Source organism: Massilia sp. BSC265, assembly GCF_000740675.1.
Classification (GTDB): domain Bacteria; phylum Pseudomonadota; class Gammaproteobacteria; order Burkholderiales; family Burkholderiaceae_D; genus Telluria.
Genome location: NZ_JPXI01000033.1, coordinates 570,045 through 626,643, shown reverse-complemented (window position 1 = coordinate 626,643; position 56,599 = coordinate 570,045). Strand labels below are relative to the sequence as shown.

Sequence of the window (56,599 nt, the reverse complement as noted above, 5' to 3'; positions counted from 1 at the left end):
TTCGACCCATTCCCAGGCCGCTTCCAGTTCGTCGCCGCGCATGAACAGGGTCAGTTGGCCGCGCAGCACGTCGACCAGCAGGCGCTCGTAGGCTTCCATGCGCGGGCTGGTGAACTGCTCGCGGAAATCGAGTTCGAGCTCGGCCTGCTTCAGGCGCATCGAGTCGCCCGGCGTCTTGGCCATCAGGTTCATCGACAGGCCCTCGTCCGGCTGCAGGCGGATCACCAGGCTGTTCGGCTGGAAGCTCGAGTTCGGCTGGTTGAAGATCGAATGTGGGATCTGCTTGAAGCGCACCACGATCTCGGCCAGGCGGTCGGCCATGCGCTTGCCGGTGCGCAGGTAGAAGGGCACGCCGGCCCAGCGCCAGGTGTCGATCTCGGCCTTCATGGCGACAAAAGTTTCGGTCTTCGACCCTTTCGGCGCGCCCGGCTCGTCGCGGTAGCCCGGCACCGCCTGGCCGTCGATGTGGCCGGAACGGTACTGGCCGCGCACGATGTTCTGCGCCAGCGTGGTCGGGGTGAAGCGCTTCAGCGAGCGCAGCACCTGCAGTTTGGCGTCACGCACGGCGTCCGGTGCGATCGAAGTGGGCGGCTCCATGGCGACGATGCACAGCAACTGCAGCAGGTGGTTCTGCAGCATGTCGCGCAGCGCGCCCGAGGTGTCGTAGTAGCCGAGGCGGTTGCCCACGCCGATCTTCTCGGCGATGGTGATCTGCACGTCCGAGATCCACTCGCGGCGCCACAGCGGCTCGAACAGGATGTTCCCGAAGCGCAGGGCCAGCAGGTTCTGCACGGTCTCCTTGCCCAGGTAGTGGTCGATCCGGTAGATCTGCGATTCGGCAAAGACCTTGCCGACGTCGAGGTTGATCTGCTTGGCGGAGGCCAGGTCGCGGCCCAGCGGCTTTTCCAGTACCACGCGCGAGTTCGGCGACACCAGCTTCGTTTCCGCCAGGTTGTCGCAGATGGTCGCGAACAAATGCGGCGGAGTCGCGAGATAGTACACGCGGGTCAGCGCATCGTCCTTGCGCAGCGCCTCGACCAGCGGCCCGAAGGTGGACACGTCGGTGGCGTTCAGCGACACGTAGACGATGCGCTTGAGGAACCTGGCCCAGGTTTCATCGAGCGGCGTTTCCTTGATGTGCGGCTTCGAGTTCTTCTCGATGAACTGGAGGAAGTCTTCCTGCGTGGATTCGTCGCGGCCCACGCAGATGATGCGGGCCGTGTCGGGCAGGTCGTTGCAGACGTCGCGCGCGTACATCGCGGGGAGCAGCTTGCGCATCGCAAGGTCGCCGCTGCCGCCAAAGAAAACGAGGTCGAAATCGGAAAGGGCCATAGTCTGTATCGGTGCAAAAAAGGGATTAGAGCGCGATTGTAAATTTACTACATAAATATTGACCTTGCAAGTAAATTTACTACGCAAGCCCTGCCATGGCTTGCGCCATGTTGCCACATCCGGGGCGAAGCGGGCGCTGCGCCGCCCTGGTGAAACCGCCGATCTCAGGGAGCGACGTTACAATGTCACAAAAGCACTTGTCAGGCTGCTTCGGCTGGCCAGTCTATTTCAGAAAGTTCAGATGTTTTCTACTCCCCTGTCCACGTGGTCCGACGAACTGCGCACCCGCCTGCACCAGCACGACTGGGAGTCGTCGGTGCTGGGCGCACCGGACACCTGGCCGCCGGCGATCCGTACCGTGGTGCGCCTGATGCTGGATGCCAGGCATGCCATGTTCGTGTTCTGGGGACCCGAGCTGGGCCTGCTGTACAACCAGCCTTATGTGGAGTTCTTGCAGGACAAACACCCGTCCGCACTCGGCCGGCCGTTCAGCGAAGTCTGGCCCGAGCTGTGGCCACAGCTCGAACCGCTCATTGCCCGGGCACTTGCGGGCGAATCCATCTACATCGAGGACATGCCGCTCGTGATGTTCAGGAACGGTCGCCACGAGCAGACCTGGTTCACGTTTTCGTATTCGCCTATCTATGCCGATGACGGCCGCATCGTCGGGCTGTACGGCATGGGGACGGACACGACACGCCGCGTCACCACCGAGCGCCGGCTGGCTTTCCAGGTGGCAATGGCGGACCAGCTGCGCGGCCAATCGGATACCCGCGAAGTGATGCGGCGCGCCAGCCAGTTGCTGGGTCAGGAGCTGGACGTTGGACGCGTGCTGTTCGGCGAAATCGCCGACGATGGCGAGCGCGGTTTCTTCCATACCAACTATACGGCCGTGCCGATGGCCGAGCTGATCGGGCCGTTCAGGACGACCGAGTTCGGTACCCAGGTATTCGAGCACCTGCGCTCGGGCAGGACCAGCATCCATGCCGACATCCCGGCCGAGCTGGGCCGGTCGGAGCCGTCCACTGTCGCCAGCTTCCTTGCCGTGGATACGCGTGCCGAGATCAGCGTGCCGGTGCTGCGCGGAGGTCGCCTGACCAGCATCCTGGTCGTCAACCACCATGAGCCTCGCGCCTGGACGCCTTACGAAGTCGAGCTCGTGGAAGACGTGGCGGAGCGCGTCTGGAACGCGGTCGAGCGCGCGAGGGCGGAAGCATCGCTGCGCGAGGCCAACAGGCAGCTGGAGACGCTGCTGGGAGAGCGGACTGCCGAGCGCGACCGGCTGTGGGACATGGCGCAGGAGATCCTGGCAGTCGCGTCGATCGACGGCTACTTTGTCAGCTGCAATCCGGCGATGACGGAAGCGCTGGGCTGGACCGAGCAGGAGTTGCAGACCACGCCGTTTGCCGAGTTCGCCCACCCCGACCAGCTCGAGGAGCTGGCAGGCGTCATTGCACAACTGGCAGCCGGCAAGACCGTCACCCGCTATGAAATCCGCAGCCGCCATCGCGACGGCAGCTACCGCTGGCTGTCCTGGACCGTGGTGCCGCAGGGCCGCCTGCTGTTCATGGCGGGACGTGACGTCACCGAGGAAAAGCAGGGTCAGGAAGCGCTGCGCCAGGCCGAGGAAGCCCTGCGCCAGGCACAGAAGATGGAAGCCATCGGCCAGCTTACCGGCGGCCTGGCGCACGACTTCAACAACATGCTGGCCGGGGTGGTCGGCAACCTCGAGCTGGGACGTTTCCACTTCAACGCCGGCCGCGTGGCGCAGCTGCCGCGCTACCTGGACGGCGCCCAGCAGGCCGCCCAGCGCGCGGCCACGCTCACCCACCGCCTGCTGGCCTTCGCGCGCCGCCAGACCCTCGAGCCCAGGCCGACCGACGTCAACGACCTGGTCGCCTCGATGGCCGAGCTGGTCACGCGTACCGTCGGACCGGGCATCGACGTCGACTTCCTGCTCGACAGCCGCTGGCGGGTGACCCACTGCGACCCGCACCAGCTCGAGAACGCGATCCTCAACCTGGCCATCAATGCGCGCGATGCGATGCCGAAGGGCGGCCGGCTCCAGATTTGCACGATCGACCTGGAACCGGACAATCGGGTGCAAGCTTCCGGCCTGGCGTCGAACGGCCACGTGCGCATCAGCGTGATCGACAACGGCAGCGGCATGGACCAGCAGACCGCCGCACGCGCCTTCGAGCCCTTCTTCACCACCAAGCCGATCGGGCAGGGGACGGGACTGGGGCTGTCGATGGTGTTCGGCTTCGTCAAGCAGAGCAACGGGCACGTGAGCATCGCCTCAAGACCGGGCGAGGGCACGGCAGTGCACATCGACCTGGAGCGCTTCACCGGCGAGATGCCCGAGCCGCGCGTGAAGGTCGCGGTGCCGGACGAGGGAGGTGCCCAGCGCGAGCTGACCATCATGCTGGTGGACGACGAAGCATCGCTGCGGGAAGTCCTGTCCGAGGTGCTGCGCGAGGCCGGCCACACGATCTTCGAGGCGGGCGATGCCAGCACCGCGCTGGCCAAGCTGCGCCACATCGACCACGTCGACCTGCTGGTGACGGACATCGGGCTGCCGGGCGGGATGAACGGACGCCAGCTGGCCGAGGCGGCGCTGGCGGATGACCCGGAGACGACGGTGCTCCTGATTACCGGCTATGCCGAGTCGGCGCCGCCGGAGGAGGGGCTGGAGGGAATGCACCTGATGATCAAGCCGTTCGCGCTGGTGGACTTCATGGCGAAGGTGCGGGAGATCACGCGGCGTTGAATGCCGTAGGGTGGGCGGGTCTCCCGCCCACGCGGTCAAATCACGGCACTGTAGCCTGTGCGGCTGATCATATCCAAACTGTCACCGCGTGGGCGGCGAAGCCGCCCACCCTACGGACTGGTGGACTTCATGGCGAAGGTGCGGGAGATCACGCGGCGTTGAATGCCGTAGGGTGGGCGGGTCTCCCGCCCACGCGGTCAAATCACGGCACTGTAGCCTGTGCGGCTGATCATATCCAAACTGTCACCGCGTGGGCGGCGAAGCCGCCCACCCTACGGACGATATTCCGGCTCTTCGCGCCCCGCGACATCGACACGGATCGACAGCACCTTGCCGCTGAGCGGATAGCGCGCCAGCTCTTCAAGCGAACGCCCATGGCTGGCGCTGGTGATGTACAGCGTGCGCAGGTCCGGTCCGCCGAAGGCCACCGAGGTCGGGCAGCGCACCGGCAGCGCGATCTCGCGCAGGATCTCGCCCGACGGCGAGATGCGCAGCACGCGCCCCCCTTCGAACATCGCCACCCAGTAAGCGCCTTCGCTGTCGACCGTGGCCCCGTCCGGCCGGCCGCCGTAATCCGCGGCCGACTTATCTAGCGGGAAGGTCAACAGATTGCGCTGGTTGGAGTGTTCCCCAGTGGCCGGGTCATAGTCGTAGCAGTCGATCCGGTGCGTGGTCGTATCGGCATGGAACATCGTGCGGCCGTCCAGGCTCCAGGCCAGGCCGTTCGAGTTGGTCATGCCGCCCGCCCAGGCGCGGCGCAGCTGGCCGTGCTCGAGCACGTACATCTCGGCCGCCGGCTTGTCGCGCGGCTCGTACATGGTGCCGACCCAGAAACGGCCCGCCGGGTCCACCCGGCCGTCGTTGAAGCGGACGATCGCCGTATCGTAGGGCGCATCGGCAATCGGCGTTTCCTTGCCGCTGGTCGTGTTCAGGCAGATCAGGCCGGAGCGCAGGGACACGATCAGGTTGTTGTCGCCGTCGACGCCCAGGGCCGAGGGCTCCGAACCCATCTTCCAGTACGAAAACTTGCCGCTGGCCGGGTGCACGCGGTTGACCGTGTGGCCGTTGATGTCCACCCAGTACAGCGCCGACTCGACCTCGTGCCAGGTTGCTGCTTCGCCGACGAGCATCGGCGCGTCGTGCACCACTTCGAATTTATCGCTTGCCATGTGTGTGTCAGGTTGGGTTCCGGGTTTGCCTAGAAAGCGGCCTTGGCGCGGGCGATCAGGCCGTTGGTGGAGCTGTCGTGGTTCGCCGGCTGCGGCTCGCCCGCCAGCTCGGCTTCGATCTTCTTCGCCAGCACCTTGCCCAGCTCAACGCCCCACTGGTCGAAACTGTTGACGTTCCAGATCACGCCCTGCACGAAGGTTTTGTGTTCGTAGAGGGCGATCAGGGCGCCCAGCGTGGCCGGGGTCAGGCGTTCCATCAGGATGGTGTTGCTCGGGCGGTTGCCCGGGAAGGTCTTGTGCGGCGCCAGGCGCTCGACTTCGTCCGGCGCCAGGCCCTGCGCCTGCAGGTCCGCACGCACCTCGTCGATGGTCTTGCCCTTCATGAAGGCTTCCGACTGGGCGAAGCAGTTCGCCAGCAGGGCCGTATGGTGGTGTTCCATCTCGTGGGCGGGACGCAGGGCCGCGATGAAGTCGATCGGGGTCGGGTCGGTGCCCTGGTGCAGCAGCTGGAAGTAGGCGTGCTGGCCGTTGGTGCCGGGCTCGCCCCAGATCGCCGGGCAGGTCGGGGTATCGACCGGGTCGCCGTCGCGGGTGACGCACTTGCCGTTGCTCTCCATGTCGAGCTGCTGCAGGTAGGCCGGGAAGCGGTTCAGGTCCTGGTGGTAGGGCGCGATCGTGACCGAATGCGCGTCGAGGAATTCGCGGTTCCAGAAGCCCACCAGGGCCAGCAGCATCGGCATGTTCTGCTCGACCGGGGCGGTGCGGAAGTGCTGGTCCATCTCATGGGCGCCGCCCAGGAAGTCGGAGAAGTAGCCGAAGCCGACCGCCAGTGCGACCGACAGGCCGATTGCCGACCATACCGAGTAGCGGCCGCCGACCCAGTCCCAGAACGGGAACATGTTGTTCGGATCGATGCCGAAGGCCTTGATCGCCTCGGTGTTGGTGGAGACGGCGACGAAGTGCTTGGCCAGCGCCTCTTCCGGCGCATTGTTCAGGAACCAGGCGCGCGCGGTCTGCGCGTTCATCATGGTCTCGGCGGTGGTGAAGGTCTTCGAGGCGACGATGAACAGCGTGGTTTCCGGATTCACCTGGGACAGGGCGGCATCCATGTCGTGGCCGTCGACGTTCGACACGAAGTGCATCCGCAGGCGCGGATGGGCGTAGTGGCGCAGGGCCAGCACGACCATCTTCGGGCCCAGGTCCGAGCCGCCGATGCCGATGTTGACGATGTCGGTGATCGGCTTGCCGGTATGGCCCAGCCATTCGCCGCTGCGCACGGCATCGGTGAAGCTGCGGATGCGGTCGAGCACCGCGTGGACGTCCGCGTTCACGTCCTGGCCGTCGACCACCAGCTGGTTGCCGCGCGGGGCGCGCAGGGCGGTGTGCAGGACGGCGCGGTTTTCGGTGTTGTTGATGCGCTCACCTGCGAACATGGCGTCGCGGCGCTCTTCCACGCCACGCTCGCGCGCAAGCGCCGCCAGCAGTTCAAGCGTGCGCCCGTCGAGGCGATTTTTTGAATAGTCTAGGAAGAGCCCCGCCGCTTCCACGGACATGCGCTCGAAACGCTGCGGGTCGGCGGCGAACAGGTCGCGCATCAGCCAGTCTTCGGCGTCTTGGGCGTGGTTCTCGAGGGCGTGGAAGCTGGCGGTGCTGGTCAGGGTTGGCTGGCGCATAAGGTCAGTGTCGATGAGCGGTGTCGATGAGACAATGTTGGCAATAGCAGATTATCGAATAATACAGGATGCGTGCGTAAATTCACTACATAAAATCTTGTCGGTTTTTCCGTAGCGTGGGCAGGTTTCCTGCCCACGCGGTCCAGCAGGCGTTCGCGGATCGAGAGGCGCGCGGCATAGTTGCAATGCGTTGACGGCGTGGGCGGGCCACCCGTCCACCCTACGAGAATCACCGTGTTGCCGCTATGTCGGCTGCCGGGCTCGGATCAAGAATACCCCACCTGCTGCACCCCTTTCAAATCCGTAGTAAAATTTCAGATACCAAATTTACGAAGGAACGATCATGGCGCTGCACCCCGTAGTCGAACAGGTAACCAACCGGATCATCAAGCGAAGCCGTCCTTCGCGCGCAGCCTACCTCGCGCACCTGGAGGCCGCCCGCGTCCAGGGCGTGCAGCGCGGGTCGCTGTCGTGCACCAACCTCGCGCACGGCTTCGCCGCCTTCCCGGCCAACGACAAGCTCAAGCTCAAGGAATACAAGAAACCGTCGGTGGCCATCGTTTCGTCCTATAACGACATGCTGTCGGCGCACCAGCCCTTCGAGTACTTCCCGCAGGTGATCAAGGAGGCCGTGCGCGAAGTCGACGCCGTGGCCCAGTTCGCGGGCGGCGTGCCGGCCATGTGCGACGGCGTGACGCAAGGCCAGCCCGGCATGGAACTGTCGCTGTTCTCGCGCGACACCATCGCCATGGCGACCGCCGTCGCGATGTCGCACAACATGTTCGACTCGGCCCTCTACCTGGGTATCTGCGACAAGATCGTGCCGGGCCTCTTGATCGGCGCGCTGCACTTCGGCCACATCCCGGGCATCTTCGTGCCGGGCGGCCCAATGACCTCGGGCATCTCGAACAAGGAAAAGGCGGCCGTCCGCCAGCGCTACGCCAAGGGCGAAGCCACCCGCGAGGAACTCCTGGAGAACGAATCGGCGTCGTACCACGGCGCGGGTACCTGCACCTTCTACGGCACCGCCAACAGCAACCAGATGCTGATGGAGATGATGGGCCTGCACATGCCGGGCGCCGCCTTCATCACCCCGGGCACGCCGCTGCGCGATGCCTTGACCCGCGCGGCAAGCCAGCAGGCCGTCGCCATCTCGCAGCAGGGCGGCCAGTACATGCCGATCGGCCACATCGTCGACGAGAAGAGCATCGTGAATGCCATCGTCGCGCTGCACGCGACCGGCGGTTCGACCAACCACACCCTGCACCTGATCGCCATCGCGCGCGCCGCAGGCATCGTGGTCGACTGGAACGACTTCGACGAGCTGTCGAAAGTGGTGCCGTCGCTGACCCGCATCTACCCGAACGGCGAAGCCGACGTGAACCACTTCCAGGCCGCCGGCGGCCCGGGCTTCGTGATCCGCGAACTGCTGGATGCCGGCCTGGCCCACGAAGACGTCAACACCATCCTCGGACGCGGCCTGCGCGCCCACTGCAAGGAGCCGTTCCTGGGCGAGGACGGCAAGGTCGTGTTCCGCGACGTGCCGGAGAAGAGCGGCGACGAAGCGGTGCTGCGCCCGGCGAGCAATCCGTTCGCGAACAACGGCGGCATGGTGCTGGTGCAGGGCAACCTGGGCCGCGCCGTGATGAAGATCTCGGCGGTCAAGCCCGACTACCACCTGATCGAGGCGCCGGCCATCACTTTCGACTCGCAGGAAGACTTCATGGTGCGCTACAAGGCCGGTGAGCTGAACCGCGACTTCGTGGCCGTGATCCGCTTCCAGGGACCCCGCGCCAACGGCATGCCGGAACTGCACGCCCTGACCCCGGCGCTGTCGAACCTGCAGGATGCCGGCTTCAAGGTGGCGATGGTCACCGACGGCCGCATGTCGGGCGCTTCCGGCAAGGTGCCGGCGGCGATCCACGTGTCGCCGGAGATCCTGGCCGGCGGCCCGCTCGGCCTGGTGCGCGACGGCGACATCATCCGCGTCGATGCGGCCAACGGCTCGCTGGAGGCGCTGGTGGCGGACGAGGTGTGGGCATCGCGCAGCATGGCGACGGCCGACCTGTCGAAGAGCCACATCGGCATGGGGCGTGAACTGTTCGCGATGTTCCGCAGTAATTCGAGCCCGGCAGAGGAGGGCGCCTCCACCTTCCCGCTGCCGTCGCCGATTCCTACCACCGTACCGCTGCACGAAGGCATGCATCCCGAGGAAGGCATGCCCGGTTCGGACGAAGACTTTCTCTTTAGGACGCAGAAATAATGGGACAAATGAGCTTACTTGAAATCATGCGCTCGGCGAGCGTCATCCCCGTCATCGCCATCGACGACCCGGCCCACGCCGTCCCGCTGGCCAAGGCCCTGGTGGCCGGCGGCATCCGCGTGCTGGAAGTGACGCTGCGCACCGAACACGGCCTGCAGGCGATCCGCGACATGAGCACGGTCGAAGGCGCGATCGTCGGCGTGGGCACGCTGACCCAGCCGCACGAATTCGACGCGGCGCGCGATGCGGGCGCCGTGTTCGGTGTCTCGCCGGGGCTGACCGCGACCATGATCGAAGCGGCCAAGAAGAGCGGCCTGCCGCTGCTGCCGGGCGTGATGACGCCGTCCGAAGTGATGGCGGCGCGCGAGCACGGCTTCAAGCAGCTCAAGCTGTTTCCGGCGGTGCCGGCGGGCGGCGTGGGCATGCTCAACGCCATCGCCGGCCCGCTGCCGGACGTGACCTTCTGCCCGACCGGCGGCATCTCGATCGAGACGGCGCCGAAGTTCCTGGCCTGCAAGAACGTGGCCTGCGTGGGCGGTTCGTGGCTGACGCCGAAGGACCTGATCACCGCTGGCGACTGGGCCGGGATCACCGAACTGGCGCGAGCGGCTTCCGCGCTCAGCGGTAACTGAGGCTGCCTGAGCGTTTAATGAAACAACGCCCTCGTTCCCGGCCCCTGACCGAGAACGAGATCGCGATGGCGTCGCTGCTGTTCCGCGACGCCATCGACTACAGCCGCGTCCGTATTCACGGCCGGCGCTACATGCCTTTCCAGCCGAAGAACTGCTGCATGACGCCGAACGGCAGCATGTACTTTCACCGGTCCTGCTTTCTTCCCGATTACACGCGCGGCGATCCCGGCGCCATTCACTGGTTCATGCATGAGATGGTGCATGTGTGGCAGCACCAGCTGGGCTACCCGGTGCGCTTGCGCGGGGCGGTGCGCATCGGGCTGTCCTATGCCTATACCTTGCACGAGGACGCGCTTCTTTCCGACTACAACATGGAGGCGCAGGGCGACCTGCTGGCCGACTATTTCGTGTTGAAGTTCCTGCGCAAGCCGGGCGCCATGCGCCAGGGGCGCTATCGGGACAGCGTGGCGCTGTACGAGCGTGTGCTCGCACCCTTCCTCGACAATCCGGCGGACCGTGGCAACCTGCATCGCGGACCGGGCCGCTGGCTGGCTAGTCGCCGCTGACCACTTCCTTGAGCGTCACGAGGTCGAGTTTTCCGACGAAGGCGATCTGCGCCAAGCCTGCGCGCGCGACGGCGGGGTCGTATTTCAGGACCTGGCAAGCGCCGTCGGGAATCGTCGGGGCGGGCCGGCCGTCGACCTCGATGCGTCCTTGACCGTTCAGGAAGCAGGCCCGCAAGGCATTGTGGCCGTGGCGGCGAATCTCGCGCAGGTCGTAGCGGTAGGTGGGAATCTGTCGCTGGACAAAAGCGACTTCCTCGAGCGCCTTCGCGAATTCCGCATACGAGAGCGCTTGCGTGTGCGGAATCCGAACCTTCCACGCGACGCTCATCTTGCCCTTCTGGGTTTGGGTGTTGAACATGATGGTGCCCAGTTCCAGCATGCCCAGCTTTACTTCCGGCAGCAGGAAATAGCCGCCGCGATGGACGGGAACGACCTGGTCGAGGTCGTTTCCGACGACGGCGACTGCCCAGGACTCCGGCGCGAACAGGTCTTTTTCGACTTCGCTCTTGGCGACGAAGTGGACCCGCCCCAGCAGGTCGATCGAGCGCGGTTCCGGCGGCAACAGCGACTGCAGATAGGTCTGGATGCTGAAGAAGGGCTTGTAGGGCAGGTCGCCGAGATTGATCTTTCGATGGATCTTGACCGGCGCCTGCTCCTCCAATTGCAGGTCGGCAGTCCCAGCCTCCTCCGGCTTCGAAGGCTCCGGGCCCGCGGCAATCGTTGCGGTCGAAGCGCAGGCGAGTACGGCAAATGCCACCAAGCTGACCTTCAATCGGGCGGCCGCATCGAATGGCTTGTCCATTTCTTTGCTTTCCTTCTTCTTGATCCCTATTCTTGTTCGTCACCCAGGTCATTAGCGCCAAGGGCTGCGATTCCGGGCGCCGGGATGATAGCCGAAGAACCGAGACACATGTTTAGACAAAATGTAATGTGGCCTGTGTGCGGCGTCTCGATGTTCAGCGGGTCATCCAGTGATTTCACTATCAGCCGCGACAGTCTCACTCATAACGCAAGCAATCCACCGGCAGCAGCCGCGACGCCCGGCGCGCCGGATAGAAGCCGAAGAACACGCCTACCGCCGTGGCAAAGCCGCAGGCCACCAGCACCCCCTGGAAGGTCAGGAACACATCGAACTTGCCGGTCGCCGTGATCGCCGCCGCACCGCCTGCCGCGATCGCCACACCTACCAGGCCACCTGCCACGCAGATCACCACCGACTCCGCCAGGAACTGCAGCAGCACCGCGCCGGGCCGTGCGCCGATCGCCATGCGGATGCCGATCTCACGCGTCCGTTCAGTCACGGACACCAGCATGATGTTCATGATGCCGATGCCGCCCACCAGCAGCGAGATCGCGCCGATCAGGCCGAGCAGCAGGGCGACGCCGGCACTGATCGTGTTGGCGGTTTCCGCGAACGAGGCCATGTTCTGCACCTTGAAATCGTCCGGACTGTCGAGGCGGATGCGGTGGCGGGCGCGCAGGGTCTCCTTGACGTCTTCTTCGGCCTCCTTGAGCGACATGTCGGGCCTTCCCTGGGCCGCGATGTAGTGCACGTTCTGCGGAAAGGGCATCTTGATCAGGTTGGCGCTGGCCGCCGTAATCGGTATCAGCACGAATTCCGAGATGTCGGAGCCGTCGATCTGCTTGCCTTCGCCGGCCAGCACGCCGATCACCTGGAAGGCGACGTTCTCGATGCGGATGTATTGGCCGAGCGGATCGGTCTTGTAGAAGAACTGGTCCGCCACTTTCTGGCCGATCACCACCATGCGCGCCGACGCCCGCACGTCCGCTTCGCTGAACAGGTTGCCCTGGTCGAGCTTCCAGTTGCGGATCTTGAACATGGCCGGGGTCACGCCATGCACCTGGCTGTTCAGGTTCTCGTTGCCCGCGCTGAGCTTGAAACTGCCCTGCAGGGCCGGCGCCGCGCCGGTCAGGCTGGGCAGTTCATTGAGCGCTTGCGCGTCATGGATCGACAGCGAAGGCACCGCGCCGGCGCGGGCGCGCTGGGCGGTGGTGCGGTCGCCGCCGGGGAACACGTACAGCATGTTGGTGCCCAGCTGCTGCAGCTCCTTGCCGATGAAGCGCTGCATGCTGTCGCCGATGGCCAGCAGCAGCACCACGGAGGCGATGCCGATGACGATGCCGAGCATGGTCAGCGCCGTGCGCAGGCGGTTGGCCGCCATCGAGCGGAAGGATTCGATCAGTACCTGGATGAAGTTCATGCGGGCACCTCCATGTGGCTGGCGTTCAGCTGGCGCAGACCTTCCCCGGACGGTCCGTCGTACAGCACGCGGCCGTCCTTCAGGCGCACCAGCCGGCGGCTGTAGGCGGCGACGTCGGCCTCGTGGGTAACGAGCACGACGGTGATGCCGCGCTCCCTGTTCAGCTCGCGGAAGCTGGACATGATGTCGTCGCTGGTCTGGGTATCGAGGTTGCCGGTCGGCTCGTCCGCCAGCAGCAGCGGCGGATCGGTGGCAAGGGCACGGGCGATGGCCACGCGCTGCTGCTGGCCGCCGGAGAGCTGGCTCGGGGTGCGCTTGCCCAGCGCGCCAAGGCCGACGCGTTCCAGTTCCTGCAGCGCGCGGGCGTGCGCCTTGCCGCGGCCCCAGCCCGCATAGATCAGCGGCAGCGCCACGTTCTCGGCAACGCTCATCCGCTTGATGAGGTTAAAGCTCTGGAACACGAAACCGATGGCGCGGTTGCGGATGTCGGCCAGCTGGGCGCGTGACAGCGATAGCGTATCCACGCCGTCGAGCAGGTAGGTGCCGCCGGTGGCCTGGTCGAGGCAGCCGAGGATGTTCATCAGGGTCGACTTGCCCGAGCCTGACTGGCCCATGATGGACACGAAGTCGCCGCGCGCCACCTGCAGGTCGATTCCGTGCAGTACCCGGGTTTCGATGGTGCCGCTGACGTAGGTCTTGGTGACGCCGCGGATGTCGATCAGGGAAGATGTCAAATCAGCGCTCACATGTCCTCTTTCGGCTGCGCCAGCGTGCGCGTGACGACCTGGTCGCCCGCCTTCAGCTCACCCGACACCACTTCGGTATAGCGGAAGTTGGACAGGCCGACGCGGATGTCGACGGGCTGCGGCTGGTTCTTGGGATCCAGCCGGTACACCTTGTACTGGCGCGCGGTCTCGTTGGCGGTGCGGAAGGCCAGGTCGTCATCCTGGCTCGGCGCCGCCGGCTTCTGTGCCACCTGCTTGACGTTTCCATTCTTGCCGGCCTTCTCGGCTTCTTTCTTGCGCAGCTTTTCCTGCTCCTCTTCCGGCAGCTGGAAGCGCAGCGCGGTGGTCGGGATGCGCAGCACGTTCGGGCGGTTGGCCACGACCAGGCGCACCTGCGCCGTCATGCCCGGCTTGAGCATCTCGTCCTTGTTGTCGACATCGAGCACGACGTTGTAGGTGACGACGTTCTGCACCACGTTGGCGGCCAGGCGGAACTGGCGCATGGTGGCGTGGAATTCCCGATCCGGGTAGGCGTCGACCACGAAGCGCGCCGGCAGGCCATCCTTCAGGGCGCCGACGTCGGCTTCCGACACGCTGGTGTCGATCTGCATCTTGGTGAGGTCGCGCGCGATCTGGAACAGGTTCGGCGTGTTGAACGAGGCCGCCACCGTCTGGCCCAGGTCGATGGTGCGCTTGATGATGACGCCGTCGATCGGCGAGCGGATCACGCTGTTGTTCAGGTCCGCCTGCGCACGCGCGAGCTGGGCTTCGGCCAGTTGCACGTTGGCCTTGGCGACGTCCACCTCGCGGCGGCTCTGGTCCAGGGCCACGCTGGAGACGAAGTTCTGCGTGACGAGCTGCTGGTTGCGGTGGAAGTTCGCCTGGGCCAGCTTCAGGTTGGCGAGGGCGGAAGCCCGGCTCGCTTCGGCCTGGCGGATCTGGGCATTGAAGATGGTCGGGTCGAGCTTGAGCAGCACCTGGCCCTTGCTCACGCGGTCGTTGAAGTCCGCGTTCAGCTCGACGACGGTGCCGGACACCTGGGAGCCGACGTTCACCAGCGCGACCGGATTGATGGTGCCGGTGGCGGTGACGGTCTGGTTGATGGCGCCCATGTCGACCGCCGCGGTGCGGTATTTCGACGGCGGCACCTGCGGCTCGCCTTTGGGCACCAGCCATGCGGCGGCCGCGCCACCCACCACGATCACCCCGGCGGCGATCGCCATGCGCTTCTTCGTCAAGAGTTTCATTGTGCTGTTCTTTTGCCCACGGAAAGACTTAGTGTGCTGTACAGATAACACCTTGGCAATGCACAGTGCATTGACTGGCGAAACCGTGCGACGAAGCGTCGTTTTTGCGGGGTGATCGGGCCATTCCGTTAAAATGGCGGCTTCCTTTTTATCTCACTGACAGCATCATGACCCAGGACGAACTCAAGCAAGCCGTGGCGCGCGCCGCGATCGACTACGTGGTGGACGGCGAAATCATCGGCGTCGGTACCGGCTCGACGGCCAACTTCTTCATCGACGAACTGGCCAAGATCAAGGACCGCATCAAGGGCACCGTGGCCTCGTCCGAAGCGACGGCGAGCCGCCTGCGCGGCCATGGCATTCCGGTGTTCGACCTGAACGACGTGAGCTCGATGGCGGTCTACATCGACGGCGCGGACGAAATCACCGCCACCGGCGCGATGATCAAGGGTGGCGGTGCCGCGCTCACCCGCGAGAAGATCGTGGCGTCGGTATCGAAGAAATTCGTGTGCATCGCGGACGGCTCGAAGCTGGTCGAGACCCTCGGCAAGTTCCCGCTGCCGGTCGAAGTGATCCCGATGGCGCGCGCGGCCGTGATGCGCAAGCTGGCGGAACTGGGCGGCCAGCCGCGCCTGCGCCTGAAACCGGGCAGCGAGGAAGCCTTCATCACCGACAACGGCGGCGAGATCATCGACGTGGTCGGCCTGTCCATCACCGACCCGGTGGCGATGGAAGAGCAGATCAACCAGATCGTCGGCGTGATCGCCGTCGGCCTGTTCGCCAAGGCGGGCGCGAACGTCTGCCTGCTGGGCACCCCTGAAGGCGTCAAGACCCTGACTTTCTGAGCGGAGATCGCATGAATCGCGCCCCGGTGTTGGTTTCCGTGCTGGTTGCCGTCCTGCTGGGCGGCTGTACGCTGTTCAAGGGCAAGGTGGAACCGGTGCCGGCGGCTGTGGCAGCCAAGCCGGCGGCGCCCGGCCTGGTCGACCCGAACGGTACGCCGATCGAGCGCGTGCCGTTCAAGGTGGGCGTGTCGTCTGCGACCGTCGAGAAGATGGCGAAGCAGCAGGGCTGCACGGGCGGGCAGGGCGCCGGCTTGGTGACCGAGGCGGGTCCGGTGGAGGTGTACCGGATGCGTTGCGAGGACGGGACGATGCGTGGGAAAGTGTTCATGGCGCGGTGCGAGTTGCGCCAGTGCGTGAAGATGTAGTCCCCGGAGGGGCGTAGGCGCGGGTAGCGCCTACGACGAACCGGATCGAGCCGGAAGAGCGCTCAATCCTCCAGCTTCAGCACCTTTGCAATATCCTCCCACGCCACAGCCTTGAAGTTCTGCGGCCCGTCCGGCATCCGCTTGAACCCATCCTGCACCACCAGCATCCCCCGCCCATAGACCCCACCGAGGTTGGCCGAGGTCACCTCCAGCCCATCGGTCTCCGAGGCGCCATCGATCCCATTGGCCGCATCCATCCCGATCCGGAACGCGCCCCGCACCCTGAACGGCGCCGCCGCATCCAGTACCACATAGCTGTTGTTCCCCTGGCTCGATACCACGAGATAGCTCTTGCCGGCGCCATGGTAGATGCCCATGCCCTCGACATCGGCATGCAGCACCGGCCCCACCGGCAGTACCATCTTCAATGTCGCCGGCTGGTCGGCGCGGGCCGAGGTGACCCACAGGCCGCGCCGTTCTTCGCCCACGAACAGCAGGCCGCTGCGGTCGTCCGCCACGCAGCCCTCCGGCTGGGTGGCCAGCTTGAAGCTGCGCGCCAGCCGGGCGCCGAAGCGGCCGCCGCTGCGGGTGATCCGGTAATGCTCGTAGCGGCCGTCCTTGTCGTTCACGAACGCGTCCAGGCCGCCCTCGCCATTGCGGAACACGCAGGTACCGTAGATGTCGCCCAGGCCGGTCGGCAGGCGTGCCGCTTCGCTGACCTCACCCTGCGCGCTGATGGCGAACAGCACCATCGCGTTCTCGTCCCGCTGGGTGGCCACGGCCAGGTCGAAGCGTTCGGCGCCGAAACGCAGATCCTGGCGCAGGTCGACGTTGTTCAGGCGTCCCGATTCCAGCAGCTGGGTCTGGCGTCCCTGGAGGTCGTACACCAGCAGTCCCTGCTTCTTGTTGGTGCCCAGGATGCGCGAACGGGCCGGGTCGGTGGGGTGGACCCAGATGGCCGGATCGTCGGCAGCGTCGCCGGCACGTGCGACCGGCTCGGTCTGCATGCGCGGCAGCGCGGTCGGCAGGGGAGGCAGTGGCGCCGTGCCGGCCTTCCAGCCGAGCGAAGGCGCCTGCCAGCCTTTGCCGGTACGGACCAGCAGGCGCGCGGACGATGGTTCGAGCGCCACCAGCTGCTCCGCGCCAAGCGCACGGGGCCGCAAGGCCTGCCAGCGCCCGCCATCGCGACGCCAGGTCACCAGGTCGCCCTTGTCGTCGATGGCGGCCAGGCCGCCCGGCAGCACGGCCAGTGCGCCGATCTCGCCGGCCAGCTTGCCATGGGGCGTGCGCAGTGCCACCGGCGTGCGCGCCGGCGGACCTTCGGCCTGGGCGCCGTAGGCCCACACGCCCATGCCTTCCTCGGCCACGAACAGGGTGTCGTGCGCATCGTCGACGCGGCAATGCTCGACGCTGGGGGGCAGGGCCAAGCGCCGCACCAGGCGATGCTCAGGACGATTCGGGGCACCCAGCAGCCACTGCTGCGCCTGGCCGTCCTTGGCCGCCAGGAACACATGGTCGAGGCCCTGGGCGTCACGGTACAGGCAGGCGGCTTCGATGCCGTAGCCGGTTTCCGGCAGCGCCGGCAGCGCGACCAGCGTCCCGGCCCGGGTGTCGACGCGCACCGGCAGCAGGCGCTCGGCATTCGAGTCGATCACGATCGCCAGCGCTCCGCCGTCAAGCGGACGCAGATCGAGCTGCTCGCCGCGCAGGGCCATGACGGCGCGTTCGCGCCCGTCGGCGTCGACCAGGCGCAGGCCGCGCTTGTCGAGTGCCAGCCAGCCGCCGCCCGGCAACGCCGCCAGCTCTTCCGCCTTGTCGAGCGCCGCCGGCACGGCCGGCGCGGCAAACGCCGGGGTGGCTGCCAGCAGGGCGGACAGCAAGGTCGGGAGTACGATGCTTTTCATCCGCACGTTCATTAGAAAATGCTCGCTTTCAGGCCGATCTTGTAGCTGCGGCCGTACTGTTCATACTGGGCGTTGCGGGCGCGGTCGCCCTGGTACACATAGTATTTTTCATTGTTGAGGTTACTGGCATCGAAGGTCAGCTGCCAGCGCTTGTCGAGCTTCCACGACAGTGAGAAGTCGAGCTGCTTCTGGCTGTCGACCCAGCGGTCCTGGCTTGCGTCGAGCAGGTCCTCGCCCAGTTCCAGCAGGTAGGGAGACTTGTAGTTCATGGCCAGGCGGGCGCTGAACGGGCCGTTCTCGTAGCCGAGCATGACATTGCCGACCCGGTTCGACTGGCCCGGCATGCGGATGGTCCGTGCGGAGCGCACGCCGTCTTCATCCGCACTGTCGATGCCGGCCCGCGAGTGGGTCACGGCGCCGTTGATGCCGACCAGCAGGCCGTTGAACGGCGCCGGCAGCATGCGCAGCGGCTGCTGCCAGGACAGTTCGATACCGCGCACCCGGGCCTGGCCGCCGTTGGCGTAGGAGATCGCGCTGGAGTATTCACGCCAGGCGCCGCTGCCGGCCAGGTTGGTGGTGTAGGTGAAATCGCGGATCTTCTTGGTGAAGACGTAGGCCGAGACCACGCCTTCCTTGCCGATCAGGCCTTCGATACCCAGGTCCAGGTTGTGCGAGCGCAGCGGCGCCAGCTCCGGGTTGCCGATGACGGCTTCGTCACCGTCCAGGCTGATGCCGGGCGCCAGCTGGCTGAAGTTGGCGCGCACTACCGAGTTGGTCCATGCGGCGCGCAGGCTGGTGGCCCCGTCGAGGTCATAGCGCAGGTGCAGGCCGGGCAGCCAGTTGGTGTAGGTGCGTCCGGCGTCGCGCGCATTGACCCCGTCGTCGGACACCTGCGCGCCGTGCGCCTCGAAGCCGGTCCGCTCGGCGCGTACGCCGGCCAGCAGCCACCAGGCGCCGCTGCGCACGCTGGCCTGCAGGTAGGCGGCATCGATGTCTTCGTGCATGCGGACATCGTCCAGGGCCGATTCGGCTTCCTGACGCGCCCTCGACCGGTCCAGGCCTGCCAGACGCGCGCGCACCAGGGCGGGTTCGATCGCCGCGCCGATGCGGCCCAGCTTGTAGTCGAGCTGGCGGTCGGCCACAAAGGCCGCGAGCGAGGTCGAGCCAGCCCCGTAGAAGCCGCCGGCCTGCGGGTCGCGGCTGTCGAGCTTCCATTGCTCGGTATCGTTGTCCTTGTCGCGGCGTGTCGTCTTCGCGCCGAACTTCAGGGCGCCAGCCCAGGCGCCGGCCGCGACGTCGCGCTGGAGGTCGAGGCGCAGCTGGCTGCTGCGGTCTTGCGCCGCGCTGCGCTCGAGCGTGAATTCGCGCAGCCTGTAGTTGGCCGGATCGAACACGGCTGCCGGAGCGGCCAGGCGCGGCACGCGGCTGTCAGTGAAGCCGATGCCGGCGAAGTCGCTGGCGCCACGGAAGCGCGCATCGCGAAGCGCATCGGGGGTCTCGTCGGTGGCGCGGCTGCGCGAGGCCTCGAGGTGCAGCTTCCAGTCATCGTCCAGGCGGCGGTCCAGCGAGCCGGTCAGCGAGCGGATCTCTTGCGTGTACTTGCGCTGGCGCAGGCGGCGCTCGACGCGCGCCGTATCAAGCTCGCCGGCCGCCATGTCGCCCTTGCGGAAGTTGCTTACCGTCAGGCGGTCGCGCGTCTCCTCGTCCGAGAAGCGGCTCACGAAACCGCGCAGCGCAAGGCTGGTCCGGGCGTCCGGCCGGTAGTCGAGGTTGATGGCGCCGGCGCGGCGCTCGCGCTGCGGCAGGTAGTCGCGCAGTTCGAAGCCGGACAGGCGATCGCCATCCCAGGCGCCGCCGGTCTCCACGTTGTCGGAGCCGAACTTGCGCTTCTCGCCCGACAACCCGGCAGCGACGCCGAGCCTGCCGTCCATGAAGCGCTGCGCCCACAACAGGTTGCCCTGCGGGCTGTACCGGCGGGTGTTGCCGTCGCGGCCCACCGCCGCGCCGACGCTGAACAGGGTGCCGGGCAGGTCGAAGGCGGACAGGGTCTTGACCTCGACGGTGCCGCCCAGCGAGTTGGCATCCTGGTCGGGCGTGCTGGACTTCGTGACCGTCAGCGAGCGCACCAGGCCGGCCGGCAGCACGTCCAGCGCCACGGCGCGGCGCGAGGCTTCCGGCGAGGGCACCAGCGCGCCGTTGATGGTCACGCTGTTGTAGTCGGCATCCAGCCCGCGCACGACCACGTAGCGGCCTTCGCCCTGGTCGCGCTGCACCGACACGCCCGGCATCCGCGCCAGCGCCTCGGCGGCGTTCTTGTCCGGCAGGTGGCCGATGTCGTCGCTGCTGACGACGCTGACGATATTGTCGGCCTGTTCCTGGGCGGCGATGGCGTGCGCCAGGCTGGCGCGCTGGCCGGTGATGACGACGCTGGGCTCGTCGGCGGCGTGGACGCCGGCCGCGGACAGCAGGCCGGCGGTAAGGGCGGGGAGGGCGAAGTAGCGCATGGGGGCACCGTGTTGTTGGAATGCGGCGGATTCTGGTGGCCGAATGTGACGTACCGGTGACGGCAATCCGGCCGCCGGCCGCCCTGCGGAACGAATGAGCCGAATTGACCTCCCGTCCACCCGGGTTTGTGCTGCGACAGCGCGGCTGACAGCGAAACCTGGCGCAGACAGCTGAGCCGTTCGGACCCGTGCACAGGCGCCACAGGCTTGTCGCCCTGTCATGCTGCCGTCACGCGCCTGCGCTACGGTAGGACGCCCTGCTTTCTGCTTCCTTGCGCCATGACCTTCGCCATCCGCCCCGTTCTCCTGGTTGCCGGCCTGCTGTGCAGCCTCGTCCTGCTGTTCGCGGCCGCCGGCACGATCCTGCCGCTGGCGCGGTGGAACTGGATGGACATCGTGGGCGAGGGCGGCACCGCGCTGTTGGCGGCCGTGTGGTGCCTGATCGTGCTGAACAGCCGTCCGGACGGGCGCGTGACGCGCCTGCTGGCAGGCGGGCTGGCCTGCATCATGCTGGGCTCCTGGGCCGATTGCCTGGACGAGGCCATCGACGTCGACAGGCATGCCTTGTGGGACAACGCGCTGGAGGCGCTGCTGCCGCTGGGGATGCTGGTGCTGACGGTCGGCCTGTATTACTGGCGCCAGGAGCAGGCCACGCTGGCCGAGCACATGCGCAAGCGCGAGCGGCTGTTCCGCAACCATCGTCCCTTCGATCGCATCACCCAGCTGGCCGATGCCGCCTACCTGCGCGAACAGCTGCGCCTGGAGAGCCGGCGCGACGGCAGCCGGGAATGCGTGCTGGTGCTGTTCGACATCGACGGCTTCCACCGCATCAACCGGGAACACGGCCATGCGGAAGGCGATCGCGTGCTGCAGGCGGTCGCGCACATGCTCTTGCTGAACCTTCGCAACGACGACCTGCTGTGCCGTTATGCCGGCGACCGTTTCGCCGTCCTGATGCCGGGACTCGGGGTGAACGAAGCGGCCGACGCCGCCGTTCACCTGTGCACCATGGTGGGTGCCATGCGCCACCACGCGCGGGGCGGTCCGGTGCGCATCACCCTGCGTCACGGCAGTGCGCCGACGCGCGGCGCGCCGGACGTGCTGCTGGCCGACCTGTGCCGCCGGATGGATGCGGCGTGATCGACTGGCAGCCGGCGGGAGAACCCTCGATTCCGGCGCGGCAGCAGCCGGCGCTGGCGCTGGAGTACGGCCGCTCGCGCGATGCGGTCGACGCCGACCTGTTGCGCGACACCGGCCTGCTGGCCGGGCTGTCGCCCGACAGCCTGGTGTCGCCGTTTCAATACCTGCAGCAGCTGTCCAATACCCTGCGCGTGCTCGCCAGCCCGGACACCAGCTTCATGCTGGGCCAGCTATTGCTGCCCGGGCATGACGGCGCGGCCAGCCACGCGCTGGTGCAGGCGCCGAACCTGCGCGTCCTGCTCCAGACCCTGTGCCGCCACCATGCGCGCCTGACGCCGCTGCTGCGTCCGCGCTTCGAGCACTGGGGCGAGGTGGCGCTGGTGTACTGGATCGATGCTTACGGCGCGCCCGGCATCCGGCCGGCCCTGGTCGAGATGCACATGACGGCGCTCGTCGGCCTGTGCCGCTGGCTGGGGGGCGAGCGCCTGCCCTGGCGGTTCTGCTTCAACCGCGCGGCCCCGCGCCACGTCGAGCAGCACCACGTGCACCTCGGCACCGAGCTGCGCTTCGGCTGCCAACTCGACGCCATGCTGATTCCCGCGTCCTGGCTCGACCGGCCGTGGCCGCGCGCCAACGAGGTGGCGTCACGGCTGGCGCAGCAGGCGGCTGCGCTCGAAGCGCCGCGCGCGCCGGGGCTGCTGGCGGCGCTCTACGATTACCTGCTGACGAATGTGCGCGCGGCGCCGACGCTGGAGCGGACGGCGGCGGATTTCGGGGTGAGTCCGGCGACTTTCAAGCGGCACTTGTTGCGCCACCATACCCACTTCCAGGGCGAGCTGGACCATGTGCGGACGCACGTGGCGCTGTGGCTGCTGCAGGTGGAGCGGGCGGATAACGAGGAGGTGGCGCGCTACCTGGGCTTCCACGACGCGGCCAATTTCAGGCGTTCGTTCAAGCGCTGGACAGGTCTGACGCCGGGGCCGATCAGGGCGGCAATGGGAGGCGAGCTGGGATGGTTCGCCGGCCTGCAGGGAACTGCGGGCGGCTGAGGGGAGAGAGCATCTTGTTAGCCCAGTTGTAGGGTGGGCGGGCCTCCCGCCCACGCGGCGACCGCTCGTGGCTGATACGCCGCGGCAGTGCTGAACGCTGTCGAACGCGTGGGCAGGAAACCTGCCCACCCTACAACTTCGACGTGCAGGCGTTAACCTTACGCGGTCGGCGGCACGTAACCCTGCGCCTGGTCCGCAGCGCCGTCGCCAAAGAAATGACGCTCCATCTGCGACGCCAGGTACTTGCGTGCGCGGTCATCCGCCAGGTTCAGGCGGTTTTCGTTGATCAGCATGGTCTGGTGCTTCAGCCATGCCTGCCAGGCTTCCTTGGAAACCGACTGGTACAGCTTCTTGCCCATTTCGCCTGGTACCGGCGGGAAGTCCAGACCTTCGGCTTCCTTGTTCAGTTTGATGCATTGGACGGTGCGGGCCATGGTGTACTCCTGTAATCCTGTTAAAAGTGATCTGGGTAGACCGACATTATAAGGTCTTGATCAACACCTGTGAGCGGCGCTGCCAGTTGTACATGTGCTGGCGGTCCTTGGGCAGGTCGTCTACCGTGGCAGGCACGAAGCCGCGCTTCTTGAACCAGTGCGCAGTGCGCGTGGTCAGCACGAACAGCTTGGTGAGGCCGGCCGCTCGGGCGCGGTTCTCGATGTGCTTGAGGATGCGCTCGCCGTCGCCCTGGGTCTGGGCGTCCGGGCTCACCGTCAGGCAGGCCATCTCGCCCATCTTCGCTTCCGGAAACGGATACAGCGCGGCGCAGCCGAAGATCACGCCGTCGTGGTCGATGACGGAGAACTGGTCGATCTCGCGCTCGATCAGCTCGCGGCCGCGGTACACCAGCGTGCCGTCGGCTTCCAGCGGTTCGATGAGCTTGATAATCCCGCCAACGTCCTCAATTGTGGCCTGGCGGAGACTCTCCAGGTTTTCGTGGCTGATCATGGTGCCGACGCCGTCGTGCGTGAACAGTTCCAGCAGGGCGGAGCCGTCCATTTCGAAAGGCACGATATGGGCACGGTCCACGCCGCTGTTGCAGGCCTTGATGGCGTGCCGCAGGTAGAAGGCGGCGTCCGGCGGCAGGAAACCGGCCTGCAGCACGGCTTCGGCCTGGTGCGAGGACAGTTCGCGGATCTCGGTGCCGGCCGCGTCCGTCATCATGCCGGTCTCGGTGATGAAGATCAGCTTGTCGGCGTGCAGGGCGATCGCGGCCGAGGCGGCCACGTCTTCCATCGTCAGGTTGAAGATCTCGCCGGTCGGCGAGAAACCCAGCGGCGACAGCAGCACCAGGCTGTCTTCGGTCTGCAGGATCGGCTGGATCTTCTCGGCGGCGATCTTGCGGGTCACGCCGGTGAGTTCGAAATCGACGCCGTCGATCACGCCGAGCGGGCGTGCGACGACGAAGTTGCCGGAGACGATGCTGATCTGGGCATGCGACATCGGCGTGTTCGGCAGGCCCTGGCTGAAGGCCGCTTCGATGTCGAGGCGCAATTCGCCAGCGGCTTCCTTCGCGCATTCGAGCGCGGCGGAGTCGGTGATCCGGATACCGTTATGGAAGCGGCCTTCGACGTTACGCAGGGCGAGCTGCTCCGCCACTTGCGGACGCGAGCCATGCACCAGCACCAGGCGGATGCCGAGTCCGAGCAGCAGGGACAGGTCCTGGGCCAGGACCGGCAGGGCACCCGATGCGACCAGCTCGCCCGGGAAGGCGACGACGAAAGTCTTGCCGCCGAAGGTGTGAATGTATGGCGCAACAGAGCGCAGCCACTGGACGAATTGGGTAGGGTTTTCCATTTGCCGCATTATAATTCGCTGCGCGTTGTGCGCACCAAATACCTTGTAAAAATCAATGTCTGAACAGAGTAACAAGCCTTCGCCTCAGGCGCGCGACGCTTCCCACAACCCTTCCGCCACCGAGCCGCGCAAGCGCCCGGAGGGTGACACGCGCGCGCCGATGACGCAGACGCGCGATGGCGAACTGCAGACCAGGCACCCGGGTAGCGCGGAGCGCAGCGGACCGCGCCGCGCACCTGCACCGCCGCGCACCGATAACGGCCAGCGTCCTGCGAGCGGGCAGGGCGGCGCGAAGCCGCAGCGTGCGCCGAACCCGCCGCGTGAACGCGGCGAGCGTCCTGCGCGCGAGGACGATCGCAACCCACCTTTCCGCAACCCGATCCCGCCGATCACCTTCCCCGAAGACCTGCCGGTCTCCGGCCGCCGCGCCGAGATCGCAAAGGCGATTGAAGGGAGCCAGGTGGTCATCGTCTCGGGCGAAACCGGTTCCGGCAAGACCACCCAGCTGCCGAAGATCTGCCTGGAGCTGGGCCGCGGCCAGAAAGGCCTGATCGGCCACACCCAGCCGCGCCGTATCGCCGCATCGAGTACCGCCAAGCGCATCGCGCAGGAACTCGGTTCGCCGCTGGGCGAGCACGTGGGCTTCAAGGTGCGCTTCAACGACACGCTCTCGAGGGGGGCATCGGTCAAGCTGATGACCGACGGTATCCTGCTGGCCGAAACGCAAACGGACCCGCTGCTGCGCGCCTACGACACGATCATCATCGACGAGGCGCACGAACGCAGCCTGAACATCGACTTCCTGCTCGGCTACCTGAAGCAGCTGCTGCCGCGCCGTCCGGACCTGAAGGTGATCATCACCTCGGCGACCATCGATGCCGAGCGCTTCGCGCGCCACTTCGGCACGCCGGAAAAACCTGCGCCTGTGATCGAGGTGTCGGGCCGCCTGTACAAGGTGGAGGTGCGCTACCGTCCGGTGGACAAGGATCCGGTCATGGCCACGCAGCCGAAGCCCGGCGAGCCGGCCCCGAAGGCCCAGGTGGCGCGCGAAAAGCGTGACCTGATGGAAGCGGTGGTCGACGCCGTCGATGAGCTGTGCCGCATCGGCTCGGGCGATGTGCTGGTCTTCCTGCCGGGCGAGCGCGAGATCCGCGATGCGGCCGAAGCACTGCGCAAGCACCACCCGCCGCACGTCGAGATCCTGCCCCTGTTCGCCCGCCTGTCGGTGGAGGAGCAGGACCGCGTGTTCAAGACGACCAACGCGCGCCGCATCGTTCTGGCCACCAACGTGGCCGAGACCTCGTTGACGGTGCCGGGCATCCGCTACGTGGTCGACACGGGTCTCGCGCGCGTAAAACGCTACAGCTTCCGCAACAAGGTCGAGCAGCTGCAGATCGAACCGGTGGCGCAATCGTCCGCCAACCAGCGCGCCGGCCGCTGCGGTCGCGTGGCCGACGGCGTCTGCATCCGCCTGTACGAAGAGGACGATTTCAACAAGCGCCCGAAGTTCGCGGACCCGGAGATCCTGCGTTCCTCGCTGGCCTCGGTCATCCTGCGCATGAAGTCGCTGCACCTGACCGACGTCGAGACCTTCCCCTTCATCGAGCCGCCCCAGGGCCGCGCCATCGCGGACGGCTACCAGCTGCTGCAGGAAGTCGGCGCGGTCGACGATTCGAACGAGCTGACGCCGCTGGGCAAGAAACTGGCCAAGCTGCCGCTCGACCCGCGCGTGGGCCGCATGATCCTGGCAGCGGTCGACAACGATTGCCTGACCGAGATGCTGATCGTGGCGTCCGCGCTGTCCACCCAGGACCCGCGCGATCGTCCGATCGAGTACCAGCAGCAGGCCGACGAAAAGCACAAGAAGTTCGCCGACGAGAAGTCGGAGTTCCTCAGCTACCTCAAGATATGGGCCTGGTTCGAGGACGCCATCGAACACAAGAAGTCGAACCGGCAGTTGCAGGAGAACTGCCGCGCCAACTTCCTGTCGCAGCTGCGCCTGCGCGAGTGGCGCGACGTGCATTCGCAGCTGCTGACGGTGGCGCGCGAGCAGGGCTGGCGCCTGAACGCCGCGCCCGCCACGTACGACCAGCTGCACATGGCGCTGCTCACCGGCCTGCTCGGCAACATCGGGTTCAAGGCCGAGGACGAGCCGGTATTCCTGGGCGCGCGCGGCATCAAGTTTCACATCTGGCCGGGCTCTTACCTGGCCAAGAAGCCGGGGCGCTGGGTCATGGCGGCCGAACTGGTCGAGACCACACGCCTGTACGCGCGCACCATCGCGCAGATCCAGCCGGAATGGGTGGAGAAGATCGGCGCGCACCTGCTCAAGAAGTCCTGGGGCGAGCCGCGCTGGGAAAAGCGCCAGGCCCAGGTGACGGCGCTCGAGCGCGCGACCCTGTACGGCATCGTCGTCTACAGCAACCGCCGCATCAACTACAGCCAGCACAACCCTGGCGAGGCGCGCGAGATCTTCATCCGTGATGCGCTGGTGGCGGGCGACTACGAGACGCGCGCGCCTTTCTACGCCCACAACCACAAGCTGGTGCGCGAGATCGAGAACCTCGAGCACAAGTCGCGCCGCCTGGACGTGCTGGTGGACGAGCAGCTGATCGCCGCCTTCTACGACAAGGAAATCCCGCGCACCGTGGTGAACGGCGCGGGTTTCGAAAAGTGGTACAAGGACGCCTCGCGCGACAATCCGAAGCTCCTGTTCCTGGTCCGCGAAGAGCTGATGCGCCACGAGGCGGCCGGCGTCACCACCGAGCTGTTCCCGAAGACGATGAACGTCACCGGCATCGAGATGGGACTGACCTATCACTTCGAGCCGGGCAGCCCGCGCGACGGCGTGACCCTGACGGTGCCGCTGTTCGCCCTCAACCAGATCCCCTCGGCGCGCCCGGGCTGGCTGGTGCCGGGCATGCTGAAGGAGAAGGTGCACCTGCTGCTGAAATCCCTGCCGCAGAAGCTGCGCCGCCATTGCGTGCCGCTGCCGGACTACGCCGCGAACTTCTTCGAGCGCCACCAGGACCCGCTGCGCTTCGCCAAAGGCGACCTGGTCGACGCCCTGATCGACGACATCCACATGCACACCAGTGCGCGCGTGCTGACGACCGACTTCAAGCTGGAAACCCTGCCGGCACACCTGTTCATGAACTTCAAGGTGATCGACGAGCACGGGCGCCAGCTCGACATGGGACGCAACCTGGCGACCCTGCAGGCCGAACTGGGCGGCCAGGCACGCGAGAGCTTCCAGAAGATGGCGGAAGCCACGCCGGCGGCGGCACCGGCGAAGCTGCAGGCTGCTCCGCAGCCGGTTTCTCCGCCGCCGAAAGGGAAGGGCAATGCGCCGATGACGAAACCGTCAGGCCAGGCGGCGACCGCGCCGGCTGCCGCCGCCGGCGCGGTCCAGCATACCGGCCTGACGACGTGGAGCTTCGGCGAGCTGCCGGAACTGCTGGAGATCACGCAGGGCAAGCTGACCCTGATCGGCTTTCCGGCGCTGGTGGACAAGGGCACGCACTGCGACCTGGAAGTGTTCGACGACCCCAACGTGGCGGCGCGCACCCACCGCGTCGGCCTGCGCCGCCTGTTCGCGCTGCAGCTGAAGGACCAGCTGAAGTTCGCCGAGAAGAACATCCCCGGCCTGCAGGGGATGGGCATGCAGTTCATGAGCGTGGGCACGCAGGAAGACCTGCGCGACCAGATCATCGCCAAGGCGATCGACATCGCCTGCCTGCAGGATCCGCTGCCGATCAACTCCGGGGAGTTCAACAAGCGCAAGGACGAGGGCAAGGGACGCATCGGCCTGTTGATCAACGAGATTGCGCGCCTGGTGGGTTCGGTGCTGGCGGAGTTCCACGGCATGCCGAAGCGTATCCAGAGCTTGCCGCCGGCGGTGCAGCAGGACATCGGGGCGCAGCTGCAGGGCCTGATCCACAAGCGCTTCATTGCGGACAACGAGTACAGCCAGCTGGCGCACTTCCCGCGCTACCTGAAGGCGATCAATGTGCGCATCGAGAAGCTGCGCGGCAATCCATCGCGCGATGCCCAGCTGATGGCGGAGTGGCAGAACGCGGCCAGCCAGTTCCAGCGCACGCTCAAGAACCAGGCGGGCAAGAACAACGATCCGCGCATGACCGAGTTCCGCTGGATGCTGGAGGAGCTGCGGGTGTCGCTGTTCGCGCAGGAGCTGCGCACGCCGATGCCGGTGTCGGCCAAACGCTTGCAGAAGGTGTGGGAGTCGATGATCCGGTGAAGTTCCTAGGGTGGTCGGCCATGCCGACCGCGCGTTCAACTGTCGATGAATAATCACGTTTCGTGAACTCATCCGTAGAGTGAACGCGCGGACGGCGAAGCCGCCCACCCTACGCCCATGTTAGCCGATATTGCTGCCGCGAATCCGGCTCAGGTCCCTGTCGTCTCCATCATGCCCGGGCCGCGGATCGGGGCTGCCGCCGACGCCGTACGAGTCGCCATGCAGGCTGCCCGAGCCGACGCTGACGCCCACGCTGCTGCCGGCGCCAGCCGAGCCGCTGCCCGCCGACCCCGCACCCATGCTCGACCCCATGCCGCTGCCCATCGCGGAACCCGTGCCTTCGCCACCCATCATGCCGCCCGCCATCACCCCCGGCCCCATGGACGGCGCCCCGGAGCGCTGCGGATCGGTACCGTAGAAGCTGTGGATGCCGCTGACCCAGGTGATGTCGCTCATGTCCGGCCAGGAGTGCTTGTCGAAACCGGGCGCGCTCTTCAGCCTTTCCTTCTCAACGTTGAGCACCATGCGCTTGTTCACGGTATCCAGGTGCAGCGCCTGCCATGGCACGGCGAACAGCTTTTCGCCCAGGCCGAGGAAGCCGCCGAACGCCAGCACGGCATAGGCAACCTGGCCGGTCTGCATGTCGAGCATGATTTCCTTGATGTCGCCGAGGTCTTCCTCCTGCGCATTGACGACGCTGTCACCGATCAGCGTTTCGGCGCCCATCAGCGCAGGCCCCGGACCCGTGCTGCGGGTGTTCTTGTACATGCCATATCTGTCACGATCTGCGTAGCTCATCGCACACCTCCTAGGTCGTTGGTTGGCCACGAAGCAGGGACGCTTACCCGTCGAGGGTAGAGCGCAGCCCTGCCGGTCGAATGATATGGCGCATTCGTGCGAGGGCGCGCGCGGCAGCCAAGCATTTATGCGAGGTAACGCACAGAACGGTACTTGCAATGTGATTATTGTGCCAAGTAATGTTTCGGAGAGAAAAGAAATGACCGTCCATTCGCGCTGCAACTACACCGGCCTCTTCAGCAAACGTATTCCGACCCGCTCGGCTGCCAACGCGATCGGTTCCTTTTTCGCCCGCCTGAGCAGGTTCGGCCGCCGCTGAACCGGGGCGCAGCGCGCGGGCCGGCCCCGGCCCGCGCGCCAGTCTCAGATGGCACTCAGGTGCCAGCGCCGCCCGACGCACCATAGATGTGCCCGGTGGTGAAGCTCGCTGCTCCGAGGCGAGCGTGACATGGGCGCAGGCCAGTCTGGCCGGCTGGCCGGGCGCTCCATCGGGGTGTCCGCTCCGAAACTCTTCAAAATTCTCCTGCGTCTGGCCTCCCGACACCTGCGGCGGCGCCCGTCATCGGCGCCTTGCGTCCGGCCCGGGCTGATCCTGCCTGGGAAAGGGCGGCGCCGGGTAGCGCATCGCGGCCTCGCGCGCGCCTGGGGAACAAATAGCCCTTGTGGTTTCGCACACGTGTGCTAAAGTGAGCGCATGAATACCACTGCCAAAAGCGAAGCGACTTACGCGACGATCCTTGCGGCCGGCTACGACATGGCCGCTGCCGAAGGGATCGGCAAGCTGTCGCTGGGCGAACTGTCGAAGCGGACCGGCATCAGCAAGAGCGGCGTGTTCTCGCGCGTCGGTTCGCTCGAGGCCCTGCAGTCGGCGGTGCTGGACGAGTATGACCGCCGCTTCGGCGAGGAAGTCTTCCTGCCGGCGCTGCAGGTGCCGCGCGGCCTGCCGCGCCTGACGATGCAGGTCGACCTGTGGCTGAAGAAGATCGGCAACGAGACGGCGCGCGGGGGATGCCTGTACACGGCCGGCGCCTTCGAGTTCGACGACGTGCCCGGGCCCCTGCGCGACCGCATCGAGGCGGGGGTGATGCGCTGGCGCGCCTCGCTGCGCAAGACCGTGCTGCAGGCGATGGAGGCGGGACACCTGCGGCCCGACACCGAACCCGAGCAGCTGGTGTTCGAGATCTACAGCCTGGCGATCGGGGTGATGCACGACGCGCGCTTCCTGCGTGCGAATGCGGTGCCGCGGCGGGCGCAGCGGGCCTTCAACCGGCTGATATCGACGTACAAGAGTTTCAACGATCTGGAATAGGGATGTGCGGAGCGGGACGGGCCACGCCTGTCCCCTTTTTTTGAAGTAATTTCGCACACCTGTGCGAAATCAGGCTGAACTGAAGGAGTCGATCATGTCTGCGTTCTGGTTGCTGCTGGTTCCCGTTGCGGGGTTTGCGTGGTACGGCTTACGCGGGGTGATGTGCGCGCTGCCGAAATCGAATGAGGATTTCGTGTTTTGTTGAGGTGCCGATTGCCCGCGACAACGTAGGGTGGGCAGGGTCAGTCAGGCCAGTGGCCTGATTGACGCCACGCGTTCACCTCACGGATGCACTGTAGCGCCGCGGCTTTTAGTTGAACGCGCGGGCAAGGGACTTGCCCACCCTGCAACTGCAATGCTCAGCGAAGAAGTTTGAGCCCCGGCGGCAGGGCATCGCCGAGCATGCGGGTCTCGACGGCCTGGTCGAGCTCGACCACGTCGCGCACCATGGCCGACCAGGCCGGCGGTGCGCCGCTGGACGACAGGCGCCGCAGCACCTCGTCGCGGACCGCCTGGCCGATGTCGCGCGAGCGGTCGCCGGTCATGCGGGCGATATGGGCGGCGGCAAAGCCCGCCGGTTCGATCTTCTTCCAGTCGAGGCGGAACAGCTGGTGCAGCCAGCTTTCCGCCGAGCTGCTGGGCGCCACTTCGTGCGCGGCCCCATGGAAGGACTGGCGCGCGCCCACCCGGCCCAGGGCCCACAGGTAGCGTCCGTACCTGGCCGCGGCGCGCGCATCGATCTTGGCGCCCGCTGGCATCTCCATGATCTGCTTGATGAGCCAGTCGCCGATCTCGGCCTTGTAGGCGGACGGGATGCGTTCCAGCGAGGCGCCGACGCGCAGCATGTCGTCCTCGGTACCGTCCACCAGGGTGACGGGGCGGCGGCCGCGCTCCGATTCGTCGGCCTGCAGGTTGAAGGCGAAGTCGTCGAGCAGGCGCAGTTGCGCCTCGGTCGACAGCCCGCCGGCCACGCGCCGCCATAGCGTCCACCATTCGGCGCGCACCTGGCTGTCCTTGTGGTACTGGGCACCTGGCTCGAACATCGCCCACAACTGCTCGATGCGCCATTCGTCGAGCGGATGGCCGAAGCCGGGACGCAGGCAGTAACCGGCCAGGTTCAGCCACACGCGCTCGTGCTCGCTTGACCTGCGCCGGCCCTTGGCGCGTGCCAGCAGGGCGTCGAACAGGCGGCGCAGCAGCGGGGTGGTCCAGCGTTCGCGCGAGCCGAGCAGGTGTTCGAGCGTGGCGCGCAATTGGCGCACTTCGCGCGGGTCGACCTGTTGCGAGCGGTTGCCGAAGATGCGGTCGATGCGCGTCATCGCTTCATCCAGCTCCGGCGGCAGCGATGCGTCCTCGAGCGGCCCTTCGTCCTCTTGCGCGCGGAGCTGGAATTCCAGGCGCCAGCGCTGGCTGGCATCTTCCTCGGCAAGGCAGGACACCTCCAGCGTGCCGACCTCAAGCAGCACCGTGGCCAGTTGCACCGGGATGTCGGTGCTGCGCTTGCTGCGCAGGACCGTCGAGATGGCGGGCAGGCGCACGATGTCGCTTGCCGGCAGGTCGAGCAGGTCGCCCGGCTGCGGCAGCACGCCGCCCGGGTCGGCGGTCATTGAGACCAGGTGGAAGCGCACCGGCCGCCCCAGCCGCAGGGCGAAGCTGCGCCCGGCGAGGCGGATTTCCTCGCCGGCCGGGGCGCCGCGCGGCAGCAGGCAGACCGCACGAACCGTGTCGCCGGACTGTTCCGCGTCCAGCAACAGGTAATAGTTGCGCGCCGAGCCACTTTCGATTGCCGGCGCCTGGCCTGCGCGCGCCAGCGAATAGGCGACGCCGCCGCGCGCGACGGCCACGTCCGGGTCCTCGTTGTGCAGCACCTGCACGGGCGCGCCGCGCCAGTGCGAGAGCACGTCGGCCAGGCGCTGCGCCAGCGCCGCGCCTCGGAACACGCCGCCGTTGAGCAGCAGCGCATCAGGCACCGGCAGCCTGCCGTCATCCTCGGTGTTGTCCACCTCGCCGAGCGCCTCGCGCGCCGCCTGCGCATGCTGGCGCAGGAAGCCGGCGAGGTGGCGCGTGACGGCCGGATCGCTCGCATACGGCAGGCCGAATTCGACGATGCCGGCGCGCGCCCGCTTGGCAGTCTCCTGCGCCTCGTTGGGCGGGAAGAAGCCGTCGAGGACGATGCGCTGCACGTCCTCGCGCGTGATCGTGGCCGAGCGGCTGGCGCCGATCAGGCGCGAACCGGAACCGAGCAGGGTGACGCTGACCTGTTCCGGCGCATCCGGCGCCAGCAGCTGTTCCTTGGCGGCGCGGCAGCGCTCGGTCAGCTGCGCCAGGCGGCCGGCCGACAGGCGCTCGGTCGCGTTTCCGCCTGCCAGTCGCGATTCCGCCAGGTGCGCCAACGCCAGGTCCATGTTGTCGCCGCCGAGGATCAAATGGTTGCCGACCCCGATGCGGGTGAGCTTGGGCTGGCCATCGTCGTCCAGTTCGACCTTGACCAGGCTGAAGTCGGTAGTGCCGCCGCCGACGTCGGCCACCAGCACCAGGCGCGTCTGCGCCAGGTCCCCGGCAAGGCTGGCGCGGTGGCGGTACAGCCAGTCGTAGAGGGCGGCCTGGGGCTCTTCCAGCAGGCGCAGTTCCGGCAGGCCGGCCATGCGCGCGGCCTCCAGGGTGAGCGCACGCGCGCCTTCGTCGAAGGAGGCGGGCACGGTGAGGACGATCTGCTGGCGCTCGAGCGGCGCCTTGGGGAAGCGCGCGTTCCAGGCCGCACGCAGATGCGCCAGGTAGCTGGCGCTGGCCGCGACCGGCGACACCTTGGGCACGCCGGTATCCTCGGCGCCCCAGGGCAGGATCGGCGCCATCCGGTCGACGCCCGCATGCGACAGCCAGCTCTTGGCGCTGGCTACCAGGCGGCCCGGCGTTTGCCCCCCTAGCATGCGCGCCAGGCGGCCGACCGCGACGCGTTCGACGCCGGCCGGGTCCTGCTGGACCCAGGGAAGCTGGAGTTCGCCGGGGGCGAGTTCGCCCTCGGCGGGGTGGTAGCGCATCGAGGGCAGCAGCGGCGCCCCGGCGACTTCGCCGGGCGCCACCAGCTGCTCGATGGCCAGCAGCTCGACCTGCCCTGCGCCGGGCAGGGCATACGCAAGCACCGTATTCGTGGTGCCCAGGTCGATGCTGACGAGGTACTGATTCACCGAGGCGTCACTGCGGGTCCGGCGTGTTGCGGACGTCGAACTCGATCTTCCAGCGCTGTCCTTCGCGCGACACCGCGGCCAGTTCCAGCGTGCCGGTATCGGTGGCCAGCGCATGCAGCTTGACCTGCACCACGTCGCCCGCGACACGGCCTTCGGCAGGCAGCGTGGCCTGGATCTCGTTCATCTCCTGCAGCTCGTCCGGGCCCCAGAACTCGAGCACCTCGCCGATGCGGTCCTGGCGGCGCGTGGTGGACCCGAAGAAGCGGAAGGTGACCGGCTCGCCCACCACCAGGCCGAATTCCTGGCCCGGCAGTTCGAGTTCGCTGCCTTCTTCCATGCCGAAGGGCGCCACGCACAGGGCTTCGATCGGTGGTTCCATGCCGGGGATGGCCGGCATCGAGGATTCCACGCCGACGTAGTAGGAACGGGCCGTGCCGCCGCGGATGCGCACGCCGCCGCCGCGCCGCGCGTAGCTGAAGTAGGCCGCGCCACGCGCGACCGCCAGGTCGAGATCGGCGCCTTCCAGCATGCGCGCCGGTTGCGCGCCTTCCATGTAGAGCCAGTCGTTGATGGTGTCCATCACGCGCTGGGCCAGGATGTTCGACTTGAACACGCCGCCGTTGAACAGCACCGCGCTCGGGTGCAGGAAAGTGTGCTCGGCATTCACGCTACCTGCGAAGCCTTCCAGTTCGGCAGTGGCGCCGGCCTGGCGCGCCAGGAAGGCGGCCAGGTGCTTCGTGATCGCGGCGTCCTGCGCATAGGGCAGGCCGACCTGCGTCAGGCCGGCGCGCTGGCGGGTGGCCGGACGGGCGGAGGCTTCGACGCGGGGGAAGAAGCCGTCGGTGATAAAGGCGGTCACTTCGTCGCGCGTCAGTTCGGTACGGATCGAGCCACCGATGAGCTTCGAGCCGCGGCTCGGCACGACGATCGGCCACACGGTGGCGTTGGCGTCGGCCAGCAGGTGCTCCTTGGCGCTGCGGCAGCCGTAGGTGAGGGCGCGCATCTGCCAGGCATCCAACTGGGTGCCGTTGGCGGCCAGCTTGCGCGCCACGAAGTGGGCCAGTGCGAGATCCATGTTGTCGCCGCCCAGCAGGATGTGGTCGCCCACGGCCACACGGTGCGGCACCAAGGTGCCGTCGCGCTCGAGGATCGCGATCAGGGAAAAGTCGCTGGTGCCGCCGCCCACGTCCACGACCAGCACGATGTCGCCGGCCTTGACCTGCTTGCGCCAGGCGCCTTTGCTGCCCTGGATCCAGCTGTACAGGGCTGCCTGCGGCTCTTCCAGCAGATTCGGGGCGAAGCCGGCGTTGCGCGCCGCCTCGGCGGTGAGTTCGCGCGCGCCCGGGTCGAACGAGGCCGGGATGGTGACCGTGACCTGCTGCTGGTCGAACGGCGCTTCCGGATGGGCGGCGTTCCAGGCCTGGCGCAGGTGCGCCAGGTAACGGGTGGACGCTTCCAGCGGCGAGACGCGGGTGACTTCTTCCGGCGCATCGTGCGGCAGGATGGCCGCGCGGCGGTCCACGCTCGGGTGGCTCAACCAGCTCTTGGCCGAGGACACCAGGCGGATCGGAGTGGTGGCGCCCCGGCTGCGCGCCATTTCGCCGGCGATGAAGCCTTCGCCGCCCGCGCTCCACGGCAGCGCCGTTTCGCCGGCGGCCAGCTCATCCGGGTGCGGCAGGTAGAGGAAGGAGGGCAGCAGCGGCAGCGCCTCGACGGTGCCCGGGCCGCTCAGCTGCGGGATGGGCAGCACGCCGTCGACGGTCTTCTCGCCGTCGCTGGCCTGCAGGTCGACATAGGACAGGGCGCTGTGGGTGGTGCCCAGGTCGATGCCGATGGCATAGCGTGCGTTCTGGGGATCGCTCACAGTTCCACCTCCGCCGGCGCCAGCACGCGTGCGTCGTGCTTCTCGGCCAGCTGCGGCAGCTGGACCTTGGTGGCGCGCCAGCCGCGGTGCGACAGCGTGCCCTTGAACGGGGCCTGGCCGACCACGTTGCCGGTCAGGCGCACGCTGGCGGCGTCGAAGCCTTCTTCCAGGGTGACGCGTGCGCCTTCTGCTTCGGCACGTACCGGTTCGATGGTGAAGTGCTCGCGCAGCACGCGCGCGCAGCCTTCGTGCACGACGCGGGCGGCGGCGCCGATGTCGGCGTCGGAATAGGCGCTCAGGTTTTCCTGGGTGAAGTCGATCAGGCGCGCTTCGCGCTGGAGCAGGCTCAGCAGCTGCAGGGCGGACTCGGCGGTCGGAGCACGCAGCGGCGCAGGAGTTGGCAAAGGCGTCGGCGCCGGCGTTGGCGCCATGGTGGGAGCGGGTGTCGGCGCCGGCGTCGGTGCCGGCGTGGGAGCCGCGACAGGGCCCACACCGTCATCGCGCACGCGTGCGGCGAATTCTGCATCGCCGAGCGATTTGAAGAAGCTGCCGAAGGCGATCGAAAGCCGGCTGAAGAAGCCCGGCAGTTGGGTCGGAGTGTTCATTCTTGATGTTCTGTAGGGTGAGGGACGGGCGCGCTTCGGAGCGAGGCCTCGGTCCGGAAAACGCGCATGATACCAGTTTGGCTACAGCCGAGGCACGCGCGTCCTCAAGCCGCTCGGCTAGTGCGCCGCCATTTCGCGCATCTTGCGCCGGAGCAGGCGTTCGCGGCGCGCCTCCTCCTGCCAGTCCTCGCGCAGCGCCCGCCACAGCGCGATGACCATCAGCACGATCACCAGCGCGAAGGGCAGGGCGAACAGGATGGTGGCCGTCTGTACGGCGTTGATGCCGCCCGCCAGCAGCAGGCTGATCGCGATGCCGGCGATCAGGATGCCCCAGACCAGCTTGGTTCGGCTGGATGGATTCGGGTTGCCGCCCTGGCTCATCATGCCCAGTACCAGCACGGCCGAGTCGCCGGAGGTGATGAAGAAGACCACCACCAGCAGGGTGGCGACCACCGACATGATCTGGCCGAAGGGCATGGCGTCGAACAGCGCGAACAGCGCCGTTGCCAGGTCCGCCTTGACGGCCTCTGCCAGCGGGACGTGCTGCCAGATCTCCAGGTAGAGCGCGGTGCCGCCGAAGATCGAGAACCAGACGAAGGCGGCGAGCGAGGGCGCCAGTACGGTGCCGAGGATGAATTCTCGAATGGTGCGGCCGCGCGAGACGCGCGCGATGAACAGGCCGACGAACGGCGACCACGAGATCCACCAGGCCCAGTAGAAGATGGTCCAGTTGCCGACCCAGTTGCTGTCGCGGAAGGGCGTCGAGCGCAGGCTCATGCGCACTAGTTCGCTGGCGTAGCTGCCCAGGGTATTGGTGAAGGTGTCGATGATGGCGACCGTGGGACCGAGCAGGAACACGGCGACGGCGAGCAGGGCCGCCACGGCCATGTTGACGTTGGAGAGCAGTTTGACGCCTTTCCCGACACCGCTCACGGCCGAGGTGATGAACAGGGCGGCGGTCACGACGATGATCGCGACTTGCGCGGCGGGGCTGATCTCGAGCCCGAACACGGCGTTCAGGCCGCTGTTGATCTGCAGCGCGCCGACGCCGAGCGAGGCGGCGACGCCGAAGGCCGTGGCCACCACCGCCAGGCCGTTGAACAGGCTAGATGCGGCGCGCACCGGGCGCCAGGGCAGGGAGCCGGTGACGGTGCTGATCAGGGCACCGCCGCCGCGCCGGTACTGGAAGAAGGAGATCGCCAGCGCGACGACGCTGTACACGGCCCAGGGGTGCACGCCCCAGTGGAAGAACACGTAGCGCATGGCGGCGTTCGCCGCTTCCGGTGTGCCGGCTGCAATGCCGGGCGGCGGCGTGACGTAGTGGGACACCGGTTCGGCCACGCCCCAGAACACCAGGCCGATGCCCATGCCGGCCGCGAACAGCATGGCGAACCAGCTGCCGACCGAGAAGTCGGGTTCGTCATCCTCGCCGCCCAGCTTGAGGTTGCCGTAGCGGCTGAAGGCGACGTAAGCGGCAAACATCACCAGGGCAAGTACCACCCACAGGTAGAGCCAGCCGAAGTTGCGGGTCAGCGAAGCGAGCATGGCGGCGAAGACGCCGGCCATGTTGTCCGGGGCGATGATGCCCCATAACACGATCAAAAAGATAAAGCCCGCAGAGCAGAGCATTTGCATGAGTTCTCCTTGTTAGGCATGCAAGGGCGCGGGCCTGCGGGCGCCATCGGTGATCCGGAGCGAAGCCGCGGGCGGGGCGGGCGGGAAAGTGGCCTGGGTGTGAGGCTGCCCGGCTTCACCAGCCACCCTTGCACGTTGACGGATAGCCTGCATGGCAGGCGGTCAGCAAGGGCCGGCCGCGCCGCGAACGCTCGCCTGCGCTGTGGCCTCTACTGGCGAGAGGGATGTTGACGCTGGCCCTTGGCCAGCAGGTCAGGAGTGTAACATACAATGCATTGGCACAAATGTTTTATCAAAACTGTACTGCCGCTGAGATAGTTGATTCGTGAATGGCTTTTATCATGGATCTCAATTTGCTTTCTATCTCAAAGCGCGCATACTGGAGTCATTCGATAGCGATTACAGGAAACGACATCATGGCTACCATCATCCATTTCATCCGCAGCCTCTTCCTTACCCCGGCCCCCATCGCCGCCCACAATAGCGGCGCCGATCTTTGGTCGCTCTACCAGCTGAGCCGCGGCCGCGAGTCGGTATCGCCCGCCGTGCTGCGCAAGCTGGCCGAGGCCGCGGCAGCGAAGTAAGCTGTTTTCAGGCAGCCCGTGAGCTGCCTTCAATATCAAGCCCTGCCGCGTGCAGGGCTTTTTGTTATCCATGAAAGTTACCGGGACTGCTGGAAGGTGAGACCCGGATGGGAATGTGTGAAATGGCAGCGGCGGGTAGACGATCCTGCCGCATCGAGCCCGTGCCTTGCGCAGGGCCCGTTCATGTCATGAGGACGCACGCGCACGGCGTCACTGCATCGTGATCACTTCGTCGCCTTCCTTCGGCTCGCAGGCAGCGCCCAGCGGTTCCCAGCCGCGGCGCACCACGATGCGATCCTGGGTATGGCACAGCTCGACACGTTTCGCCTGTGGCGCCCGGCGCTGCACGAAGGCTTCGATCGAGGCCGGCACGCTTGTGTGCAGCGCGAGCGCATGCAGGTCGTCCTCCGGGTGGTCGTTCATGTGAACCAGCGGCACGAACTGCCCGGCAAACATCAGCCAGTGCGAAGGAATCCGGACCGGGCCGGCGGTATAGCCCTGCGCGCGCAACCAGCCCTGTGCGTCTTCGCGCGCATGCGCGCCCCCCCAGGCGCCGGCGAGCAGCTCGGCCACCCAGCCGTTGCAGTTCTGGTAGCGGGTGCCGTAGGCATAGGCGTTGGCGCTGTACTCCCCGCCCAGCAGGGCCAGGGCGAGCCGCTTGTCGAGTGCGGCGCCTTCGAGCAGGGCGGCGTCTTCGCTGGGGGGGAAGACCAGCGAGATATGGCCGCGCGTGGGCGCGTCGGCCCCCAGTGCGAAGCCGGCGATGCCCTGGTCGAACAGGCGTGGGCGCGCCTCATCGCAGGCGTAATAGAGCTGGCGCACCGCCCAGGGACCGCCGGGGTTGTCGCGCAAGGCGACGCCGGCATGCGAATACAGCTGGCCGAAGCGGCTCAGGTCGAGGCCGGCGCGTGCGATGAGGGCGACGCGCGCGCCGGAGCGCTCCAGCTCGGTCTTGACCACGCCGGCGAAGCGCAGCACGCGGTCCTGCTCGGCGGCGCCGATGTCGATCGACTGCTGGCAGAAGGTCGGCAGTCCGGCCTGCGCGGCCGCGCTCGCGGCCAGCAGGAGCGCGGCCGCGGCGAACTTGCTGTACATGCTTGTTGACTTGTTAGATGGTGACCTTGCGCGAAGCGAGGTCGCGGTACCAGTCGTCCTGCAGGGCCAGGAAGAAGGAGCGCTTGGTGTCGGCGTGGGCGAACTCGAAGCCGTACACGCGTTCGTTGACCTGCACCAGTTCGCCCTTGCCGACGCCGCGTTCGGCCAGCGCGCGGTTCGGCACGTCGAGGGTGAACTCGCGCGCCGCACCGGCGGCCACCGCGCGCAGGGTCATGCGGGTGGTGTCGGACTTGCCCGGGGCCTGGGCGATGTCGATCACGCGGTACTCGCCGGCGGCCACGCGGTCTTCGCCGCCCGAGCTGTTGCTGGAAGCGCCGATCGAATCGGAAATGCTGCCGGACGAGGCCGAGCCCGCGCTGGAGGCGGACGAGGTGAAGCTGGTGGCGTGGACAGGGACGGCGCAGGCAGCAACAGCGGCGGCCAGGCACAGCGCGCGCGACAGGGTGGTGAAGGTCATAAGAATCTCTCGATGATGAGCGGTAAAACGGGAATGACGGCTATGGTACAAGTGCCGCCAACTGTTGAGAAGGCGCACCGCCGGGATTTCTGTAAGTTCTTGTAATAGCCAACAGAGTCGTTGGCTTTGTGTCATCGGCTTGTCAAAAGCGCCAGCCATACTCGCCGGATTATTTCATTCCTCGAGAAAGGCTGTCCCGTATGGCCCAGCTTGCAGCCATTGCCGCCGCCGGTGAACGCCACGCGGCCGAGTCCGATGCCGCTGCCGAAGCCAGGCACGCCGCCCTGCTCGGCACGATGCGCGTCCAGCGCATCCAGGATTTCCTGTTCCATAAGTTCACGATGCTGTTCGCCGCCCTGGTGATGCTGGTCCTGGCCGGCATCCTCGTCTCGCTCACGCTCGGCGCCTGGCCGGCCTTGCGCGAATTCGGCCCGCACTTCGTCGCACGCGCCGAATGGGATCCGGTAGGCCTGCAGTTCGGCGCCCTGATCGCGATCTGGGGCACGCTGGCGACGTCGCTGATCGCGCTGGCGATCGCCTTTCCGGTCAGCTTCGGCATCGCGCTCTTCCTCACCGAGATCTGCCCGACCTGGCTGCGCCGGCCGATGGGCATGGCGGTCGAGCTGCTGGCCGGTGTGCCCTCGATTATCTATGGCATGTGGGGCTTCTTCTACTTTGCGCCCCTGTTCGCGGACCACGTGCAGCCGCTGCTGGCGGGCACGCTCGGCCAGCTGCCCGTGATCGGCGCGCTCTTCGGCGGTCCGATCACCGGCATCGGCATCCTGACCGCGGGCGTGATCCTGTCCGTGATGATCATTCCCTTCATCGCCTCGGTGATGCGCGATGTGTTCGAGATCGTGCCTCCGGTGCTGAAGGAATCGGCCTATGGCCTCGGCTGCACCAAATGGGAAGTGGTGCGCCGCGTGGTGCTGCCTTACACCCGCACCGGCGTGGTGGGCGGCGTGATGCTGGGACTGGGGCGGGCGCTGGGCGAAACCATGGCGGTGACCTTCGTCATCGGCAATTCGCACCAGCTGTCCTGGTCCCTGTTCGCTGCGGGGAATTCGATCTCGTCCACCTTGGCCAACGAGTTCAATGAAGCGGAGAAGGCCCTGCACGTCTCGTCCCTGTACGCCCTGGGCCTGATCCTGTTCGCGATCACCTTCGTGGTGCTGGCGGCTGCCAAGCTGATGCTCATCCGGATGGCGCGCCAGGAAGGTGCCAAGTAGAGCAGGGGCAGCGCCGGAAAAATTTCCGGATCCGGCGTAGCATTGTCTGTTCCTTATTCTTCCAGAGGATGCCGACAATGACACAAGCGCCCAACCAGCGGGTCCTGCTCGCTTCCCGTCCCGACGGACTGCCACGTCCGGAAAACTTCCGGATCGTGGAGGAGCCGGTCCCCGTTCCCGCCGAGGGCCAGCTGCTGCTCGAGACCCTGTACCTGTCGCTCGACCCTTACATGCGCGGCAGGATGGATGATGCGAAGTCGTATGCGAAGCCGGTCGCGATCGGCGGCGTCATGGAAGGCGGCACTGTCGCCCGCGTGCTCGCATCGCGGCATGCGGACTACGCGGTGGACGACATCGTGCTGTCGCACTCGGGCTGGCAGCGCTATGCGCTGTCGGATGGCACCGACCTGCGCAAGCTGGACCCGATGGCGGCGCCGCCCAGCACGGCGCTTGGCGTGCTGGGCATGCCGGGCTTTACCGCCTGGGCGGGCCTGCTGCAGATCGGCCGTCCGGTGCCGGGGGAAACCGTGGTGGTGGCCGCGGCGAGCGGTGCGGTCGGCTCGGCGGTGGGGCAGATCGCCCGCATCCGGGGCGCGCGTGCGGTCGGTATTGCGGGCGGTCCCGACAAATGCGCCTTCGTGCGTGACGAGTTGGGATTCGATGCCGTGGTCGACCACCGTGCGCCCGACTTCGCGCAGCAGCTGGAAAGGGCCTGTCCGCGTGGCATCGATGTCTATTTCGAGAACGTCGGCGGCAAGGTCTGGGATGCAGTGTTCCCGCTGCTGAACGAGTTTGCAAGGGTGCCGGTCTGCGGCCTGATTGCCCAATACAACGAATTGCCGCAAGCAATGCCCGGACCCGACCGGCTGGCCCTGGTCATGCGCGAGGTACTGAAGAAGAGCCTGAGCATTCGCGGCTTCATTCAGCGCGAGTTCGCCGGCCTGCGGCCCGCTTTCCTGCAGGAAGCGCAGGAATGGGTGCGCGATGGCCGCCTGCGCTACCGCGAGGACATCGTCGACGGCCTGGACCGCGCGCCGGCAGCCTTCATCGACCTGCTGCAGGGGAGAAACTTCGGCAAGCTGCTGGTCAGGGTCGCGCAGTAGGGACCTCAAGAGCGTCTGACAACACCCTCAAGGCAAGACGATGCAACAGCAATGAGCGTGTTGTGAGGCGCTCTAAAAAAGGAAAGCGAACAGGCCGCCGTAGGTCAGCACGGCCAGCACGATGGCCAGCACGATGCCCAGCAGGGGATACAGGTTGAGCCTGGATTTTTCCTTCCTGCGCCGGACGCGTTTGCCGGTTTCCTGAACCTGCCTGATGATGTTCATGTCTGGCTTGCGACCTGAATGTCGCCCTCAAGCTCAAAGATAGGTTCGGCGGTGGGATTTGCAAGCGTGCTGCGCAAACTTCAGACAGATCGATGCACGGCAGGACGAAATTCTTTCCGCTTGTGCACGCTAGCGTACAGAAGGCCGCGTTTGAAGGGCACATACTGGGCATCTCACATTTGTGACGAGCCCCTGCCGCCTCAGAGATACCATGCTGCCGACTTTCGTGACCCTGGTTGCCGTGATCGTCCTTGCGACGCTGCTGCCCCTGTTGCGATGTACCGGGTGGTGGATACGCGACCTCGATTTTCCGCGCCTGCAACTGGCCATCCTCTCGCTCACCGTGCTGGTCGGGCAGTTCGTGTTCCTCGACTGGCGCGACAGCAGTTTCCACCTGTTGCTGGTGGCCAATGTCGCCTGCCTGGCCTACCAGGCCTGGTGGATCATTCCGTACACCAGAGCCTACCCCCATGAAGTGAAGAATGCAGTGGTCGGCGGGACGAACCGCCAGTTCCGTATCCTGACCGCCAATGTACTGATGCCGAACCGGAATGCAGAAGGATTGATCGCCCTGATCCGGCAGCACCAGCCCGATATCTTCGTCACCCTGGAAACGAACATGTGGTGGCAAGAAAAACTGGATGTGCTCGAAGAAGACTATCCGCATGCGCTGAAATGCCCGCTAGAAAACTTATACGGCATGCACGTGTATTCGCGGCTGCCCTTGAAAGACAGCGCCATCCAGTTCCTGGTCGAGGACGACATCCCGTCGATCCATACCCTGGTCATCCTGCCGTCCGGAAATAAAGTGCGCATGCACTTCCTGCATCCGACGCCGCCCAGCCCGACCGAACACATGGAATCCACCCAGCGCGACGCCGAGCTGCTGGTAGTTGCCAAGAGCGTGGCCGAAGCCGGCCTGGAGACGCCGGTGATCGTCGCGGGCGACCTGAACGACGTGGCGTGGTCGACCACGACGCGGCTGTTCCGCAAGATCAGCGGTTTGCTCGATCCGCGCATCGGGCGCGGCATGTTCAATACCTTCCATGCCGGCTTCTGGTTCGCCCGCTGGCCGCTCGACCATTTGTTCCACAGCGAGCATTTCACGCTGTCGCATATCGAACGCCTGCCTTACTTCGGCTCGGACCATTTCCCGATGCTGATCGAGCTCAGCTATGACAGCGCCCGCGGCGCCGACCAGGAGGGACTGGTTGCGGACGAGGAAGACCACGCGCTGGCGGACGAGAAGATCGCCGCCGAGGATGTTGAAGTCTCGGACGTGCACGAGCCCCAGGCCTGAGACAGCCCGGAGACGGCGCCTGGTCAGGCGGTCGACGCCCCGCTCACGAGGGCCTGGGCATACATCCCGAAATCATCCAGCCCGCGCTTGATGATGGTTACCAGGGCCGGCAGCGGCGCTTCCTGGTAATCCCATTCTGCGCGGCAGAATTCGCCGGTGCGCTTGAGGTCTTCGGCCAGCGTGGGCGTGATCCAGCCGTGTTCGGCCAGCAGGGTGATGACTTCGCGCTCGTCGTGCGGCAGGCCGAGCCGGGCATTGCCGATCACGTAGTCGCCCATCTCGATGGCGGCTTCCCAGGCGCGGATCACGTTGAGGGTGGCCGCATCCTGGCGCGTAAGGTCGCTGACGAAGGTGGTCGGGTCCTTTTCGTATTCCTCGCGTGCGCGCCGGCAGCAGCGTTCGATGGTGCCGGCCTTGTGTACCAGGATGTCGTCGTCCATTACGTCTCCTAAATCAGGAACAGTGCCGCCGCCACGCAGGTCGGCGCCAGCGCCCCCAGGAACAGCCCGCCCATGCCGATCGAGCCGTCCTCGAAGCCTTCACGCAGCAGCGCGGCGCCGGCCGGGTTCGGGGCGTTGGCGATGACGGTCAGGCCGCCGCCGCCGACCGCGCCGGCCACCAGCATGTACTTGGCGTGGTCGGACAGGCCCTCGATCAGGGAACCGAGGTAGGTCAGTGCCGCATTATCGGTGATTGCCGTCAGGGCCAGCGCGCCGAAGAACAGCGCGGTCGGCTCCAGGCTGGACACCAGCGGCTGCAGCCACCATTGCTGCATGCCGCCCAGCACCACCAGCCCGGCCAGGAAGAAGCCGACCAGCAGGCCTTCCTTGATGATCAGGCGCGACTGGTGTTTCGGATAGGCCTGGGTATAGCCGAGGAAGAGCAGGAACAGGCCCATGAACAGCACCGGATGGTGGGCCAGCAGCACCACGCCCGCCAGCAGAAGCAGGTGGACGATGGAAACGATCCACGGCAGGTGCACGTCCTCGACCACGTTCCCCGGCGTCAGGTGCCGGCGCAGCAGCAGGGTGATGACGGTCGCGTTGAAGATCACCGCAATCGCGGCGCGCCAGCCGAAGGTCGACGCCATGAAGGCGCTGTCCCAGCCCCAGGTGCTGGCCACCATCAGCACCGGCGGCGCGGCATAGGAGGTGAGGGTGCCGCCGATCGAGACGTTGACGAACAGGACGCCGATCGCGCCGTACTTGAGCCATTCGGGAATACCGGACCGGAACACCTGCGGTGCCAGCATCAGGGCGGCCAGCGTCATCGCGGCGGGCTCGGTGATCAGGGAGCCTGCCAGCGGCACCAGCGCCAGCCCGAGCCAGCACAGGGCTACCTCGGTGCGCACCGGGGTCAGCCGGGCCAGCAGGGCCAGCAGGTCGCGCACGGCGTCGAGCACCGGCTGCGAAGCCGCGATCACCATGACCACGAACACGAACAGCGGTTCGGTGTACTGGCGCGATTCGACATAGCTGATGGCCGTGGCGCCGTCCGCCAGCAGGGCCATGCCGAGGACCAGCACGAAGGCCCAGAAGCCGAACACGACTTCGACTTCGCCCAGCAGGTGGAACAGCCCGGCATGGCGCGGGTGGCGCTTGGCTAGTGAGTGAAACAGTTTGGTAGAAAAGGTATGGACGAGGGCGATCGCGAACAGGATGGCGCCGGTGAGCTGGAGCGTATTCACTGGCAGGCTCCGTGGCGTGGGTGAGACAGATTGATCATTGTCTGGATGGATATGGACAAACCAGCATTATTCCATGATTCGGGCTTGCAGCCCGGTTTTCCAGGCAGAGCACACCTTTAACTTCTGTCAATACCAATCACCTGACTGGTATGGCCGAAGAATACATCTTGCCAAATCCGGACTCAGCGAGTACTGTACGTTTATACAGTATTTTCCTGCCAATCCATATGAACTGCTCATCTACCGCAGGGGCTTCCCCTATGGCAGCGCCAGAGGCTTTGCACCCTTCGTTCTGGCGTGCCTCGCAGCTGGCACGCTCCGGCACGCGCTGCGTCGACCCCAGGCATGCCGCACTCTCGTTCCAGCTGCCCGACGGCGGCTGGCCCGTCGGTACCCTGGTCGAGTTGCTGCAACAGCAGCATGGCATCGACGAAATGCGCCTGCTGCGTCCGTATGGACATACAGTATTGTGAGGTTGATATGTTGTCTGAGATCCGTTCGACGCCGGAGTCGATTCATCCGTCGCTATGGCGCGCCTCGCAGCTCGGTCGTTCGAGCACGCGTTGTGTTGACACCGGCCATCCTGTCTTGTCTGCCCAGTTGCCGGGAGGAGGATGGCCAACGGGTAGCATGGTTGAGCTGCATTTACGCCAGTCCGGTACAGGCGAGTTGAGGCTTCTGCAACCCGCACTGGCAGCAGCCGGTAAACGCCGGGTAATGATGATTCAGCCGCCACATGTTCCAAATTCGATCGCATTGGCTGCCATGGGATTGAATCCGTCACAAGTCACCTGGGTACAGCCCGATCGCACAGCTGACGCCCTCTGGGCTGCCGAACAAGTTCTCCGAAACGGCGGATGTCATGCTCTTTTGTTTTGGCCAGGCCACATTCGAAATGAGAGCCTGCGGCGCTTGAGCTTGGCGGCTGCCGACGGAGAGAGCCTTTTCTTTTTGTTCCGTCCGCTCGCAGCAGCGCATGATCCTTCGCCTGCGCCGCTTCGGCTCGGGGTTCGACCGGCGCGCGGGGGGGTCGAGATCGATTTCCTGAAACGTCGGGGGCCACAGCGCGAAACTGCACTGTTCCTACCCTTGTCTCCCTCCTTTGTTCATCGCCATGCGCCTGTGGATCGGACTACATCTACCCCAGCTTCCACTCGAGGTCTTCGAACCGAGCTGGTCGAGTGACAGCGTTACGGTTGTTCTCGAGCGAGAGAAAGTTCTAACGATGTCGCGCGGCGCGCGCATGGCGGGCATCCGGCCCGCGATGCGACGCGGTGGTGTGTTAATGCTGGCACCGGATGCCCGGGTCCATGAACGTACCGCTGCACGGGAAGAAGCTGCGCTACAGGCTGTGGCCATGGCAATGCTGCAATACACGCCACAAGTGACGCTCGCGGAAGAGTCGACGCTGTTGCTGGATATCGGCGCGAGCTTGCGGCTATTCGGTGGCATCCAATCGTTATGCAGGCGCGTTCGCGCCGATCTTCGAGGTCTGGGGTTTACTGGGAAGTTAAGCTGCGCTCCAACCGCGCGGGCAGCGTGGATGCTCGCGCGCGCTGGCGGCGGCCGCGTGTTAAAGCAACAGTCATCAGAGCGCGTGCTGTATCGTCTTCCAGTCATGGTTCTGCCAGCGGCGAGGCCCTTTGCTAGCTGGTTTGAAGGAATTGGCTGCGATACGATCGGCGATGTGCGACGGTTGCCGCGCCCGGGCCTTCAGCGCCGATGCGGGGGGGCATTGCTCGAATTCCTTGATTGCGCATTCGGCAGCCTTCCTGAGGTGTTCGAGTGGATCGAGGCGCCGACGAAGTTCGAAGCAAGGATGGAGCTGTTTGATCGCATCGAGGATGCCGACCTGCTGCTGGCCGGCGCGCAGCGCCTGGTTCTGCAGCTGATCGGCTGGCTGTGTGCGATGCAGCTTGCCGTCAAAGGCATCATGCTCAAGCTGGAACACGAACGCGGCCGTGTCGCGCGTGCGCCGACCGAGGTCGAGATCCTCCTGGCCGAGCCGGCCTGGCAGAGCGATCACATCGTGCGTTTGCTGAAAGAACGACTCGGAAAACTGGTGCTGGAAGCTCCAGTGATCGGGTTGACGCTCCATACGACCCAGCTGCAACCAATGGAACCTCCCACCGAGTCGCTCTTTCCTGAGCCAGGCGGCACTGAGGAAGACCAGATGCGCATGATCGAGCTGCTCGTAGCGCGCCTGGGCGAGGATAAGGTTCGCCAGGTGAAGCCTGTGGCGGATTACCGGCCCGAGGTTGCCAACACGTGGGTTCCCATCCAGGAGAAGGTGCGGGAGGCGATGATTACCGATCAGCTGCCGCCGAACCTGAGCAGCATTCTCCGGCCGACTTGGCTGCTGGTGAAGCCGATTCCGCTGCTCATACAAAACCACAGGCCCTTCTATGGCTCGCCGCTACGAATGGTGGCGGGTCCGGAGCGTGTCGAAGCCGGGTGGTGGGGGGACACCGCCGCCAGGGATTACTGGATTGCGGAAGGGCAGGAACACGCCTTGTACTGGGTCTATCGGGAACGGGTTGCTAGATCTGGCGACGACCCGGAACCACGCTGGTTTCTTCACGGGCTGTTTGGGTAGCGAATGCAGCCGGCTTCCCCCGCCTTGCTCGCTCATCGCGCATCTTGATCCGCGCAATGGGATTTCTATTCTTTTGCACTCGGCTTTCACTGGCCGGGGAGCGGGCGTTCAGGCTGCATAAAGATTGCGATCAGGATCGATCTGGCAAAGGAGTCGACAGAAATCTGGCCGTCTCAGATTGCATCAACCATGCTCTTGAACTGCCGTAGACGATCCTGGTTCACGCAGTAGCAAACCCGCTGTACGTCTGAAGAGCCTTCGATGAGACCGGCTTCTTTCAGGATCGTGACATGTTGCGAGATCGTGGACGGGGCGAGCGGCAGGACATCGGCCAAGCTTCCGAAATAGCATTCGCCGTAATCGATCAGGTGTCTCAGCAACTGTACGCGCGCCGGATGCGACAAGGCCTTGCACATGCGTGCCAGGTCATCGATATCGATTTCAACGGAAGGCTCGTTCGACGGGCCGGAAGCACAGCAGGACTTTGTCATTGGATTCATTCGTAGTTGGCGAATGGAGAATAGGTGTCAACGCGTATGCTTGTCAAAAGCTTTTGCAGGCGACAGTTGGCATTCTACGCTCACCGCCCGCAAGTAAAACGCGAGCGAGGCGACGGACAGGGCTAGTAGCAGGCCTAGCAGCATGGTCGTTCCTCCTTCGTCGCGCAGCATGGCTGCCGCGGCGAACGGACCGGCAGCTTTCGACAGCAGCGCAGGGCCGGCCATGGCGCCGGAAATTGCTCCGTAATTCTCCCGGCCGAACAAGGCCTGCGGAATCGAGCCTCGCACGATGGTCAGGATGCCGTTACTCAGGCCGTACAGGACGCAGAACACCACGACGATCCAGGCCAGGGAACCACATAGCGTAAGCAGCAGCAGCGCGGCGGGCAGCATTGCGAACGTCAGCGTGCCGACCGTTTGCGGAGCCGTATTTCGTGCAAGCGTCATTTCTCCCACACGGCCGGCTACCTGCATCGGGCCGATCAGTGCAGCCAACAAGATGGCCATTGACGTGCTGTGGCCCAGGCGCTCCAGCAGCGGAATCAGGTGGATCGCCATTGCCGAGAAAATGAAAGTGTTGAGTGAAAATGCCGATGCCAGTGCCCAGAACGCAGGATGGCGTAATGCTTCAGCCAGCGTGTAAGCCCTGGCTGCGTGGTTAACAGTCTCATGGCGTTTCCGCACAGGATCTGCACCGAGCCATAGATGCAGCGGCATGCAGATGGCGAGCTGAATGACCCCATACCACAGGTAGGTATCGCGCCAGCCGAGCATGGTAGCGAGCGTGGCTGTGAGCGGCCAGAAAAGCGTGCTGGCAAAGCCGCCAAACAGCGTCAGCGTTGAAATCGCCTGCCTCGATCCGGTCTCAAGCTTGCGATTGATCGTTGCGAAAGCAGCTTCGTACAGGGTCAACGCCATCGCAATGCCGATGAGGGTCCATCCACAATAGAAGGAAAATACGCCGGTAGAGCTGCTAAGCCAGGCCAATCCAATCGCACATACGAGCGAGCCCGTCGCCATCACATAGCGGCCGCCGTAGCGGTCGAGCAGCACGCCTGCTGGTGTCGCTACCAGTCCGGCAACAAGCAGGCTCCAGGAGAATGCACCGAATACCAGCTCGGGCGAGAGGCCAAGATCACGCTGGATCCCCGGTGCCAGAATGGTGAAAGCATAGTACAGCGAGCCCCAGGAGACGATCTGGGTGACGGCGAGGATGCCAATGGTTTTCGACGGTTTTTGCATGCGTGGCTCCGGGAGGAAGCCGCCGGCTTGGGCCGGCGGCGGGATCATGCGTCAAGCGCAGCAGCTTGCTGCGGCAGGCTTGCTGCAGCCGCAGGTGCCGTCCGGAGACGGCGCCGGCACGCAGCAGGAAGCGGCGACAGCTGCCGGCACATTGCAGCAGGAGCTTGCCCGGTCCTCCGGGCTCTCGTACGCCAGACGCGTATTGCAGACACCCGTTTCCGGCAGGTCGAGTTGCACGTCGTCAGCCGCTGCCATGTCCCCCACCAGGGCGGCAACGATCGAACGCACCTGTTCGTAGCCAGTCGCTAACAGGAAGTTGGGAGCGCGGCCGTAGCTCTTTGCGCCGACGGCGTAATAGCCGGATTCCGGATGCGCCAGTTCTCGGTGCCCGTGGGGGCGGACCGTGCCACAGCTGTGCTCGTTCGGGTCGATCAGTGGTGCCAGAGCATCGGTACTCTCGAGCCATGGATCATGACGCACACGCAATTCCCTGGTGAGCTCCAGGTCTGGCCGGGCGCCGGCAGCGCAGATGATGCGGTCGATATTGTCGAGCGTAGGCACTTCACCGTCAACTGCCTCTCCGATCACACGAATCTTTCCGCCAACCTCGGTGAGCTGCTCGATCCGGAAATTCTGACGCATTTCCAGCCCTCCCGAGTCACGCAAAGCCTTCAGGCGCATCCCCAGTTGCCCCCGCGCCTTGAGACCATCGGCTTCCCCGCCGCCGAATACACGCGTCAACCGGCTGCCGCGGGTGGCCCAGACGATACTGGTACCCGGGTGCTCCTGAGCCAACTGGGCAAGCGCAAGCAAGCTGCCTGCGGCGGAATGCCCCGCACCCACGACCATCACCTTCTTGCCGGCGTAGCGTTCACGTCCCGAGCCGAGCACGTCGGGCATGCCGTAGTCGATTCGCGCGGCAAGCTCTGTTTCACCAAGCGCAGGAATGCCGTCCGCCCCCAGCGGGTTCTGGTGCGACCACGTCCCCGTGGCATCGATCACAGAACTGGCCACGAACTGCCGTGGCCCGGCCGGCGTATCGACACGGATGAGGAAAGGGGCGTTCTCACGACCCTTTGTCTTGACCTTGTCGACCCCGCGTCGCGTGATAGCGGTAACGCGATGCTCGAGCAGCAGATGCGAGGCGATCGCGGGGATCGACGCCAACGGAGAAAGGTAGCGATCGACGACTTCACCAGCACTTGGCAGATCTTCACCTGCAGGCTCGGTCCACGCGTGGTTGAGAAGGAGCCGGCGGGCAGCCTTGTCCACGTTGTATTGCCACGGCGAGAACAGGCGAACGTGACGATAGGTTGCGAGATTGGCGCCTACCTCGGCACCAGCTTCGAAGATCAAGGGCGTCAGGCCGCGCTCGATCAGATGGGCTGCTGCGGCAAGCCCGACCGGGCCCGCGCCAAGCACTGCAACTGGCAGATTCTGTACGTTTTCATTCTTCATGTTGCTCTCCTTAGTAGTCAGCCGGTCAAATCGTTCCAGGTTCGTTATTCGTGAAACGACGAATATGTGAATACCGATCAGGCATGCATGCGTGAGACTGGCGGAACTCGCCAATGCGGGAACCGACCTGCCCTCTATTCGTTGTTCGACGAATATAGAATACCTCGTATGTCATCAAACGGTCAAGAAACTTCGATATATTTCGAATAGTCGTATGAATAACCCGCTTGGCTGGAGGCCTCGATGACCAACCACGACACATTCAATGTGCTCTTCCTTTGTACCGGCAATTCGTCGCGCAGCATCATTGCCGAGGCGATCCTCAACGCGATCGGTGCTGGCCGGTTCCGTGCGTACAGCGCCGGGAGCCATCCAACCGGTTCTGTTCATCCCTTGGCAGTGGAGGCCATCGAGCGCCTTCGCTTCCCTGCTCGTGACCTACGCAGCAAGAGCTGGGATGAATTTGCCGTTGCCGATGCACCCCACATGCACTTCGTGATCACGGTATGTGACAAGGCTGCCGGGGAAGTCTGCCCAAGCTGGCCTGGACACCCCATCACGGCCCACTGGAGTGTCGAAGATCCCGCGACATTTGTCGGCGGCGAGCAGGAGCAGCGGCAACTGTTCGGCAAGGTGTGCCGCGAGATCAAGAACCGCTTGGATATCTTCGCGATGCTGCCGTTTGAAAAGCTTTCGCGCATGGCGATCGAGGAAGAGCTAAGCGCGATCGCCCGCCCCGATGCAAGCCCTGAAAACCCTCGCTTTGGCGGCTGAACGATGACAGGCAAGGACTACAGCGTTCTCTTCCTTTGCACCGGCAATTCGTCGCGCAGCATCATGTCGGAAGCACTGTTGACGGTGCTGGGCAAGGGGCGGTTCAAAGCATATTCCGCAGGGAGCCGTCCGGCTGGTGTCGTCAATCCTTTTGCAATCGAACAAATACGACGCTTCGATTCAGGCTTCCCGGTGGCGCTGATGCACAGCAAGGGCTGGCTCGAATTTGCGCAACCTGGCGCAAAGCCCATGGATTTCATCATCACCGTATGCGACAGCGCAGCGGGAGAGGCGTGCCCGCATTGGCCGGGGCATCCCACGACGGCGCACTGGGGCTACCCGGATCCGGCGCAAGTTTCTGGTAACGACCGGGAAAAGCAGGAAGCTTTCGGGCAAGTCTTCGAACAGATCAGAAAGCGCGTCGAGCAGTTCGTTTCATTGCCCCTGGACTGGCTGGAGGACGATGCCGTACGCCGGGAAGCCGTCCGTGCCATCGCCGCGCAGAAGTTATGACGCAGTTCCCAAGCAGGCTGCGGACCCAGGCACTTGCCGCAATGATCTCAATTCGAATATACTAGAAATATCAAACAAAAGGGTGAGCGTTATGGAAACCAAACTGGCAATCGCAGCCTTGGCCGCATTGGCCCAAGAGTCGCGGCTCGCCACATACCGTCTGCTGGTCCAGGCAGGCCCGGCCGGGCTGCCGGCCTCCAGGATCGCCGAGGCGCTCGGCGTGCCGCCGTCATCGCTCTCTTTCCACCTCAAGGAGCTGTCACACGCTGGCTTGGTGGTCCCGCGACAGGACGGGCGTTTCATCATCTATTCCGCACATTTCGACACGATGAATGCCTTGCTGGGCTTTCTCACCGATAACTGCTGTGGCGGCAATCCCTGTACGCCAGTTAGCAATGCTTCCTGCGATAGCGCCGTGGCCGGCGCCACAACCTGATCCACTTTTTTGACCAAAGGTTCTCCGTGAACGTACTTTTCCTCTGCACTGGCAACTCCTGCCGCTCGCTCATCAGTGAAGCAGTGTTCAACCACCTGGCCCCTGCAGGCTGGCATGCGATCAGCGCCGGCAGCCAGCCGACCGGCAAGCTGAACGACAAGGCGCTCGCCCTGCTGGCAAGCAAAGGCATCTCGACCGAGGGCTACCACAGCAAATCCTGGGACAAGCTGCCTGTCACGCCAGACGTGGTCGTGACCGTGTGCGCAAGCGCAGCCGGTGAAACCTGCCCGGCCTATCTCGGCCCGGTTCTCCGTACGCACTGGGGCGTAGAGGATCCGAGCCATGTCGTCGGCACGGAAGAGGACATCAACACCGCATTCGAAAAAGCCTACGCCACGCTGCGTGCACGGATCGAGGCTTTCCTCGCGCTGCCGCTGGAAACGCTGAAAAGCGACCGGGACCGATTCAAGGCGGAGCTCGACCGGATCGGGCATATCGGCGCCTGAACGCGGCAGTCTGATGATGGCCGGGCAAGTACCCGGCCTTTTTCATGGTGAAACCACCTCCCTTCAAAGGAATCCTGTGCTGATCGCTTCTCTCATTTTTCTGGCAACCCTCACGTTCGTCATCTGGCAGCCACGCGGCCTCGGCATCGGCTGGAGCGCGTCCGCCGGTGCGGTAGTGGCCCTTCTGGCCGGCGTCATCCAGATGAGCGACATCCCCGTCGTCTGGAACATCGTCTGGAACGCCACTGGCGCCTTCGTCGCCGTCATCATCATCAGCCTGCTGCTGGACAAGGCTGGCTTCTTCGAGTGGGCCGCCCTGCACGTAGCGCGCTGGGGCAAGGGCAATGGCCGGCGCCTGTTCATCCTGCTCGTCCTGCTGGGTGCGGCGGTTGCCGCGCTGTTTGCCAATGACGGCGCCGCGCTGATCCTGACGCCGATCGTCATTGCGATGCTCGTCGCCCTGCGATTTTCTGCACGCGCTACACTGGCTTTCGTGATGGCTGCCGGCTTTATCGCCGACACTGCCAGCCTGCCGCTGGTGGTGTCCAACCTTGTCAATATCGTTTCGGCCGACTACTTCGGCATCACGTTTGCGCGCTACGCCGCGGTCATGGTGCCGGTCAACCTGGTGTCGGTGGCCGCCACGCTCGCGGCCCTGGTCTGGTTCTTCCGCAAGGACATCCCGGCCGACTACGACCTGGCCCAGCTCAGGCGTCCGGAAGAAGCGATCCATGACCGCGCCACCTTCGTCACCGGCTGGTGGGTGCTGGTGATGCTGCTGGTCGGCTTCTTCTGGCTGGACGACGTCGGCATCCCGATCAGCGCCGTCGCCGCGGTGGGTGCAGTCTTGCTCCTGGCAGTGGCCGCACGGGGCCACCGGATCTCCACGCGTGAGGTGCTGCGCGGTGCGCCATGGCAGGTTGTCGTGTTTTCACTGGGGATGTATCTGGTGGTCTACGGGCTGCGCAACGCCGGCCTGACCGATTACCTGACGGCGCTGCTGGAGCGCTGTGCCGACTACGGCGTGTGGGGTGCGGCGCTCGGCACCGGGTTCATCACGGCTATCCTGTCGTCCATCATGAATAACATGCCGACCGTGCTGGTGGGTGCGCTGGCGATCGATGCCACGGCCACTACCGGCGTGGTGCGTGAAGCGATGGTGTATGCCAACGTGATCGGCGCCGATCTGGGGCCGAAGATCACTCCGATCGGCAGCCTGGCGACGCTGCTGTGGCTGCATGTGCTGTCGGCGAAGAGTATCCAGATCTCGTGGGGATACTACTTCCGTGTGGGTATCCTGCTGACCTTGCCGATCCTGTTCGTTACCTTGTGCGCGCTTGCCGTGCGCCTGAGCTAAAAAGGAGTCATCATGGATGTCACGATTTTCCATCACCCTGCATGCGGCACTTCGCGCAATACACTCGGCCTGATTCGCAATGCCGGGATTGAACCGACCGTTGTCGAGTACCTGAGCAATCCGCCAGATCGCGCGACCCTGGTCGACATGATCCAGCGTGCCGGGCTGTCCGTGCGCGACGCCATTCGGGAGAAAAATACGCCTTTCCTCGAGCTCGGCCTGGACCACCCGGCCGTGACGGACGAGCAGCTGCTCGACGCAATGCTTGCCCAACCGATCCTGATCAATCGCCCGTTCGTCGTCACGCCGCTCGGTGTGCGGCTGTGCCGTCCGTCGGAAGTCGTGCTCGACATCCTCCCGGCGCAGCAGCAGGGCGCCTTTACAAAAGAAGACGGCGAGCCTGTCGTCGACGCCGAAGGAAAGCGAATCAAATGAACAAGATCTCGAATCTCCCCAATATCAACCCTGAACTGCTGGACCAGCCGACGCTGGAGAAGCTCGCGCAAGCCGGCGACATGAGCCATCCGCCGCGCATCCTCATGCTGTATGGTTCGCTGCGCGAGCGCTCCTTCAGCCGCTTCCTGACCTACGAGGCCGCCCGTATCCTGGAACACTTCGGCGCCGAGGTAAGGATCTTCGATCCCATGGATCTGCCCATGGTCGGCAGCGTGCCCGAGACGCACCCGAAGGTGGTCGAGCTGCGCGAGTTGTGCCTGTGGTCGGAAGGCCAGGTGTGGTGCAGCCCGGAGCGGCATGGCGCGGTCACGGCCGTGATGAAGAACCAGATCGACTGGATTCCGCTGGAGATGGGTGCGATACGTCCAAGCCAGGGCCGCACACTGGCAGTGATGCAGGTGTGCGGCGGGTCGCAGTCGTTCAATGTCGTGAACACCTTGCGCCTCCTGGGCCGGTGGATGCGCATGTTCACGATTCCGAACCAGTCCTCGGTTCCGATGGCCTACAAGGAGTTCGACGATGATGGCCGTATGCGTCCGTCTGCCTACTACGATCGCGTGGTCGACGTGATGGAGGAGCTGTTCAAGGTCACGCTGCTGATGCGTGGACGGGCTGACTACCTGACGGACCGTTACAGCGAACGTCATGAAAAAGCGCTGAAAGCCATCAACCGTCAGATCGAGAAACTATGAGGTGACTGCGAGCGACAAGGGCGGCCGAGCAGGCGCTGCGCAGCGGCAGTTGCGGCGCGCTGCCGTTCTGGACCGGCAGGCGAAGACGGGGAAAAGGAATTTTCCAGGCAGTCCGAGGGCGGCGTGCAGCGCTAACCGGGCGCTTCTTTTGGCGCGCTTGGGCGATACTGGCGGCACGCGCGGCCTCTCCGGCTGCGTTTGCGACTAACAATTCCACTCCATGGAGGCTGAGTGTCCGGCTTGATGAACAGCCGCTGGTGCAGTGACAAGGGGCCGCCTGGATTTCCGTCCGGCAGTATGCAGGCGGGCGGGCAGGATGCGCGGGCACAGGTGGGAGGGGTGCGCAAGGTATTGGTCGTCGACGACGAGGCCGATGTCGCGGACCTGGCCGAGATGTTGTTGTCGGCCCACGGCATGGACGCCATCGTTGCCTATTCGGGCGCCGCAGCCCTCGACATGCTGGCGACCCACCCCGACATCGACGCCGTCATTTCCGACGTCATGATGCCGGGCA

Annotated in this window: 49 protein-coding genes (2 of these 49 only partly in view); 25 read left to right on the top strand and 24 right to left on the bottom strand. The window is 65.6% G+C overall.

The features are described from left to right. Positions 1-1,332: the 5' portion of a glucose-6-phosphate dehydrogenase gene (gene zwf, locus MA09_RS14955; RefSeq protein ID WP_036249864.1), read on the bottom strand. 141 nt of this gene lie to the left of the window's left edge; the window shows 1,332 of its 1,473 coding nt (coding positions 1-1,332); the start codon lies at positions 1,330-1,332; its stop codon lies off the left edge, out of view. A 241-nt stretch (positions 1,333-1,573) separates the two neighbouring features. Between zwf and MA09_RS14950 the strand changes: the two genes are divergently transcribed. Further along, positions 1,574-4,102 carry a PAS domain-containing protein gene (locus MA09_RS14950; protein WP_051933462.1) on the top strand — a complete coding sequence of 843 codons (2,529 nt, stop codon included), beginning with the start codon at positions 1,574-1,576 and terminating at the stop codon, positions 4,100-4,102. A gap of 272 nt (positions 4,103-4,374) precedes the next feature. Here the strand turns inward: MA09_RS14950 and MA09_RS14945 are convergent, their stop codons facing one another. Next, entirely contained in the window at positions 4,375-5,271 is an 897-nt protein-coding gene (locus MA09_RS14945) for an SMP-30/gluconolactonase/LRE family protein (RefSeq protein WP_036249861.1), read from the bottom strand. Positions 5,272-5,300: 29 nt separating this feature from the next. Further along, positions 5,301-6,944, bottom strand: a complete 1,644-nt coding sequence (gene pgi, locus MA09_RS14940; protein WP_036249859.1) for a glucose-6-phosphate isomerase — start codon at positions 6,942-6,944, stop codon at positions 5,301-5,303. Between the two features lie 343 nt (positions 6,945-7,287). Between pgi and edd the strand changes: the two genes are divergently transcribed. The 3 genes from edd to MA09_RS14925 are packed head-to-tail and all read left to right on the top strand — an operon-like array spanning position 7,288 to position 10,405. Then, positions 7,288-9,207 carry a phosphogluconate dehydratase gene (edd, locus tag MA09_RS14935; RefSeq protein WP_036249851.1) on the top strand — a complete coding sequence of 640 codons (1,920 nt, stop codon included), beginning with the start codon at positions 7,288-7,290 and terminating at the stop codon, positions 9,205-9,207. 8 nt (positions 9,208-9,215) lie between these two features. Further along, the gene (eda, locus tag MA09_RS14930; RefSeq protein WP_036249848.1) at positions 9,216-9,839 is read left to right on the top strand and encodes a bifunctional 4-hydroxy-2-oxoglutarate aldolase/2-dehydro-3-deoxy-phosphogluconate aldolase; all 624 of its coding nucleotides are present in this window, start codon (positions 9,216-9,218) and stop codon (positions 9,837-9,839) included. 17 nt (positions 9,840-9,856) lie between these two features. Further along, entirely contained in the window at positions 9,857-10,405 is a 549-nt protein-coding gene (locus MA09_RS14925; RefSeq protein ID WP_036249845.1) for a hypothetical protein, read from the top strand. On the opposite strand, the gene MA09_RS14920 is transcribed toward MA09_RS14925, so the two are convergent. The 4 genes from MA09_RS14920 to MA09_RS14905 all read right to left on the bottom strand — a co-directional run bounded on the left by MA09_RS14920 (position 10,392) and on the right by MA09_RS14905 (position 14,599). Then, a complete protein-coding gene (locus MA09_RS14920; RefSeq protein ID WP_036249840.1) occupies positions 10,392-11,207 on the bottom strand; it encodes a hypothetical protein in 816 nt (271 codons plus the stop codon). The two genes, MA09_RS14925 and MA09_RS14920, sit on opposite strands and share 14 nt — an antisense overlap. 196 nt (positions 11,208-11,403) lie before the next feature. Next, positions 11,404-12,627: an ABC transporter permease gene (locus MA09_RS14915; protein ID WP_036249826.1), complete on the bottom strand. Its 1,224-nt coding sequence runs from the start codon at positions 12,625-12,627 to the stop codon at positions 11,404-11,406. After that, the gene (locus tag MA09_RS14910) at positions 12,624-13,373 is read right to left on the bottom strand and encodes an ABC transporter ATP-binding protein (protein WP_307183911.1); all 750 of its coding nucleotides are present in this window, start codon (positions 13,371-13,373) and stop codon (positions 12,624-12,626) included. The genes MA09_RS14915 and MA09_RS14910 overlap by 4 nt, the downstream gene beginning before the upstream one ends. Beyond that, positions 13,370-14,599, bottom strand: coding sequence for an efflux RND transporter periplasmic adaptor subunit (locus MA09_RS14905; RefSeq protein WP_036249812.1), 1,230 nt, complete (start codon positions 14,597-14,599; stop codon positions 13,370-13,372). The genes MA09_RS14910 and MA09_RS14905 overlap by 4 nt, the downstream gene beginning before the upstream one ends. A gap of 167 nt (positions 14,600-14,766) precedes the next feature. Between MA09_RS14905 and rpiA the strand changes: the two genes are divergently transcribed. Together rpiA and MA09_RS14895 are read left to right on the top strand one after the other, a co-directional pair. Next, on the top strand, positions 14,767-15,444 hold the full coding sequence (gene rpiA, locus MA09_RS14900) for a ribose-5-phosphate isomerase RpiA (protein WP_036249811.1): 678 nt from the start codon (positions 14,767-14,769) through the stop codon (positions 15,442-15,444). Positions 15,445-15,455: 11 nt separating this feature from the next. After that, entirely contained in the window at positions 15,456-15,809 is a 354-nt protein-coding gene (locus MA09_RS14895; RefSeq protein ID WP_036249809.1) for a hypothetical protein, read from the top strand. 62 nt (positions 15,810-15,871) lie between these two features. Here the strand turns inward: MA09_RS14895 and MA09_RS14890 are convergent, their stop codons facing one another. Together MA09_RS14890 and MA09_RS14885 are read right to left on the bottom strand one after the other, a co-directional pair. After that, positions 15,872-17,713 (bottom strand): phytase, encoded by a 1,842-nt coding sequence (locus tag MA09_RS14890; protein ID WP_051933460.1) that lies wholly within the window; start codon positions 17,711-17,713, stop codon positions 15,872-15,874. Between the two features lie 11 nt (positions 17,714-17,724). Further along, a complete protein-coding gene (locus MA09_RS14885; RefSeq protein ID WP_036249804.1) occupies positions 17,725-20,217 on the bottom strand; it encodes a TonB-dependent receptor in 2,493 nt (830 codons plus the stop codon). A 279-nt stretch (positions 20,218-20,496) separates the two neighbouring features. On the opposite strand from MA09_RS14885, the gene MA09_RS14880 reads away from it, so the two are divergent. Together MA09_RS14880 and MA09_RS14875 are read left to right on the top strand one after the other, a co-directional pair. Continuing rightward, the gene (locus MA09_RS14880) at positions 20,497-21,357 is read left to right on the top strand and encodes a GGDEF domain-containing protein (protein ID WP_036249800.1); all 861 of its coding nucleotides are present in this window, start codon (positions 20,497-20,499) and stop codon (positions 21,355-21,357) included. Then, entirely contained in the window at positions 21,354-22,406 is a 1,053-nt protein-coding gene (locus tag MA09_RS14875; protein WP_036249797.1) for an AraC family transcriptional regulator, read from the top strand. Before MA09_RS14880 ends, MA09_RS14875 begins: the two co-directional genes overlap by 4 nt. Positions 22,407-22,564: 158 nt before the next feature. Here the strand turns inward: MA09_RS14875 and MA09_RS14870 are convergent, their stop codons facing one another. Both MA09_RS14870 and argA read right to left on the bottom strand, forming a co-directional pair. Continuing rightward, positions 22,565-22,840 carry an oxidative damage protection protein gene (locus MA09_RS14870; protein ID WP_036249790.1) on the bottom strand — a complete coding sequence of 92 codons (276 nt, stop codon included), beginning with the start codon at positions 22,838-22,840 and terminating at the stop codon, positions 22,565-22,567. Between the two features lie 46 nt (positions 22,841-22,886). Beyond that, positions 22,887-24,200, bottom strand: coding sequence for an amino-acid N-acetyltransferase (gene argA, locus MA09_RS14865; RefSeq protein WP_036249784.1), 1,314 nt, complete (start codon positions 24,198-24,200; stop codon positions 22,887-22,889). Between the two features lie 55 nt (positions 24,201-24,255). Between argA and hrpA the strand changes: the two genes are divergently transcribed. Next, positions 24,256-28,458, top strand: a complete 4,203-nt coding sequence (gene hrpA / locus MA09_RS14860) for an ATP-dependent RNA helicase HrpA (protein WP_036249783.1) — start codon at positions 24,256-24,258, stop codon at positions 28,456-28,458. Positions 28,459-28,578: 120 nt separating this feature from the next. Here the strand turns inward: hrpA and MA09_RS14855 are convergent, their stop codons facing one another. Continuing rightward, the gene (locus MA09_RS14855) at positions 28,579-29,226 is read right to left on the bottom strand and encodes a PRC-barrel domain-containing protein (protein WP_229440724.1); all 648 of its coding nucleotides are present in this window, start codon (positions 29,224-29,226) and stop codon (positions 28,579-28,581) included. A gap of 724 nt (positions 29,227-29,950) precedes the next feature. On the opposite strand from MA09_RS14855, the gene MA09_RS14850 reads away from it, so the two are divergent. Next, the gene (locus tag MA09_RS14850) at positions 29,951-30,565 is read left to right on the top strand and encodes a TetR/AcrR family transcriptional regulator (protein ID WP_036249778.1); all 615 of its coding nucleotides are present in this window, start codon (positions 29,951-29,953) and stop codon (positions 30,563-30,565) included. Positions 30,566-30,924: 359 nt separating this feature from the next. Here MA09_RS14850 and MA09_RS14845 read toward each other — a convergent pair whose 3' ends face one another. The 4 genes from MA09_RS14845 to MA09_RS14830 all read right to left on the bottom strand — a co-directional run bounded on the left by MA09_RS14845 (position 30,925) and on the right by MA09_RS14830 (position 37,854). Beyond that, the gene (locus tag MA09_RS14845) at positions 30,925-33,750 is read right to left on the bottom strand and encodes an Hsp70 family protein (protein ID WP_036249777.1); all 2,826 of its coding nucleotides are present in this window, start codon (positions 33,748-33,750) and stop codon (positions 30,925-30,927) included. Positions 33,751-33,757: 7 nt separating this feature from the next. Continuing rightward, positions 33,758-35,614 carry an Hsp70 family protein gene (locus MA09_RS14840; protein ID WP_036249776.1) on the bottom strand — a complete coding sequence of 619 codons (1,857 nt, stop codon included), beginning with the start codon at positions 35,612-35,614 and terminating at the stop codon, positions 33,758-33,760. Further along, positions 35,611-36,219 (bottom strand): DUF2760 domain-containing protein, encoded by a 609-nt coding sequence (locus tag MA09_RS14835; protein ID WP_036249775.1) that lies wholly within the window; start codon positions 36,217-36,219, stop codon positions 35,611-35,613. Before MA09_RS14835 ends, MA09_RS14840 begins: the two co-directional genes overlap by 4 nt. Positions 36,220-36,336: 117 nt before the next feature. Further along, on the bottom strand, positions 36,337-37,854 hold the full coding sequence (locus MA09_RS14830) for a BCCT family transporter (protein WP_036249774.1): 1,518 nt from the start codon (positions 37,852-37,854) through the stop codon (positions 36,337-36,339). 416 nt (positions 37,855-38,270) lie between these two features. Here MA09_RS14830 and MA09_RS24870 point away from each other — a divergent pair, with 416 nt between their 5' ends. Then, positions 38,271-38,438 carry a hypothetical protein gene (locus MA09_RS24870; RefSeq protein ID WP_161783225.1) on the top strand — a complete coding sequence of 56 codons (168 nt, stop codon included), beginning with the start codon at positions 38,271-38,273 and terminating at the stop codon, positions 38,436-38,438. 210 nt (positions 38,439-38,648) lie between these two features. On the opposite strand, the gene MA09_RS14825 is transcribed toward MA09_RS24870, so the two are convergent. Continuing rightward, positions 38,649-39,533, bottom strand: coding sequence for a DUF2145 domain-containing protein (locus MA09_RS14825; RefSeq protein WP_036249766.1), 885 nt, complete (start codon positions 39,531-39,533; stop codon positions 38,649-38,651). A gap of 13 nt (positions 39,534-39,546) precedes the next feature. Next, positions 39,547-40,011, bottom strand: a complete 465-nt coding sequence (locus tag MA09_RS14820; RefSeq protein ID WP_036249761.1) for a hypothetical protein — start codon at positions 40,009-40,011, stop codon at positions 39,547-39,549. 296 nt (positions 40,012-40,307) lie between these two features. Here MA09_RS14820 and pstC point away from each other — a divergent pair, with 296 nt between their 5' ends. Together pstC and MA09_RS14810 are read left to right on the top strand one after the other, a co-directional pair. Further along, positions 40,308-41,240 (top strand): phosphate ABC transporter permease subunit PstC, encoded by a 933-nt coding sequence (gene pstC, locus MA09_RS14815; protein WP_229440734.1) that lies wholly within the window; start codon positions 40,308-40,310, stop codon positions 41,238-41,240. A 77-nt stretch (positions 41,241-41,317) separates the two neighbouring features. Next, entirely contained in the window at positions 41,318-42,343 is a 1,026-nt protein-coding gene (locus MA09_RS14810) for an NADP-dependent oxidoreductase (protein ID WP_036249759.1), read from the top strand. A 72-nt stretch (positions 42,344-42,415) separates the two neighbouring features. Here MA09_RS14810 and MA09_RS24865 read toward each other — a convergent pair whose 3' ends face one another. Further along, positions 42,416-42,568: a hypothetical protein gene (locus MA09_RS24865; protein ID WP_161783224.1), complete on the bottom strand. Its 153-nt coding sequence runs from the start codon at positions 42,566-42,568 to the stop codon at positions 42,416-42,418. Positions 42,569-42,779: 211 nt separating this feature from the next. Between MA09_RS24865 and MA09_RS14805 the strand changes: the two genes are divergently transcribed. Further along, positions 42,780-43,868, top strand: a complete 1,089-nt coding sequence (locus MA09_RS14805) for an endonuclease/exonuclease/phosphatase family protein (protein ID WP_036249758.1) — start codon at positions 42,780-42,782, stop codon at positions 43,866-43,868. A gap of 23 nt (positions 43,869-43,891) precedes the next feature. Here MA09_RS14805 and MA09_RS14800 read toward each other — a convergent pair whose 3' ends face one another. Then, a complete protein-coding gene (locus MA09_RS14800; RefSeq protein WP_036249755.1) occupies positions 43,892-44,308 on the bottom strand; it encodes a DUF86 domain-containing protein in 417 nt (138 codons plus the stop codon). Between the two features lie 8 nt (positions 44,309-44,316). After that, the gene (locus MA09_RS14795; RefSeq protein WP_036249752.1) at positions 44,317-45,555 is read right to left on the bottom strand and encodes a putative Na+/H+ antiporter; all 1,239 of its coding nucleotides are present in this window, start codon (positions 45,553-45,555) and stop codon (positions 44,317-44,319) included. Positions 45,556-45,815: 260 nt separating this feature from the next. Here MA09_RS14795 and MA09_RS14790 point away from each other — a divergent pair, with 260 nt between their 5' ends. The 3 genes from MA09_RS14790 to MA09_RS14780 are packed head-to-tail and all read left to right on the top strand — an operon-like array spanning position 45,816 to position 48,151. Then, on the top strand, positions 45,816-46,028 hold the full coding sequence (locus tag MA09_RS14790) for a hypothetical protein (protein ID WP_200883070.1): 213 nt from the start codon (positions 45,816-45,818) through the stop codon (positions 46,026-46,028). Between the two features lie 7 nt (positions 46,029-46,035). Further along, on the top strand, positions 46,036-46,740 hold the full coding sequence (gene imuA / locus MA09_RS24185; protein WP_081897617.1) for a translesion DNA synthesis-associated protein ImuA: 705 nt from the start codon (positions 46,036-46,038) through the stop codon (positions 46,738-46,740). After that, complete coding sequence (locus tag MA09_RS14780; protein ID WP_036250175.1) at positions 46,670-48,151, top strand: DNA polymerase Y family protein; 1,482 nt, start codon at positions 46,670-46,672, stop codon at positions 48,149-48,151. The genes imuA and MA09_RS14780 overlap by 71 nt, the downstream gene beginning before the upstream one ends. Before the next feature lie 173 nt (positions 48,152-48,324). Here MA09_RS14780 and MA09_RS14775 read toward each other — a convergent pair whose 3' ends face one another. The 3 genes from MA09_RS14775 to MA09_RS14765 are packed head-to-tail and all read right to left on the bottom strand — an operon-like array spanning position 48,325 to position 51,351. After that, entirely contained in the window at positions 48,325-48,642 is a 318-nt protein-coding gene (locus MA09_RS14775) for a helix-turn-helix transcriptional regulator (RefSeq protein ID WP_036249748.1), read from the bottom strand. Between the two features lie 36 nt (positions 48,643-48,678). Further along, complete coding sequence (locus tag MA09_RS14770) at positions 48,679-49,893, bottom strand: MFS transporter (protein ID WP_036250172.1); 1,215 nt, start codon at positions 49,891-49,893, stop codon at positions 48,679-48,681. A gap of 51 nt (positions 49,894-49,944) precedes the next feature. Then, positions 49,945-51,351, bottom strand: coding sequence for an NAD(P)-binding domain-containing protein (locus MA09_RS14765; protein WP_036249742.1), 1,407 nt, complete (start codon positions 51,349-51,351; stop codon positions 49,945-49,947). A gap of 243 nt (positions 51,352-51,594) precedes the next feature. Between MA09_RS14765 and MA09_RS14760 the strand changes: the two genes are divergently transcribed. From MA09_RS14760 to MA09_RS14725, 8 genes are all read left to right on the top strand, one after another. Further along, on the top strand, positions 51,595-52,125 hold the full coding sequence (locus MA09_RS14760) for an arsenate reductase ArsC (RefSeq protein WP_036249741.1): 531 nt from the start codon (positions 51,595-51,597) through the stop codon (positions 52,123-52,125). 3 nt (positions 52,126-52,128) lie between these two features. Beyond that, positions 52,129-52,638 (top strand): arsenate reductase ArsC, encoded by a 510-nt coding sequence (locus tag MA09_RS14755; RefSeq protein ID WP_036249739.1) that lies wholly within the window; start codon positions 52,129-52,131, stop codon positions 52,636-52,638. A gap of 91 nt (positions 52,639-52,729) precedes the next feature. Beyond that, a complete protein-coding gene (locus MA09_RS14750) occupies positions 52,730-53,074 on the top strand; it encodes a helix-turn-helix transcriptional regulator (RefSeq protein WP_036249733.1) in 345 nt (114 codons plus the stop codon). A 26-nt stretch (positions 53,075-53,100) separates the two neighbouring features. Further along, entirely contained in the window at positions 53,101-53,580 is a 480-nt protein-coding gene (locus tag MA09_RS14745; RefSeq protein WP_036249731.1) for an arsenate reductase ArsC, read from the top strand. Between the two features lie 76 nt (positions 53,581-53,656). Continuing rightward, positions 53,657-54,937: an arsenic transporter gene (locus MA09_RS14740; RefSeq protein ID WP_036249728.1), complete on the top strand. Its 1,281-nt coding sequence runs from the start codon at positions 53,657-53,659 to the stop codon at positions 54,935-54,937. A gap of 12 nt (positions 54,938-54,949) precedes the next feature. Further along, entirely contained in the window at positions 54,950-55,372 is a 423-nt protein-coding gene (gene arsC / locus MA09_RS14735; protein WP_036249725.1) for an arsenate reductase (glutaredoxin), read from the top strand. Next, positions 55,369-56,085 (top strand): arsenical resistance protein ArsH, encoded by a 717-nt coding sequence (arsH, locus tag MA09_RS14730; protein ID WP_036249723.1) that lies wholly within the window; start codon positions 55,369-55,371, stop codon positions 56,083-56,085. The genes arsC and arsH overlap by 4 nt, the downstream gene beginning before the upstream one ends. Before the next feature lie 231 nt (positions 56,086-56,316). After that, a protein-coding gene (locus tag MA09_RS14725) for a response regulator (protein WP_229440722.1) crosses the window boundary here: on the top strand, positions 56,317-56,599 show its 5' portion. It continues 170 nt past the right edge of the window; the window shows 283 of its 453 coding nt (coding positions 1-283); the start codon lies at positions 56,317-56,319; its stop codon lies off the right edge, out of view.

Excerpts from the sequence above, each read along its gene's own strand:
- MA09_RS14950 (WP_051933462.1), top strand. The coding sequence starts at position 1,574 with ATGTTTTCTACTCCCCTGTCCACGTGGTCCGACGAACTGCGCACCCGC.
- MA09_RS14945 (WP_036249861.1), bottom strand. The coding sequence starts at position 5,271 with ATGGCAAGCGATAAATTCGAAGTGGTGCACGACGCGCCGATGCTCGTC.
- pgi (WP_036249859.1), bottom strand. The coding sequence starts at position 6,944 with ATGCGCCAGCCAACCCTGACCAGCACCGCCAGCTTCCACGCCCTCGAG.
- edd (WP_036249851.1), top strand. The coding sequence starts at position 7,288 with ATGGCGCTGCACCCCGTAGTCGAACAGGTAACCAACCGGATCATCAAG.
- eda (WP_036249848.1), top strand. The coding sequence starts at position 9,216 with ATGAGCTTACTTGAAATCATGCGCTCGGCGAGCGTCATCCCCGTCATC.
- MA09_RS14925 (WP_036249845.1), top strand. The coding sequence starts at position 9,857 with ATGAAACAACGCCCTCGTTCCCGGCCCCTGACCGAGAACGAGATCGCG.
- MA09_RS14920 (WP_036249840.1), bottom strand. The coding sequence starts at position 11,207 with ATGGACAAGCCATTCGATGCGGCCGCCCGATTGAAGGTCAGCTTGGTG.
- MA09_RS14915 (WP_036249826.1), bottom strand. The coding sequence starts at position 12,627 with ATGAACTTCATCCAGGTACTGATCGAATCCTTCCGCTCGATGGCGGCC.
- MA09_RS14905 (WP_036249812.1), bottom strand. The coding sequence starts at position 14,599 with ATGAAACTCTTGACGAAGAAGCGCATGGCGATCGCCGCCGGGGTGATC.
- rpiA (WP_036249811.1), top strand. The coding sequence starts at position 14,767 with ATGACCCAGGACGAACTCAAGCAAGCCGTGGCGCGCGCCGCGATCGAC.
- MA09_RS14895 (WP_036249809.1), top strand. The coding sequence starts at position 15,456 with ATGAATCGCGCCCCGGTGTTGGTTTCCGTGCTGGTTGCCGTCCTGCTG.
- MA09_RS14890 (WP_051933460.1), bottom strand. The coding sequence starts at position 17,713 with ATGAAAAGCATCGTACTCCCGACCTTGCTGTCCGCCCTGCTGGCAGCC.
- MA09_RS14885 (WP_036249804.1), bottom strand. The coding sequence starts at position 20,217 with ATGCGCTACTTCGCCCTCCCCGCCCTTACCGCCGGCCTGCTGTCCGCG.
- MA09_RS14880 (WP_036249800.1), top strand. The coding sequence starts at position 20,497 with ATGACCTTCGCCATCCGCCCCGTTCTCCTGGTTGCCGGCCTGCTGTGC.
- MA09_RS14870 (WP_036249790.1), bottom strand. The coding sequence starts at position 22,840 with ATGGCCCGCACCGTCCAATGCATCAAACTGAACAAGGAAGCCGAAGGT.
- argA (WP_036249784.1), bottom strand. The coding sequence starts at position 24,200 with ATGGAAAACCCTACCCAATTCGTCCAGTGGCTGCGCTCTGTTGCGCCA.
- hrpA (WP_036249783.1), top strand. The coding sequence starts at position 24,256 with ATGTCTGAACAGAGTAACAAGCCTTCGCCTCAGGCGCGCGACGCTTCC.
- MA09_RS14855 (WP_229440724.1), bottom strand. The coding sequence starts at position 29,226 with ATGTACAAGAACACCCGCAGCACGGGTCCGGGGCCTGCGCTGATGGGC.
- MA09_RS14850 (WP_036249778.1), top strand. The coding sequence starts at position 29,951 with ATGAATACCACTGCCAAAAGCGAAGCGACTTACGCGACGATCCTTGCG.
- MA09_RS14835 (WP_036249775.1), bottom strand. The coding sequence starts at position 36,219 with ATGAACACTCCGACCCAACTGCCGGGCTTCTTCAGCCGGCTTTCGATC.
- MA09_RS14830 (WP_036249774.1), bottom strand. The coding sequence starts at position 37,854 with ATGCAAATGCTCTGCTCTGCGGGCTTTATCTTTTTGATCGTGTTATGG.
- MA09_RS24870 (WP_161783225.1), top strand. The coding sequence starts at position 38,271 with ATGGCTACCATCATCCATTTCATCCGCAGCCTCTTCCTTACCCCGGCC.
- MA09_RS14825 (WP_036249766.1), bottom strand. The coding sequence starts at position 39,533 with ATGTACAGCAAGTTCGCCGCGGCCGCGCTCCTGCTGGCCGCGAGCGCG.
- MA09_RS14820 (WP_036249761.1), bottom strand. The coding sequence starts at position 40,011 with ATGACCTTCACCACCCTGTCGCGCGCGCTGTGCCTGGCCGCCGCTGTT.
- pstC (WP_229440734.1), top strand. The coding sequence starts at position 40,308 with ATGCGCGTCCAGCGCATCCAGGATTTCCTGTTCCATAAGTTCACGATG.
- MA09_RS14810 (WP_036249759.1), top strand. The coding sequence starts at position 41,318 with ATGACACAAGCGCCCAACCAGCGGGTCCTGCTCGCTTCCCGTCCCGAC.
- MA09_RS24865 (WP_161783224.1), bottom strand. The coding sequence starts at position 42,568 with ATGAACATCATCAGGCAGGTTCAGGAAACCGGCAAACGCGTCCGGCGC.
- MA09_RS14805 (WP_036249758.1), top strand. The coding sequence starts at position 42,780 with ATGCTGCCGACTTTCGTGACCCTGGTTGCCGTGATCGTCCTTGCGACG.
- MA09_RS14800 (WP_036249755.1), bottom strand. The coding sequence starts at position 44,308 with ATGGACGACGACATCCTGGTACACAAGGCCGGCACCATCGAACGCTGC.
- MA09_RS14790 (WP_200883070.1), top strand. The coding sequence starts at position 45,816 with ATGGCAGCGCCAGAGGCTTTGCACCCTTCGTTCTGGCGTGCCTCGCAG.
- imuA (WP_081897617.1), top strand. The coding sequence starts at position 46,036 with ATGTTGTCTGAGATCCGTTCGACGCCGGAGTCGATTCATCCGTCGCTA.
- MA09_RS14780 (WP_036250175.1), top strand. The coding sequence starts at position 46,670 with ATGCGCCTGTGGATCGGACTACATCTACCCCAGCTTCCACTCGAGGTC.
- MA09_RS14775 (WP_036249748.1), bottom strand. The coding sequence starts at position 48,642 with ATGACAAAGTCCTGCTGTGCTTCCGGCCCGTCGAACGAGCCTTCCGTT.
- MA09_RS14770 (WP_036250172.1), bottom strand. The coding sequence starts at position 49,893 with ATGCAAAAACCGTCGAAAACCATTGGCATCCTCGCCGTCACCCAGATC.
- MA09_RS14765 (WP_036249742.1), bottom strand. The coding sequence starts at position 51,351 with ATGAAGAATGAAAACGTACAGAATCTGCCAGTTGCAGTGCTTGGCGCG.
- MA09_RS14760 (WP_036249741.1), top strand. The coding sequence starts at position 51,595 with ATGACCAACCACGACACATTCAATGTGCTCTTCCTTTGTACCGGCAAT.
- MA09_RS14755 (WP_036249739.1), top strand. The coding sequence starts at position 52,129 with ATGACAGGCAAGGACTACAGCGTTCTCTTCCTTTGCACCGGCAATTCG.
- MA09_RS14750 (WP_036249733.1), top strand. The coding sequence starts at position 52,730 with ATGGAAACCAAACTGGCAATCGCAGCCTTGGCCGCATTGGCCCAAGAG.
- arsC (WP_036249725.1), top strand. The coding sequence starts at position 54,950 with ATGGATGTCACGATTTTCCATCACCCTGCATGCGGCACTTCGCGCAAT.
- arsH (WP_036249723.1), top strand. The coding sequence starts at position 55,369 with ATGAACAAGATCTCGAATCTCCCCAATATCAACCCTGAACTGCTGGAC.